48 protein-coding genes, 1 pseudogene and 2 riboswitches (2 of these 51 cut by a window edge) are annotated in these 57,671 nt (G+C 37.3%); of the genes and pseudogenes, 11 read left to right on the plus strand and 38 right to left on the minus strand.

Annotated elements, in window-relative coordinates; genetic code table 11:
• From arfA to RBU59_RS04415, 10 genes are all read right to left on the minus strand, one after another.
• Positions 1-547, minus strand: the 5' portion of a protein-coding gene (gene arfA, locus RBU59_RS04370) for an arabinosylfuranosidase ArfA (protein ID WP_308146657.1). It extends 971 nt beyond the left edge of the window; only the first 547 of its 1,518 coding nucleotides appear in the window; it begins with the start codon at positions 545-547; its stop codon lies off the left edge, out of view.
• A 297-nt stretch (positions 548-844) separates the two neighbouring features.
• Positions 845-2,284 carry a dihydrolipoyl dehydrogenase gene (lpdA, locus tag RBU59_RS04375; protein WP_308146658.1) on the minus strand — a complete coding sequence of 480 codons (1,440 nt, stop codon included), beginning with the start codon at positions 2,282-2,284 and terminating at the stop codon, positions 845-847.
• A 130-nt stretch (positions 2,285-2,414) separates the two neighbouring features.
• Entirely contained in the window at positions 2,415-3,413 is a 999-nt protein-coding gene (locus RBU59_RS04380) for a lipoate--protein ligase (RefSeq protein ID WP_308146659.1), read from the minus strand.
• Between the two features lie 227 nt (positions 3,414-3,640).
• Positions 3,641-5,083, minus strand: a complete 1,443-nt coding sequence (gcvPB, locus tag RBU59_RS04385; protein ID WP_308146660.1) for an aminomethyl-transferring glycine dehydrogenase subunit GcvPB — start codon at positions 5,081-5,083, stop codon at positions 3,641-3,643.
• Positions 5,083-6,411: an aminomethyl-transferring glycine dehydrogenase subunit GcvPA gene (gene gcvPA / locus RBU59_RS04390; protein WP_308146661.1), complete on the minus strand. Its 1,329-nt coding sequence runs from the start codon at positions 6,409-6,411 to the stop codon at positions 5,083-5,085. Before gcvPA ends, gcvPB begins: the two co-directional genes overlap by 1 nt.
• Before the next feature lies 1 nt (position 6,412).
• On the minus strand, positions 6,413-6,790 hold the full coding sequence (gene gcvH / locus RBU59_RS04395; protein ID WP_308146662.1) for a glycine cleavage system protein GcvH: 378 nt from the start codon (positions 6,788-6,790) through the stop codon (positions 6,413-6,415).
• Positions 6,791-6,905: 115 nt separating this feature from the next.
• Positions 6,906-7,988: a glycine cleavage system aminomethyltransferase GcvT gene (gene gcvT / locus RBU59_RS04400; RefSeq protein ID WP_308146663.1), complete on the minus strand. Its 1,083-nt coding sequence runs from the start codon at positions 7,986-7,988 to the stop codon at positions 6,906-6,908.
• Between the two features lie 207 nt (positions 7,989-8,195).
• Positions 8,196-8,272: riboswitch (glycine riboswitch) on the minus strand.
• Between the two features lie 3 nt (positions 8,273-8,275).
• A riboswitch (glycine riboswitch) is annotated at positions 8,276-8,371 on the minus strand.
• A 70-nt stretch (positions 8,372-8,441) separates the two neighbouring features.
• Positions 8,442-10,109 carry a S8 family peptidase gene (locus RBU59_RS04405; RefSeq protein ID WP_308146664.1) on the minus strand — a complete coding sequence of 556 codons (1,668 nt, stop codon included), beginning with the start codon at positions 10,107-10,109 and terminating at the stop codon, positions 8,442-8,444.
• A gap of 437 nt (positions 10,110-10,546) precedes the next feature.
• The gene (locus RBU59_RS04410) at positions 10,547-12,616 is read right to left on the minus strand and encodes a HelD family protein (RefSeq protein ID WP_308146665.1); all 2,070 of its coding nucleotides are present in this window, start codon (positions 12,614-12,616) and stop codon (positions 10,547-10,549) included.
• 515 nt (positions 12,617-13,131) lie between these two features.
• Positions 13,132-14,940, minus strand: coding sequence for an oleate hydratase (locus RBU59_RS04415; RefSeq protein WP_308146666.1), 1,809 nt, complete (start codon positions 14,938-14,940; stop codon positions 13,132-13,134).
• Positions 14,941-15,169: 229 nt separating this feature from the next.
• Here RBU59_RS04415 and RBU59_RS04420 point away from each other — a divergent pair, with 229 nt between their 5' ends.
• From RBU59_RS04420 to ilvN, 3 genes are all read left to right on the plus strand, one after another.
• Positions 15,170-15,727 carry a TetR/AcrR family transcriptional regulator gene (locus RBU59_RS04420; protein ID WP_308146667.1) on the plus strand — a complete coding sequence of 186 codons (558 nt, stop codon included), beginning with the start codon at positions 15,170-15,172 and terminating at the stop codon, positions 15,725-15,727.
• Positions 15,728-16,315: 588 nt separating this feature from the next.
• Positions 16,316-18,076, plus strand: coding sequence for a biosynthetic-type acetolactate synthase large subunit (ilvB, locus tag RBU59_RS04425; RefSeq protein WP_308146668.1), 1,761 nt, complete (start codon positions 16,316-16,318; stop codon positions 18,074-18,076).
• A gap of 52 nt (positions 18,077-18,128) precedes the next feature.
• Positions 18,129-18,626, plus strand: a complete 498-nt coding sequence (gene ilvN / locus RBU59_RS04430; protein ID WP_308146669.1) for an acetolactate synthase small subunit — start codon at positions 18,129-18,131, stop codon at positions 18,624-18,626.
• A 221-nt stretch (positions 18,627-18,847) separates the two neighbouring features.
• Here ilvN and RBU59_RS04435 read toward each other — a convergent pair whose 3' ends face one another.
• From RBU59_RS04435 to RBU59_RS04465, 7 genes and pseudogenes are all read right to left on the minus strand, one after another.
• Positions 18,848-19,570, minus strand: a complete 723-nt coding sequence (locus tag RBU59_RS04435; RefSeq protein ID WP_308146670.1) for an N-acetylmuramoyl-L-alanine amidase — start codon at positions 19,568-19,570, stop codon at positions 18,848-18,850.
• Between the two features lie 172 nt (positions 19,571-19,742).
• Positions 19,743-20,606: a GNAT family N-acetyltransferase gene (locus tag RBU59_RS04440; RefSeq protein WP_308146671.1), complete on the minus strand. Its 864-nt coding sequence runs from the start codon at positions 20,604-20,606 to the stop codon at positions 19,743-19,745.
• Positions 20,607-20,619: 13 nt separating this feature from the next.
• Positions 20,620-22,038: pseudogene (gene pyk / locus RBU59_RS04445) on the minus strand (pyruvate kinase); the annotation flags it as partial.
• 652 nt (positions 22,039-22,690) lie between these two features.
• A complete protein-coding gene (locus tag RBU59_RS04450) occupies positions 22,691-23,371 on the minus strand; it encodes an HDIG domain-containing metalloprotein (protein ID WP_308146673.1) in 681 nt (226 codons plus the stop codon).
• Positions 23,372-23,628: 257 nt separating this feature from the next.
• Positions 23,629-26,103 (minus strand): CoA-disulfide reductase, encoded by a 2,475-nt coding sequence (locus tag RBU59_RS04455; protein WP_308146674.1) that lies wholly within the window; start codon positions 26,101-26,103, stop codon positions 23,629-23,631.
• 299 nt (positions 26,104-26,402) lie between these two features.
• Positions 26,403-26,990 carry a TetR/AcrR family transcriptional regulator gene (locus RBU59_RS04460; RefSeq protein ID WP_308146675.1) on the minus strand — a complete coding sequence of 196 codons (588 nt, stop codon included), beginning with the start codon at positions 26,988-26,990 and terminating at the stop codon, positions 26,403-26,405.
• Positions 26,991-27,074: 84 nt separating this feature from the next.
• A complete protein-coding gene (locus RBU59_RS04465; protein WP_308146676.1) occupies positions 27,075-28,316 on the minus strand; it encodes a [Fe-Fe] hydrogenase large subunit C-terminal domain-containing protein in 1,242 nt (413 codons plus the stop codon).
• A 280-nt stretch (positions 28,317-28,596) separates the two neighbouring features.
• On the opposite strand from RBU59_RS04465, the gene RBU59_RS04470 reads away from it, so the two are divergent.
• A complete protein-coding gene (locus RBU59_RS04470) occupies positions 28,597-28,788 on the plus strand; it encodes a ferredoxin (protein ID WP_308146677.1) in 192 nt (63 codons plus the stop codon).
• 247 nt (positions 28,789-29,035) lie between these two features.
• On the opposite strand, the gene sufU is transcribed toward RBU59_RS04470, so the two are convergent.
• Genes sufU through sufC form a run of 5 tightly spaced genes read right to left on the minus strand, consistent with a single transcriptional unit; the run spans position 29,036 to position 34,014 of the window.
• Positions 29,036-29,464 (minus strand): Fe-S cluster assembly sulfur transfer protein SufU, encoded by a 429-nt coding sequence (sufU, locus tag RBU59_RS04475; protein WP_308146678.1) that lies wholly within the window; start codon positions 29,462-29,464, stop codon positions 29,036-29,038.
• Complete coding sequence (locus tag RBU59_RS04480) at positions 29,454-30,683, minus strand: cysteine desulfurase (protein WP_308146679.1); 1,230 nt, start codon at positions 30,681-30,683, stop codon at positions 29,454-29,456. Before RBU59_RS04480 ends, sufU begins: the two co-directional genes overlap by 11 nt.
• Positions 30,676-31,770 (minus strand): SufD family Fe-S cluster assembly protein, encoded by a 1,095-nt coding sequence (locus RBU59_RS04485; RefSeq protein ID WP_308146680.1) that lies wholly within the window; start codon positions 31,768-31,770, stop codon positions 30,676-30,678. Before RBU59_RS04485 ends, RBU59_RS04480 begins: the two co-directional genes overlap by 8 nt.
• Positions 31,771-31,797: 27 nt before the next feature.
• Positions 31,798-33,210, minus strand: coding sequence for a Fe-S cluster assembly protein SufB (gene sufB, locus RBU59_RS04490; protein WP_308146681.1), 1,413 nt, complete (start codon positions 33,208-33,210; stop codon positions 31,798-31,800).
• A gap of 57 nt (positions 33,211-33,267) precedes the next feature.
• Positions 33,268-34,014, minus strand: a complete 747-nt coding sequence (gene sufC, locus RBU59_RS04495; protein ID WP_308146682.1) for a Fe-S cluster assembly ATPase SufC — start codon at positions 34,012-34,014, stop codon at positions 33,268-33,270.
• A gap of 231 nt (positions 34,015-34,245) precedes the next feature.
• Between sufC and cooS the strand changes: the two genes are divergently transcribed.
• Entirely contained in the window at positions 34,246-36,387 is a 2,142-nt protein-coding gene (gene cooS / locus RBU59_RS04500; protein WP_308146683.1) for an anaerobic carbon-monoxide dehydrogenase catalytic subunit, read from the plus strand.
• Positions 36,388-36,585: 198 nt separating this feature from the next.
• On the opposite strand, the gene RBU59_RS04505 is transcribed toward cooS, so the two are convergent.
• From RBU59_RS04505 to RBU59_RS04525, 5 genes are all read right to left on the minus strand, one after another.
• Positions 36,586-36,972, minus strand: coding sequence for a hypothetical protein (locus RBU59_RS04505; protein ID WP_308146684.1), 387 nt, complete (start codon positions 36,970-36,972; stop codon positions 36,586-36,588).
• A gap of 298 nt (positions 36,973-37,270) precedes the next feature.
• Positions 37,271-37,441: a hypothetical protein gene (locus RBU59_RS04510; RefSeq protein ID WP_308146685.1), complete on the minus strand. Its 171-nt coding sequence runs from the start codon at positions 37,439-37,441 to the stop codon at positions 37,271-37,273.
• A 10-nt stretch (positions 37,442-37,451) separates the two neighbouring features.
• Entirely contained in the window at positions 37,452-37,586 is a 135-nt protein-coding gene (locus tag RBU59_RS04515; RefSeq protein ID WP_281352829.1) for a hypothetical protein, read from the minus strand.
• Positions 37,587-37,718: 132 nt separating this feature from the next.
• A complete protein-coding gene (locus RBU59_RS04520) occupies positions 37,719-39,596 on the minus strand; it encodes a DUF4914 family protein (RefSeq protein WP_308148543.1) in 1,878 nt (625 codons plus the stop codon).
• Between the two features lie 141 nt (positions 39,597-39,737).
• Positions 39,738-40,097: a DUF2294 domain-containing protein gene (locus RBU59_RS04525; protein WP_308146686.1), complete on the minus strand. Its 360-nt coding sequence runs from the start codon at positions 40,095-40,097 to the stop codon at positions 39,738-39,740.
• A gap of 513 nt (positions 40,098-40,610) precedes the next feature.
• Here RBU59_RS04525 and gpmA point away from each other — a divergent pair.
• From gpmA to RBU59_RS04540, 3 genes are all read left to right on the plus strand, one after another.
• Positions 40,611-41,354: a 2,3-diphosphoglycerate-dependent phosphoglycerate mutase gene (gpmA, locus tag RBU59_RS04530; protein WP_308146687.1), complete on the plus strand. Its 744-nt coding sequence runs from the start codon at positions 40,611-40,613 to the stop codon at positions 41,352-41,354.
• Positions 41,355-41,460: 106 nt separating this feature from the next.
• Positions 41,461-42,045: an acetylglutamate kinase gene (locus tag RBU59_RS04535; protein ID WP_308146688.1), complete on the plus strand. Its 585-nt coding sequence runs from the start codon at positions 41,461-41,463 to the stop codon at positions 42,043-42,045.
• A gap of 363 nt (positions 42,046-42,408) precedes the next feature.
• Positions 42,409-43,734: a hemolysin family protein gene (locus RBU59_RS04540; protein WP_308146689.1), complete on the plus strand. Its 1,326-nt coding sequence runs from the start codon at positions 42,409-42,411 to the stop codon at positions 43,732-43,734.
• A 95-nt stretch (positions 43,735-43,829) separates the two neighbouring features.
• On the opposite strand, the gene RBU59_RS04545 is transcribed toward RBU59_RS04540, so the two are convergent.
• The gene (locus RBU59_RS04545) at positions 43,830-44,681 is read right to left on the minus strand and encodes a MurR/RpiR family transcriptional regulator (protein WP_308146690.1); all 852 of its coding nucleotides are present in this window, start codon (positions 44,679-44,681) and stop codon (positions 43,830-43,832) included.
• Between the two features lie 12 nt (positions 44,682-44,693).
• The gene (locus RBU59_RS04550; RefSeq protein WP_308146691.1) at positions 44,694-45,389 is read right to left on the minus strand and encodes an N-acetylmannosamine-6-phosphate 2-epimerase; all 696 of its coding nucleotides are present in this window, start codon (positions 45,387-45,389) and stop codon (positions 44,694-44,696) included.
• 406 nt (positions 45,390-45,795) lie between these two features.
• Between RBU59_RS04550 and nagB the strand changes: the two genes are divergently transcribed.
• Entirely contained in the window at positions 45,796-46,506 is a 711-nt protein-coding gene (gene nagB / locus RBU59_RS04555) for a glucosamine-6-phosphate deaminase (RefSeq protein WP_308146692.1), read from the plus strand.
• 9 nt (positions 46,507-46,515) lie between these two features.
• A complete protein-coding gene (gene nagA / locus RBU59_RS04560; RefSeq protein WP_308146693.1) occupies positions 46,516-47,640 on the plus strand; it encodes an N-acetylglucosamine-6-phosphate deacetylase in 1,125 nt (374 codons plus the stop codon).
• A 237-nt stretch (positions 47,641-47,877) separates the two neighbouring features.
• Here the strand turns inward: nagA and RBU59_RS04565 are convergent, their stop codons facing one another.
• From RBU59_RS04565 to RBU59_RS04580, 4 genes are all read right to left on the minus strand, one after another.
• Positions 47,878-49,251 carry a GntP family permease gene (locus tag RBU59_RS04565; RefSeq protein WP_308146694.1) on the minus strand — a complete coding sequence of 458 codons (1,374 nt, stop codon included), beginning with the start codon at positions 49,249-49,251 and terminating at the stop codon, positions 47,878-47,880.
• A gap of 37 nt (positions 49,252-49,288) precedes the next feature.
• Positions 49,289-50,287: a 4-hydroxythreonine-4-phosphate dehydrogenase PdxA gene (gene pdxA / locus RBU59_RS04570; protein ID WP_308146695.1), complete on the minus strand. Its 999-nt coding sequence runs from the start codon at positions 50,285-50,287 to the stop codon at positions 49,289-49,291.
• A 94-nt stretch (positions 50,288-50,381) separates the two neighbouring features.
• Entirely contained in the window at positions 50,382-51,686 is a 1,305-nt protein-coding gene (locus tag RBU59_RS04575) for a four-carbon acid sugar kinase family protein (protein WP_308146696.1), read from the minus strand.
• An 11-nt stretch (positions 51,687-51,697) separates the two neighbouring features.
• A complete protein-coding gene (locus tag RBU59_RS04580) occupies positions 51,698-52,444 on the minus strand; it encodes a DeoR/GlpR family DNA-binding transcription regulator (RefSeq protein ID WP_308146697.1) in 747 nt (248 codons plus the stop codon).
• Between the two features lie 382 nt (positions 52,445-52,826).
• Here RBU59_RS04580 and RBU59_RS04585 point away from each other — a divergent pair, with 382 nt between their 5' ends.
• Entirely contained in the window at positions 52,827-52,997 is a 171-nt protein-coding gene (locus RBU59_RS04585) for a DUF1540 domain-containing protein (protein WP_308146698.1), read from the plus strand.
• A gap of 114 nt (positions 52,998-53,111) precedes the next feature.
• Here the strand turns inward: RBU59_RS04585 and RBU59_RS04590 are convergent, their stop codons facing one another.
• The 5 genes in view from RBU59_RS04590 to RBU59_RS04610 are tightly spaced (at most 18 nt apart) and all read right to left on the minus strand, a layout consistent with a single transcriptional unit that may run on beyond the window.
• Positions 53,112-53,777, minus strand: a complete 666-nt coding sequence (locus RBU59_RS04590) for a V-type ATP synthase subunit D (protein WP_308146699.1) — start codon at positions 53,775-53,777, stop codon at positions 53,112-53,114.
• An 18-nt stretch (positions 53,778-53,795) separates the two neighbouring features.
• Positions 53,796-55,166 carry a V-type ATP synthase subunit B gene (locus RBU59_RS04595; RefSeq protein ID WP_308146700.1) on the minus strand — a complete coding sequence of 457 codons (1,371 nt, stop codon included), beginning with the start codon at positions 55,164-55,166 and terminating at the stop codon, positions 53,796-53,798.
• Positions 55,166-56,935, minus strand: a complete 1,770-nt coding sequence (locus RBU59_RS04600; protein WP_308146701.1) for a V-type ATP synthase subunit A — start codon at positions 56,933-56,935, stop codon at positions 55,166-55,168. The genes RBU59_RS04595 and RBU59_RS04600 overlap by 1 nt, the downstream gene beginning before the upstream one ends.
• Positions 56,936-56,947: 12 nt before the next feature.
• Complete coding sequence (locus RBU59_RS04605; protein WP_308146702.1) at positions 56,948-57,268, minus strand: V-type ATP synthase subunit F; 321 nt, start codon at positions 57,266-57,268, stop codon at positions 56,948-56,950.
• On the minus strand, positions 57,261-57,671 hold the end of the coding sequence (locus RBU59_RS04610) for a V-type ATPase subunit (RefSeq protein WP_308146703.1). The gene runs 558 nt beyond the window's last position; 411 of the gene's 969 nt are visible here — the last part of the coding sequence; its start codon lies off the right edge, out of view; the stop codon is at positions 57,261-57,263. The genes RBU59_RS04605 and RBU59_RS04610 overlap by 8 nt, the downstream gene beginning before the upstream one ends.

Raw genomic sequence — 57,671 nt, forward strand, 5'->3', positions numbered from 1 at the left:
CCAGCTGCCAGGGTCCGTCCATTTCGTTTCCGAGACACCAGGTTTTTATATTATGAGGTTCTTGATAACCGTGTCTGATACGAAGATCGCTGTATTTTGTTCCAGCTTTGTGATTACAGTATTCTAACAGGTTGCAGGCATCACTGACCCCTCTGGTGCCGAGGTTTACAGCCATCATCATATCACTGCCGACAAGCTTGCTCCATTTTGCAAATTCGTTTAATCCAACCTCATTGGTCTCTAAGCTTCTCCAGGCAAGTTCCAGTCTCTTCGGCCTCTCTTCTGCTGGACCTACTCCATCTTCCCAATAATAATTGGATACAAAATTACCGCCGGGATAACGGATAATCGGTACATTCAATTCCTTAACCAGCTCCATAACATCTTTTCTGAAACCGTCCTTATCTGCACTTTTATGCCCCGGCTGGTAAATCCCTTCATAAACGGCCCTGCCCAGATGTTCTATAAAGGACCCGAACATTCTTTTATCAATCTCTGCAATCCTAAAATCTTTGTCAACTACCATTTTTGCATACTTTTTTGTCATTATGTAATCCTCCTGCCTTCTATCAATTCGCTTCTGAATTGATTATAGTATGTAAATTACTGTAACTATTCTAAGTTAAGTCACATTTAATTTATAGAAACCTCATGGTTCCTATTATACTATTTTCAGTTAATTACATCAATATATATTTTACTTTTTTATAAATTATTATATGTTTTTATCTTTTCATACTTGATCTCATGTCATTTTTTCCTTTAATTTACACTTCTTTCCTCTCTGTACAATATTTTTTAACAAATACTAAACTAATATATTTAGTATGCCTGTAAATATTTATTATCTCTTTCTGCCTGGCATAAGGTGAATTGCCATACCCTCTATATCTTCCATAACTTCTGTAATTGCTTCGTTATAAGTGGGATGAGGTCTGATAACGGAGGCCATTTCTTTCACAGTCAAACCATTTGCAATAGCAGCAGCTAATTCTCCTATCATATCCGTAGCTCTGGCACAGACAAGTTCTGCACCAAGAATTCTATCCGATTTCGAATCACTGATTACCTTAATATAACTTCGTTCATCCATTGATAATAGAGTTTTTGCATTTCCTGCCATTGGATATTTTCCTGTCTTAACCGTATATCCGTTTGCTTTCGCCGCTTCTTCATTAAGTCCTGCTACTGCTACCTCAGGTGACGTATAGATACAGGATGGAATCACATTAAGATTAATCGTCGGTGTAAGGTTACACATAATTTCAACAGCAGTAATACCCTGGGCAGCTGCAGCATGTGCTAACTGGGTCCCCCCCGTTACATCACCAATGGCATAGATGCCTTTAACGCTTGTTTCAAAATTCGCATCGACTTTAATTTTATCTCCATTCATTTCAAGACGAAATCCCGAATCAAACAAATTCTCGGTATTCGCTTTACGCCCAGCAGAAACCAGAATAACATCTGCTTTTACTGTATAAGTTTTACCGTTTTCTTCATATTCGCAGTTTAATCCCTCTTCCTTTGTTATTCGGATCACTTTAGATTTCGTATGAATTTTAATTCCTCTTTTTTTCATATTCATTGCAACACTTTGTGAAACCTCTTTATCCATGTTGTATAATATCCGGTCCATTACCTCAATAATCTCTACTTCACAACCTAATTCCTGATAAATCGTTGCAAATTCGATACCAATTACACCTCCGCCGACTATTAGCAATTTCTCAAACCTTTGACCTCTTTTCGCTAAAAGTTCATCACTGGTGATTACATTAAGATTATGAATTCCCTCTATTTCAGGAATAAATGGTTTTGAACCGGTGGCAATCAGTATTTTTTCCGCTTGTATTTCCCATACATCTGCATTTTCTGCTGTCTGGTGAGTATTCTCCGTTATCCGTATGGTATTTTGCTTCAGAATCGTTGCAGTTCCATTTATTACGGTAACTTTGTTTCCTTTCAGTAAAGCACCGATTCCATCCCGGATTTTATCTACTACTTCTTCTTTCCTGTCCTGCATCTTATCTATATCGTAATTTAACCCGGTCACATTGATTCCAAGTTTTTCATAACTCAAAGCTTCATAATACAGGTGGGAGGTATGCATCAGTGTTTTAGTAGGAATACAACCTCGGTTTAAACAGGTTCCCCCAACCTCCCTGTTCTCAATAACAACCGTTTTAAGTCCTGATTTGGCAGCTTTGATAGCAGCAGTATACCCGCCGGGACCGGCCCCGATTACTGCAAGATCATATTTTTCATTCATATTAATAACCAAACCTTTCTCTTAACCTGCAGACTTTAAGCCGCAGGTACCAATTTTACATCTGCAGAGGTCATTGTCTTTCACGAGACTATTTACCCTGCCATAATCAGAAGAACTATGTTAGTATAGTCTCCCTCTGACATTAAATTTGCTCTTCTTTTAATACACCGATTATATCCTCACGTATGATATCCGCGTTACTGTCAACTATCCGGATTTCTCTTAAACGTCTGATTAATGCTTCACCGGTAAATAAACAACTTTTGAATGCATCCGGTATCAGATTAATAAAATCGGTATCCATAGAATCGGAATAAGCCATACATTCTTTGATAATACCTGCTTCCACACGAAACTCGATTTCTATATTTCCCCATTCCAGTCTTCTTTCAATTAAATAATTAAATGGAATTTTCTTACCAAAACTCCAGTCCCAGGAGGAATACTTTTTACTTAACTCACCTATTTCCTTTTCATTAATCCGCTCTGCAGTCAAAGGTATCGGATGGCCTTCATATACCTCACCGATCGCCCGTATCAGTTCATTTTTCATCGTGTCTATAGTTAGTCCTTCTTTGTATTCAGACAGATTAATTACTCTGGAGCGGACTGATTCCACTCCTTTTGATACTAATTTGTCCCGTGATACATTAAGGTATTTAGATAAGTTATCCATATTTACATTAATTAGAATAGTACCATGATGATAGGAGTGGTTCCCAGCCGAATAAAAGGCATTGCCGGAAAATTTTCTTCCCTCTACCGTAATATCATTCCTTCCTGTTTTCTTAGCAGGTATGGCTAGATAATTTACAGCTTTTAAAATAACCTCTAACTGTTTATCCAGATTATAATTTTCTTTATGAACCAAAAAAGTAAAATTTAAATTACCTAAATCGTGAAATACCGCACCTCCCCCTGATAATCTTCGGACCAACTTACCGTCGTTTTCTTCCAGTTCTTTTAGCCGGCATTCTTTCCAGGGGTTTTGATTCTTACCGATGACTACCGTTTTCTCGTTTTGCCATAGGTAGAGAATACATTCATCCTGTTTAACATGATTCAATAAATATTCTTCCAGTGCCAGGTTATGGTATGGATTATATTCTTCATTAATGAAATAGCTTATATATTTAATCAAATGAAACCTCTTTCTTAAGATAAAACTCTAAAATCAGTGAAATAACTTTTATTTAACGGTAATTTTTATCCTATGTATGCTTAAGCGGGTAATAATTTACCTCATTACTATTCGCCGGTGGTAACATACATAGGATAAAATTTTAATAGAGTGCTGTTTTATTATTGCTGTTTTATTCTGCTATATATCATATAACATAAATCTTCTTGAAATATCTTCTGTCTTGCTTAAAATAGATATCTTAATACCGGATTTCTCGCAGCAGTGACTTCATCCGGCCTGCCTATGGGTGTTTTCTTTGGTGAATCCGTTAAAGATTCCGGTTTCATAAGAGCATCTTCGCGTACTTTTTTGAATACGGCAATTACCTGATCCAGAGTTTCTTTTGATTCAGTCTCTGTTGGCTCTAACATCAGGGCTTCATGGACAATAAGCGGAAAATACATCGTCGGTGGATGAATTCCGTAATCCAATAAGGTTTTAGCAACATCCAAAGCTGACACCTTCGTTTCTTTCTTCAGTTCCTCCAGACTCATGACAAATTCATGCATACACGGACCTGCAAAAGGCATATGAAACGTATCTTTTAACTGATTCATCATATAATTTGCATTTAATACTGCATTTTCTGAAGCCTCTTTTAATCCACCTCGACCTAAAGTCAGAATGTAGGTCAGCGCTTTTACAACTACCAAAAAGTTGCCATAAAATTCTTTCACTCTTCCAATGGATAAATCTCCGGCCGTTACCAGTTCATATTTATCACAACTTTCCTCACTCTCTCTGACACGGGGTGTCGGCAGGTATTTCTCTAAAATAGACTTACATCCTACGGGGCCGCCACCGGGACCTCCGCCTCCATGCGGGGTAGAGAAAGTTTTATGAAGATTTAGATGCACCACATCAAAGCCCATATCCCCGGGCCTTGCAATTCCCATAATCGGATTTAAATTAGCCCCGTCATAATAGCATAATCCGCCTGCATCGTGGATAATCTGTGTGATTTCTAGTATATTTTTATCAAACATTCCAACCGTATTGGGATTTGTCAGCATAAACCCGGCTGTGTGTTCACCTGCTGCTTTCTTAAGTTCCTCTAAATCTACATACCCATCCTTAGTAGAAGATATATTAATCACCGAAAATCCTGCCATAGCCGCACTGGCAGGATTTGTACCATGTGCTGAGTCGGGCACTATTATCTCGGTTCGACTATTATCTTTTCTGTTCTCATGATAAGCACGAATTAACTTAAGCCCTGTAAACTCACCATGGGCGCCTGCCGCAGGTTGAAAAGTCATATAATCCATACCGGTAATTTCGCAAAGATAGTTTTCCGTTAACTTCATTACTTTAAGGCACCCCTGAATCGTATTCTCCGGTTGAAGCGGATGTACATTAGAGAAACCCGGAAGTTTTGCAATCTCTTCATTGATTTTTGGATTATATTTCATCGTGCAGGAACCTAAAGGATAAAAACCGTTATTGATTCCATAGGTTCTTTTGGCAAGCTCCGTATAATGTCTGCTAATATCGGTTTCCGACATTTCCGGTAAATGAAGTTCCCTTCGCCGCAAATATCTGCTGTCAGTTTTTACGACAGGTACATCCGAGGGCGGCAGAATATCACATCCTCTATTGTCCACACTTTTTTCAAAGATCAATTCCATTATCTCTCCACCTCCTTTATAATTTGAATCATTTCATCCATCTCTGCTTTCGTGTTCATCTCGGTCGCGCACCAGAGTATATTCCCGACATTATTACCTTTTAGCGGATAACCGCCAAGAATACCATGTTGCTCAAGTCTGCTCATTAAATAGTTGGGATCTCCTTTGCAGGTTGTAACAAATTCGTTAAAATAATCTGCCTTGTAGACCAGGTTAAATCCCTCCACTTCGCATATCCGTTCAGCCAGATAATGAGCTTTGGACATACTAAGGACTGCTGCCTGTTCTAACCCTCTGCGTCCCATAGTGCTTAGATAGACTGATGCAGTCAGAGCGCATAACGCCTGGTTGGAACAGATATTGCTGGAGGCCTTTTCACGCCTGATATGCTGCTCCCTTGCCTGAAGCGTCAATACAAATGCTCTTCTGCCCTTAGCATCTTTCGTTTCACCGACTATCCTTCCCGGAAGTTTACGTTTCATATTCTCCGTAGCTGCCATAAAACCCAGATAAGGACCTCCGAAAGATAACGGCATACCAAGTGGCTGGCCCTCTCCCACTGCTATATCCGCACCATATTCTCCCGGAGTTTTTAGTATTCCCAGAGAGATTGGATTACAGCTCATAATAAATTTAGCGCCGCTTTTGTCTGCAATTTTCTTTACGGAATCAAGATCCTCCAGCTGCCCGTAATAATTCGGCTGCTGCATAAGAATACAGGCAGTATCTTCCCCTGCAGTCTTCTCTAATGCAATAATATCCGTATGCCCATCCAACTCCGGTGCCACAATAACTTCCATACCGGTGCCATGTAAATAGGTTTTTACTGTTTCCAAAATCTCCTTATTAACCGCAGCTGAAATAACAGCTTTATTTCTTTTCTTTTCCCTGCACATAATAGCAGCTTCCGCTGCAGCTGTCGCACCGTCATAAACCGAAGCATTGGAAGCATCCAATCCGGTAAGTTCACATATCATAGTTTGAAACTCAAATATAGCCTGCAGGGTTCCCTGACTGATTTCTGCCTGATAAGGAGTATAAGCTGTTACAAACTCTTCTTTAGAGGTTATTTGTTTAACAAGAGATGGAATATAATGGTTATAAGCTCCACAACCTCTGAAAATACTTCTGAATACCTTATTTTTTTCAGCTAATTCGGTCAATTCATTTCTTACTTCCAACTCGGATAAACCATCCGGAATATCTAAAGGTCTTTTCATTCTCACTTCTTCCGGTATGACGGAAAAGAGGTCTTCCACCTTTAAATATCCCATGGAAGCCAGCATTTCCTGCTGCTCTTTTATGGTATTTGGCACATAGGTCCCCATTTTATTCCTCCTCTTTGATGAAATTCTCATATTCATCTTCGGATAATAGTTCTACCTGTTCACTTACATTCTCAATCTCAATAAACCATGTCTCGTATGGTTCTGAATTAATTAATTCCGGCTGATCCAACAGTTCTTCATTCACAGCCTTTACCGTACCGGTAACCGGACTATATACATTAGAAACCGCTTTTACAGATTCCACATCGGCAAAACCCTCCTCTGCCGTTACCTCATCTCCTACTTCCGGCAGGTTTACAAAAACCAGGTCTCCTAATTCTTTCTGTGCATAATCGGTAAGCCCCACTCTTACAGTAGATTCTTCTAAAAATTGTACCCATTCATGAGTTTTGGTAAATAATAATGATTTCATAGTCATATCCTCCATAATTTATCAATTATATGTAATTTTAATTTTCAAAATTTACTTTGTATCTCAAATACTTATATATAATTTAATCTGATGTTAATAACGTGTTGAGAATAGATTCGTTTTACTTTTTATAAAAAGGCAGTTCCACAACTTCAGCCGTTATCCTTTTACCTCTTACTAAAACCTCCAATTGTGTTCCTAATGCAGTATAATTAAGATCTATTAAAGCCATTGCCACCGGACTTTTTAGGTATGGACTGTGTGTTCCTGAGGTCGTTATGCCAACTGCATTATCTTTAAAATATACCGGACATTTTTCTCTGGCTATACCTCTTCCGGTAATGGAGAGGCCTACGCGTTTACGTTTTATCTGACCTCTGCTCTCTAACCCGCTTTTACCTATAAAATCTTCTTTTTCCATCTTAACAGCAAATCCCAACCCTGTTTCAAGAGGTGAAATCGTATCATCCATTTCATGACCGTATAAAGGCATTGCAGCTTCCAGCCGTAAAGTATCTCTGGCCCCCAGACCACAAGGTATCAACCCCTCCTCTTTTCCAGCATGAAGCAACGCATTCCATAGATTTACGGCATCCTCCGGTTTACAATATAATTCGTAACCATCTTCTCCGGTATAGCCCGTTTTCGATAGAAGACAAGGTATGCCGGCTACGAGACCTTTTTCCACAAAACTGTAGTATTTCACAGGAATATCGTTACTACCTGCTAATTTTTGAAGTATCTCTTTTGACTTTGGCCCCTGCAAAGCAAGCTGAGCTACTTCATCGGATATATCATTAAATTCCACACTACCGGATAAATGTTCTTTAATCCATTCCACATCCTTAAAACGGTTTGAGGCATTAATGACCAGTAAATACTTTTCACTGTTTATTTTATAAACCAACAAATCATCTACGACTCCACCGGATTCATTACACATGGGACTGTATTTTACCTGCCCGTCATACATCTTGCTGCAGTCATTCGTCACCAGTCTCTGCACATTCCATAATGCTTCCTTTCCTGTCAATATTACTTCACCCATATGGGAAACATCAAATAAGCCTGCCTTATTCCTTACTGCCATATGCTCAGCGATAACTCCGGTTTCATATTGAACCGGTAACAGGTAACCAGCAAAGGGTACTACTTTTCCTTTCCATTGTAGGTGACAATCGTAAAGCGGTGTCTTTAATTCCATAACGTCCTCCTTCTTTTTTCTTCACGGAATCATCGTGAATAAATAAAAACAGCAATTATTCAGACGTCTTTTATGTAACGCAAGCCTAATAATGCACCGGGTTTTAAATGTTGCCCAACGCCCTTGTATGCAGGACTTTTATTACATAGGGAAGTTCGGAGAACTTTCCAATGTAATAAAAAAAGACGTACTGAATAATCAATACGCCTCTGTTGATTTACCTGAAAGATTCCCCCATATTGTTACATGAAGTTGCTTCGTCGGTGCTATATCGCTTTCCAGAGTATCGTCCAGAGTTGGTCCTTTTGCCTGAGAGTTATTGCGAATCACCTTCGGCGCTGTAAAATATTTCATATACTTACAGTCTCTCCCAACTCTTTCAACCGATTTTTATATAATTTTAATATTTTCTACATTTAAAGTCAATATTTTTTAGTAAAAATCATTATTAAATTATTCTATAGCGCCATAACCCCAATCAGGATTAGGATATAACACTCCACTATCTCTGGCTGCAGTGCTTGTAATAATGTAACGCACTATAGCACTGTCCATATTCGGAAAATATCCGCCTACTATCCCCCATTCCAATAATCCGGCAGCTATCCCTGCTGCATGAGCGGAAGCTATACTGGTACCTGAAAAAGGAAGAAAAGTTCCCATAACAGTAGGCGCCAAAACATTAACTCCTGGAGCTGCTATATCCGGTTTCGGTATATTTAATGAGTTAAAACCTTTACTGGCATATGGAGCCAAGGTTCTGTCGATTGGATTGTAGGCCGTGGTGGTTATGGTATTATAACCATTACCCGGCTGACAAATTGTAGTATACGGGTTTGAATTATAGAAATAAGTTTCATTGGAAATAAAATTACGAATGGGAAGCCAGATATGGAACCGGTTAATTAAATCTTTCATTCCGTTTATCTGAAACTTCCATGTTCCCTCCATAGCATTTTTAAAACGGAATAAAATTAATTGTTCTTCAGAGTATGCCTCACTGATAACGTTATCAACATAAATCGTAGTTGTGCCAAATGTTATGGTAAAATTGCTTTGTCCAATAAAAGTATCAGTAATATTATAAACAAAGTCACCGGTTGGTGCATATATTTCCATGGTAATGATATTGGGTTGATAACCCCATATTTCCATAGAAAAATTTTTATCCGATACGCCAACATTTAATTCGACCACATCATAATATTCGGGCGGTGATATTTCACCATAATAATGATGCTGTTGATTGCCCTCATTCCCTGCGGCAATAATAATTGCAATGCCGGGAAGATTACCAATCTCTGCAAGATAATTACTCATAATATCTTCCCCTTTATGGGACCCTTGAGAGGAACCAACTCCTAAACAGATGGCAATAGGCCTCTGTAACCTGTTTGCCATCGTCAGTAAATAACTGATTCCCATCATGACATCATTTTCCTGATAACAAATAGCATCTTCCGGGATACCAAAGTACTCTTTTAAAATAGCTTTGGCGGGTTTCAGCTTCACAATAATTAATTCAGCATTTATTGCCACCCCTGAAAAATTACTCTCTTCATTATAAAACCCGGCTGCTATACCCGCCATAGCAGTTCCCTCGCCGATTGTATCAGTGCTGGGTACTATTTCCAAAGGATTTTCTGAATTTAAAGCTTCATTAATTTGTTCTTTTGTATATTCCGTTCCATAAAAATAGTCATTTGGATACTTGTCGTCACTGTCTATAGACTGATCCCAAATGGACAATATTTTTGTAGTATTATCCGGGTACCGGAATATCGGATTTGTATAAACAATTCCTGTATCTACAAATCCGATCAATACTCCTTTCCCTGAGATATTTTCCTCCGGTAACCTGTGGACTGTATATCCGCTTTGCGACTCATACGGAAAAAAAGTCATTAATCCATAACATTTTGGAATAGCAACATAACCAAACCGATTCATACTTTTTTCTGTCAGTTCACTGACAGGAATATGCAGTACGGCATATTTATCATTAACTAGATTATAAGATATGTCAGGAATATTTTCTAAATAATCCATACTTCTTTTATATTCAACTAATAAATCCGCATAGTCATTACTAAAGATTTTAAACTTTTCATTGACGTTCATGATTTACCAATATGATTTATTTCTTATTGTAATTTATGTATATATTAAGCAAATGTTACCTGTATCATAAGGTGAACTGATATTTTTATTACATTTATTAATTGGTATTGTTTCGTATTATTTAATTATTCATTTTCAGCTACTATTAATAAAGTCCTTAATTTTCATGCGGAAAAAAGTGTCAGTGTGCTGACACTTTTGCACCCGAGCCAACCCTGTAGCAATATCTTTCCTTGTAAATAAGCATAGAGTCATTGTTACTGTTTACTCCCAATGTTATTCTCAGCTTTAATATAATATTATCATGACTCTTTCTATTTAATATATTAAGATTCGAGTGTCAAAAGGTCAATTTTGCTTTTTGAATGAATACCAGCATATATATATTCATAAAATACAGGTTGAGAGAACTTTTAACACCCTAATCCTATAAATGTTTATAATAATTTAGATACATCCCCAACGTAAAGAATACTTAGTTCGTGTAATGCACGAGTTGCTGCAACATACAAAAGCTTCGCGTGGCCATCATCTTCCGGATAGTTGTTACTGGTTGGATTATAAATAAGAACCGTATCAAACTCCAGCCCTTTTGTATACTCTACCGGAAGCACCATAATTCCTTTTTTAAATTCTGCTTTTTCCAGGTCACTCTCCAGGGTGGCAATGCGTTTTCCAAGATCTTTAGCTACAAGCTCTGCTTCCATAGTATTTCTGCATACTACCGCAATGGTATCATATCCCTCCTGCTGCCACTTTTCAATAATCCGTACAGACTGGTCCAGCATATCTTTCTCATCATGGCACTCAGTTACAGATACTTCATTTCCATGCCGTATAATGGGTTCAATCGGATAACTGGAAAATGAGCCCTTTTGTAAAATTTTTTGCGCAAAATTAGATATCTCTACCGTATTTCTATAACTCTTAGATAATATTCCGAAGTTATCTAAGCGGTCTGTTAAAATTAAGTTCTTTAATTCTTCCCAGTCATGGAGTCCATATCCAAAGTGAATATTCTGGGATACATCACCCATAATGGTGAAAGAACAACCCGGAATACAATAATGCAAAACCGAATATGCCATCATACCAAAATCCTGTGCTTCATCCACTACGATATGATGTGCTTCACGAATGGGATCTGTTTCTTTCACACGTTTATACAAATATGCCAGAGCCGCTAAATCATATACATCAAATTCTTTCGTGGAAACATTAATTTCCTGTATTGCTTTATCTTTTTGCCATATTTCTTTTTGTTTTATCAGAAAGTCACTATATATATCATATATGGAAACTTTCCACTTCTTTTCTCCAAACCGTTTCGTATACTCTTTCACTAACTGTTTTTTCATCTCCGGAGTATAACTAATCTCTCTGCCTGTAATCTCATTCTTTAGTTTGTTTAAAACGCGTTGATTTAAGCCGTCTATTTTTGTTTGTATCGATAACCTGGTACCTTCCCCAATGTAACTTTTTATTTGTTCCGAAGAATATAGGAGCTTATCCTCTAAATAAATATCCTCCTGTGGTATCACATCCGCTTCTAACTTACAACAAAATTCTTCTAATGTTTGAAACCAATCATAACTTCCTTTGCGATAGCTCCTTTTATCGCAAGGGATCACTTTGTATTTTTTTTCATTCCAATCTTCATAAAGCAAACGGATAAAGAGCTGCTCCATAGTCATTTGCTTCACACCATGTACATCCAAATCAGGTAACACACCGGTAATATAGTTCAATAAAATACGATTACTCCCAATGATATAAAAATCTTCCGGTTTAAAATCCTCCGCATAGTTATATAGGATATAGGAGATACGGTGCATTGCTACGGTGGTTTTCCCACTGCCTGCAACTCCCTGTACTATCATATTGCGATAAGGAGATTTTCGTATAATATCATTCTGTTCCTTTTGGATGGTTGCTATGATATCACCTAAAACCGCTTCTTTGTTCTTAGCTAAATATTTCGTCAAGAGATCATCATTGGTCACTACTTCGGAATCGAAGTAATCAATCAGCTTTTCTCCATCAATTTCAAAGGTCCGCTTCTTTTTCAAATCAATGGTAATTTTTATTTTATCCGGAGCTATATAAGAGCATTCACCAAGTCCATTTTCATAATAAACATTGGCTAAGGGAGCCCGCCAATCGACAACCATAATTGTGGTGGCATCTTTCATAACCCCTCCCTTTCCAATATAGAAAGTCTCTTCTTTCCGGTTTTGGTCTTTGATGTCAATCCGCCCAAAATACGGTTTCTTCAATGCTCGCTGATTTTTACGAAGAGCTGTTTTCATATTTTCATTCATGGTGATTGTGTTTGACAATTCTGTAAATATTTCCGGATCATCCTGCCGATATCGATCATACATATCTTTGATATCTGCACTCATAATTTCAATTTCTTTCATATAAGCATCAATATTTTTCTTAATAATTTTGATGCAATTGTTTAAATATTGCTCTTCCAAAAGACTCTCTGTCTGGTTTGTCATATTGGTAACCTCCTTTTTTTCGACACATTAACTTCGCTATCGTGCAAAATCTATCTTTGTTTTTGCATACAGCCGGTTTTAACTGCCGTTATCCACTGTTTATCAGTTGCAAAGTCTATTATATAGAATAAAAAAAATATTACTAGACTTTATTTTCACGATATGTTATTATTGATACTGAAGTATGGATAAATTTAAGAATTTACACATTATATATGCTATCTGCTTAAGGCAGGCAGCTTTTTTTATTTCATAGGAAAGCACTCCGAACTTCCCCGTGAAATAAAAAGCACTCCAGGCAGGATACACATGAAGCACTTAAGAAAGATAGTACAAAACAAACTAATATAGGTAAAGCTTGCGGTATACGAACGCTGGAACTACAGAGCTTGCCCATTCCTATATCCCATTATTATGTCCAAAAAGAAAGGACGTGCTGCATCCTGACTGAAAAATGTCAGTTTAGCAACACGCCCTTGTTATACCATAATGGTACCTTTATATAATATAAAATTTTATTTACTAAGTGGTGCCTCAGGATGGAGCACTGACACTTTTAACGGAACCGTTTTGTCGCGTCCGAGATACATATGATAGTATGGAGGAAATGAATTTAACAGGTTAATCGCCATCTGTTTCATTTCCTTTATATCCTGAATATTATTAAGTGCCGGAATGTCGTCAATGGTCAGTTTTTCAACTGCCGTTTTTCCTGCAAATTTCTTCAGACGTTCAACAGTATAACGGATATCATATCGTGAGGGATAAACCTCCAATACCTCTTTCTCAAGTCCTGTAAGTTTATAAACAGCTTCCAATCCGGTACGTACTGACATTTCTACCGTAAAAACAACATCTTCCGGAATTTCTACATATTGTCCGAGGAAACCGATATTTTTACAGCCGCAAGGAACATTCTTTGGACGATCCGTTTCTTTTCTCGGCATAAATTGGCTGGTGATATAAGGCATCATACATGTTGAGATATAAGAATGAGAAAGCACCTCATCCTTAATGTCCAACATATTCAGGTGATATAAAAGCTCGGTCATTATCTCGTCGCCGGTGCATTCAAACATAGGTTTCTTAATGTAGTTGCCTTCCTTTTCACCATAACAGCCATATCCCCACATAACCTGCTCATCCTCTTTCTGGTCTAAAAAGAATGGATTATGGTGCAGTTCAAAGGAAATATCCCAGTTAGAATCTAAAATCGTAATTGCTCCACCGGTTCCGGCTTTACTTCCGGTCATTTTTTCAATTCTGTTTACAAGCTCTGTATATCCTTTTATGGTCGGCATAAAAGAAACCCATTTCGTCTTATCAATATGACCGATGAATTTCTCCGGATGCCCAAATTTTTCATGTTTTTTTGCAAGGTTCTGCCAGAGGGTAAAGGCACCGAGATCAGTTGTATCCCGATTTACCGGTGCGGCGGTTTTGTTATCACCAAAAGTACTGTTTGTGGTCATGGAACCATTTGTTACAAATACAAGGTCTTTATCATCCATTTTAATAATGGATTCCTCGCCATTTTGACGGAACAGAATAGCTTTTGCCGTATTGCAGTTATCATCCATTTCAAGATCATAAACAAAACATCCGTATGCAGTTTTAACACCTTTATTGCATAACCAGGTCATAAGAGGCCGGATCATGGAATCATACTCACAATATTTTGTATGAATAATTCCTTCCAGATATTCATGACGTACTTCCAGCGCAAAACGTTCAAAATATCGCTGACATTCTAATGCACTATGATATGTTTTAAATGCAAGACAACTATGAAAGTTTATCCAGCAGCTGCTTTTAAAGAATGATTCCTCGAAAAAATCTGAAATCTTCTTATCTTCCAGCTCCGATTCCGGTAAACTAAGGAAACGCTGCATATCAGCCATATCTTTTGGAGCAAAACGGTAATCATGAACCCTATTATATCTTTGGCCCTGGTTAACTAATACACGGCATTCCGAATGAATCGGCTCATCCCTGTTAAAGTCTACGATATCATCCAGCACTGTGCGGCCTGGATGATCCAGTGATGGAATCTTGCTGTACAGATACCAGAGGCATTCCATATATGGCTCCATTTCACGTTCACCACGGCACAGATATCCAAACTCACTGCGTATACCGTCCATACTTCCGCCTACATCATTGTGTTTTTCTAAAATAGTGATGTTTTCACCGGGTACACCTGCATCATCTACCAGAAAAGCTGCTGCGGCCAGACCTGCAAGACCACCCCCTACAATATATGCTTTTCTTCTTTTGATCCCATCAGGTTTTTTGGCATGGTACATTGTTGAATAAATGTTCATAATTAAACCCTCCTTATAATTAATTATAGGTATTTTAAGGAAACAGCTGCTGCTTCATTACAGATATACTATAATGCATTTCTTTTCGGATTTAAATTAACACTGATACCGAAATGTAAAGATTTTTTACAAATATCGGAGTTTGTAAAAATCCTGAATTTCCATGAATTGTAAAGAGTACAAAAAAGTGTTATGATATTTTATAATGATGATATATAAGGGAGATGATTTGTTGCTGAAAAGTGCAAAAGAAGTCTTGGCGGAATCACTTAAGAAAATGCTTGAAAAAAAGACTCTAAAATCAATAACTGTAAAAGATTTAGTAAAAGACTGCGGTATATCCCGTCAGGCGTTTTATTATCATTTTAATGATATCTACGAGCTTGTGGAATGGATTTTTGTAGAAGAAGCATCCAAAGCGTTAGCTGATAACCGGCATATTGATACCTGGCAGCAAGGTTATTATCATGTGCTTAAAAATATGCGGGATAATAAGCTTCTTGTTGCTAACGTTTACCGTTCCATCAGCCGTGAATACCTGGAAACTTTTATGTATAATGTTTTACACGATGTCATTTATCCGGTTGTTGAAGAACAATCCGCAGGAATGAATGTCGATAATAAACATAAAGAATTTATAGCACATTTCTACAGCCTTGCGGTTGTTGCCATGGGACTGGACTGGGTCCGAAGCGGTATGAAAGAAGAACCGGAAGAAATAGCAGAACAAGTTGCTATTCTGGTCAAAGGTGATTTTAAAAAGTCATTAAAGAAATATGCCCAATAATAGTATGATAATTTTTACAATTCAGCCCCAGGCAAAACTATATCAAACACAAATCAAACTATACATTATATAAAAAATGTTTGACACCTTACGCAGTTCTTGTTATAATTACAAAAAATATAAAAAATAAGAGCGTTGACAAGGAGTAGTACATACTCACCAAAAGCACAGAGAGAAGATGGTTGGTGCGAATCTTCCTGGAGGGGGTAAAGTATGTTTATAGCATACTTAAGCGTAAGCTTTGGAAGTAGCCTTTGAGCTGTGAACCGAACAAGGTAATCTTAAGTAGACTTCACCGGAGTTTCCGCCGTTAAAAGGAAAGCAGTATCAGATAATTACAAGTAATTCTTTGTAATATATCCCGTACTGACTGAGTGCAAGAAATTTTCCTCAGGAGTTTCCTTAGGATATAATCTTGAATCTAGGTGGTAACACGGACTATAATGTTCGCCCTAAGCTTTTTAATAAGCTTAGGGCGTTTTTTTATATTTTAGTTATAGTAAACAGGTGATTGCGAAACAACATAATTAAATGAACCGGATTGTTTTCCGAACCTTAGTTACAGCAGACATAGAAAGGAGCTTTTATATGAAAGTAACAGGAACAGAATTATTCGTAAAAGCATTAAAGGAAGAAGGGGTAACAACATTATTTGGATATCCCGGAGGATGTGTACTTGATATCTTTGATGAATTGTACAAACAAAATGATATTGATATAATTCTGCCAAGGCATGAACAGGCGCTGATTCATGCAGCAGACGGTTATGCCCGCTCCACCGGAAATGTGGGAGTGTGTCTGGTTACCAGCGGCCCAGGTGCCACAAATCTGGTAACCGGAATAGCAACTGCTAATTATGACAGTGTACCTTTAGTATGTTTTACCGGACAAGTACAAACTTATCTGATTGGAAATGATGCTTTTCAGGAAGTGGATATCATCGGTATTACCCGAAGTATCTGTAAATACGGCGTTACCGTACGAAGACGTGAGGATCTGGGCAGGATCATAAAAGAAGCTTTCTTTATTGCATCCACAGGGAAACCCGGACCTGTCGTTGTAGATCTTCCCAAGGACATTATGCTGGAATTAGGCAGTGACAGTTATCCGAAAGAAGCTAGTATTCGAAGTTACAAACCAAATCAAAATGTACACACCGGACAGATCAAAAAAGCTCTGGAAATGATAATAAATTCAGAAAAACCAGTATTTTTAGCAGGCGGAGGTGTAACCATATCACGTGCAAATAAAGAATTTACTAAATTGGCAGAAATAACTAAGGTTCCGGTAGTTACCACAATTATGGGTAAAGGAGCTATTGATACTTCTCACCCTCTCTATATCGGCAATATCGGTATGCATGGAAGTTATGCGGCGAACCAGGTTATCAACGAATGTGATCTGCTCTTCTCTATAGGTACCAGGTTTAATGACAGAGTTACAGGGATGCTGGAGAAATTTGCACCTAATGCAAAAATTGTTCATATTGATATTGACTCCGCTTCTATTTCTAAAAATGTAGTGGTTGATATCCCAATTGTAGCAGATGCAAAACAAGCCATTAAAAAAATGCTGGAAGAATTGTCCTTTTTAAAGGATAGCAGAGATTCAAAATTTTCTGCAGCAGGGAACAGAACTTCCTGGCTAAAGCAAATTAGTGAATGGAAACAGGACCATCCTCTTAGAATGGCAGATGACAAAGGACTGACCCCCCAAAAAATAATAAATAAAATAAATGAGTTATTTCGGACACCCATTATTGTAACTGATGTTGGACAGAATCAAATGTGGACGACACAGTTTTTAGAGATGAAAGAGGGAACCCAGTTACTTACTTCCGGAGGACTTGGCACTATGGGTTATGGATTTCCCGCTGCTATCGGTGCAAAGCTTGGTAATATGGATAAAACAGTTATATGTATCTCAGGTGACGGCGGCATACAGATGAATATACAGGAAATGGCAACTGCTGTCGCACAGGAGCTTCCCTTAATCCTTTGCATCTTTAATAACAGTTGTTTAGGAATGGTTCGTCAGAGTCAGAAGCTGTTTTACGGAAAACGTTACTCTTCTATCTGCTTACGTTCAACTAAGAACTGTAACAAAAACTGCGGTGGAGCTAACAAAAAATGTCCGGTTTATTCACCTGATTTTATTAAGCTTGCCAAAAGTTATGGTGCGTACGGAATAAGAGTAGAAAATGAAAAAGATATAGAACCCGCATTGCTACAAGCTGCAAAAAATACACTGGCACCTACGGTAATTGAATTTATTATCGACAGTGAAGAACTGGTGCTGCCTATGGTACAAGGCGGTAAGCCATTAAATTATATGATATTGGATTGTTAATTCAGTTAATGATAATCATTTATGAAATATATTAAGAAATGAGGTATTAGATATGAAAAAAAGATGGATATCCTTATTGGTAGAAAATGATATAGGTGTACTTGCTAAGATCTCCGGTTTATTTTCGGGAAAATCTTATAATCTGGAAAGTCTTACTGTTGGTACTACGGAGGACCCGACCATATCAAGAATGACTATAGGTTTAAACAGTGATGATATTACCTTTGAACAGATAAAAAAGCAGCTTAACCGTATGGTGGAAGTAATTAAAGTATTGGATTTTACAAATATGTCAACTCATATGAAAGAGATCCTTTTTATTAAAATAAAGAATTGCAGTAAGGAGGATAAAACTGAGATTTTTCAAATCGCAGAAGTTTTTAGAGTATCCGTTACAGATTATGGAATTGACAGCATATTATTGGAATGTGTCCAGACCGAGCCGAAAAATGATGCTTTAATCAGACTCCTTACCAGTCAGTTTAAACAAATCGAAGTGGTCCGGGGCGGAAGTGTTGCAATTGAATCCATTAGTATGACCGACAGGTAAAGGAAATAAAAAGTTATTAATAATTATTTGTGTTTGCCAGCCCTCGTCGTTTATTCTATCCCTGAAATACTTTATTTCAGATATTTACTGAATTCAATAAAATAATAGATACTGTTAAGGAAGTAATTTATCCTTATTGTATCTATTATTTTTAGTTCCTGATATAATCCAGGTATCATATTAATTATCAGTTACAATAAAAGTACTGTACCCTTGTTCTCTTAATTCCTGTTCCAGTTCTGCGCATCATCCATTGTCTGCAGTTCACCAACCTGAACAGCATAATAATCACCCTGAGATACTAATAATACATCATAACCTGCATCAATGAGATTATTCTGTAAATTCTGGGCATTGGATAAAATACGGAACAAACCGACCTGAACCCGGTAGAGCTGACCCTCTTCCGCTTCCTCGCCTAATCCCTCTAATATACCGGAGGCAATTGCATAAGCAATTTCATTAAATTGGTCATCAAACAATTCATTATCCGAGTCCGAATTAATAAATCCCACTTCAACCAGCAGAGCAGGCATCTTCGTTCTCCTAAGTACTGCCAGTTCGGTCCGGACATCAACCCCCAGATCAGTAAATCCGACTTCCTCCAGTTCCTGATTTATGGCTTTTGCAATATGCTGATTAAGTCCGTCCTCTTCATAAATTAATGTCTGAACTCCACTGTAAGTATTTAGTGTAGGACTGGAATTTCTATGAATGGAAACAAATAAATCAGCATTTTCCTCATTTGCCATATAAGCCCTTTCAAGGGGGGAGATATAACTGTCATCAATTCTGGTAAATATTACATCCATACCGCTGTAAGCTAATATTTCTCCGACCGCCAAAGCAAGGTTCAAATTATCATCTTTCTCCAGGCGTTCCCTGTACATAGCGCCATTATCATATCCACCATGTCCTGCATCTATTGCAATTCTATATGCCATGATATCCTCGATACATATTTAAACTTACAATATAATATGCATGTGCCATTGTAAGGTTACTAAACACAAGTAAGGAATAGTCAAAAATTCCTGCCATCACCTCTAAAAGATATTATGCAAACCAAAAAAGACCGAGTAAAACCTTAGTTTTACTTCGATCTTCTACTTCTGTTTATTCTATAAAATATTCATAATAATCATATTGTTTCAGAATTTGAAAACCAACGCTTTGGTATAATAAAAAAGCTCTCTTATTCTCACTTCCTACTTGTAATATAATCGATGACTTTTTGTATTTTTTAACAGTGACTAGAATAAAATTTAATAAAATCCTACCGTATCCTTTTCCCTGATCATCCGGTTTAATACCGAAACCAAAAATTGATGCACTATTTTCACCATAGTTTACATTGCAGATACCCAATAAACTATTTCCCGCATAAAATCCATAACAATGCATTGTTTCCACTGCCATGGCAGTATCAATAATATCAAAGGCCTCTTCCAGTTCAATGTCAAAGATTTCGTGACTTAAATTGACTGCATCCAATCGCTGATCTAAAGTTATTTCATTCAGATTAAAATCGACATGTGTTAACTCTTGACTAATATTATCAGTATCAAGCTTTAAAAGATATTCTGATTTATAATAATTTGTATCATAAGTTTTTAATGCCGCCATACCGCTTTTACTCTCCGGTTCAACCACAAATATAATTTTTTTCACTCCGAATTCACATAATTCAGCTTCTGCGTAGCTGAGTAAAATATCAAAATATCCCTTTTTTCTTTCGGTCGGCAGTGTATAAGCATTTATCTCTGCTTCCTCTTTAAGAGGCTGGAATACGGTAAGAACACTTACTAATTTCTGTTCGTTATACAATAGAAAAAAGCTGTCCATGTTAATATAATAATTAATATCAGATTCCATATATAAGGTTCTTTCCAGCTTTTCCTCTTTCAGACATTCCCTTACCAGGTTATCTATCTCATTTTTTTGCTTTTCATTCAAAACATGAAGTTTTAATACATTCATAACATTAATATTGATTTCCCGCAATATGAACTTTAATTAAATTCGTTGTTCCTGAAACTCTTAATGGTACACCTGCAGTTATAACTGTTAATTCACCTTTTTGCAGATATCCTTTTTCCTCCACTGCATCAATTGCATGTTCAAATAATTCGAAGGTATCTCTTTCTTCGGAAATCAGAATCGGTGTTACACCCCAGGATAAGCTCAGCTGTCTGCATACATGTTTCTCCGTGGTACAACCGATAATCATACAGGCCGGGCGGTAACGGCTAATCATTCTGGCTGTTTTACCCGATTTGGTAACGGTTATGATCATTTTAGCATTTAAATCATGAGCCGTAGTACAGGTTGCATGTGAGATTGCATCGGTAATATCCGGATTTTCCTTATGGTCTAACAAATGGAAACGTTTCTTATAGTCAATATCCTGTTCTGTACGTAAAGCAATACGAACCATGGTCTGAACTGCTTCTACCGGATACAGTCCCGCTGCGGTTTCTCCGGAAAGCATAATGGCGCTTGTTCCGTCATATATTGCATTTGCAACATCCGTTGTCTCTGCTCTGGTCGGCCTTGGATTTTTGATCATGGAATCTAACATCTGCGTCGCTGTAATAACCTGTTTGCCTGCATTGTATACTTTTTTAATAATCATCTTCTGAATTACCGGTACATCTTCACTTGGAATTTCAACTCCCATATCTCCGCGGGCAATCATAATACCATCGGATACAGCAATGATTTCATCTATATTTTCTACGCCTTCCAGGTTCTCAATCTTAGCAATAATATTGGTTGTGGTACAGTTATATTCATCCATAATTCTGCGTATTTCCATAATATCTTCCGCACATCTGGTAAAGGAGGCAGCAATAAAATCATAACCATGCTGAATTCCAAATATAATATCTTCCCGGTCTTTTTGACTGATAAATGGCATAGAAAGCTTAGTTCCAGGCACGTTAACACCCTTATTATCAGATATGGTCCCATCATTATTTACAGTACATATAATATCGGTATCCGTAACGCTGTTAACGTTTAATTCTATTAATCCGTCATCGATTAATACTACGGCACCCGGTTTAATATCATGTACTAAATGTTCATAATTTACATATACACAGGAGGGGGTGCCTTCGATTTGTTTCGTTGTCAGGGTAAAAGTTTGTCCTTTGGTTAATGTTATCTTACTGTCACGAAATTTACCGATTCTTATTTCCGGCCCTCTTGTATCTAATAATGCGGCTATAGGAAGGTCTAATTCTTCCCTTATTTCTATTAACTTATTTAAACGTTTTAAGTGCTCTGTGTGGTCTGAATGTGAGAAGTTAAATCTGGCTACATCCATACCTGATTTAGCTATTTCTCTTAAAACACCCTCGCGATCTGTTGATGGTCCTAATGTACAAATAATTTTCGTTTTTCTCATTTTGTCCTCCTATAATATTATTTGACCTTATGCAATAGTCAGGAACATAAGCAGCTCCATATCAGGAAATGTACTACAAAAGCACATTGATTCATTCTTTGTCGCATTCCGCCTGAAGCTACGGGATTAATAATACACTATTTCATAGAATAAATCCATCAAAAAAAATAATCTATATACTATTTTAACAAATTTATCTTCGAATAATCTTATATTTACAAAATAATTACTTTTACTACTATAGAATGCACAATAAAATTACCGGAATAGGCCCATTTATCACCTGATTTAGTGAAAATATGGAATTGAAAAAAAGAAATTTACAGGACTAAATATATATATTTATTTGATAGAAGTTAATAGAATTGCATATATTGACAAAGATGATAATATATACATAAAATTCATGTATGTTTAATCTTTAAAAATTCTTTGTTACACTACATATTTCAGTTATGTATTTGCTGATTGATAAGTGATTAACATATAGCTTAGCAATCAGCATAATAAATGCTTTAGTGTACTAAAAATTATTGATTTTTATCTTTATTTTCTGTCTTATTATCACTAACCGATGCAGTGGTTTTTAATTGATGATCTTTTTTGTTTATGTTATTTCTTCCTTTGTTATCTTTATTTTTTGCCATAAGTTTTACCTGTCCTTTCCACGTTTATTAACTTTAGAGAGAAATATGTCTATATTTTTTCCCTCTTCTTCCCTGTTGGGATTGAGCCTTCCCAGTCTGTCGCATAAACCTAATAATGCCAATTCATGCAGGTCAACTTTCTGTTTCATTAATTCTATATTACCAAACTGAAGATCTTTCAGTACATACAGAATATGCATATGATATCTGACCAAATTAATTACTTTCTCAACAAACTTTTCTTTGCATGAAAAATACAAAAGAAATTCCTTAGCCAGAGCTTCTCCGGCCGTATCATGGTCATAGGAAGTTATTCTTCCTTTTCGGTATCGAGTCGTATCAGGTTTGCCGATATCATGTAAAAGGGCCGCCCACATAAAAGCTTCAGGATCTTTACTATGATTTCTTCTTCCGGCTGCTTCATCCACTACCAGCATTGTATGATTAAAGGCGTTTCCCTCCGGATGATGAATCGGAGACTGCTCGGTTTCTTTCAGTCTGTTTAACATAGAAAAAGGAGCATCTTTAAATATTTTTTTATTAGATATTTCATTCAAGTAATTAGATGGGCTATCATCTTCTAATAGGTGATGATGAATGTCTATGAAAACGATTATTTTATCATATAAATCCTGCTCATCCACTGTCTGAATTTTATTCATAATACTTAAATAAGTTATCTCCATAAATATCTGCTCCTTTTTCTAGTAAATTATTATTTCCGAGTTTATAAGATATATGCATTCTAATAATTTAAATTTTAATTAATAAAGAGTCTGGTCCGTCATATACAAATTCGGGTATCCCAATCCATTTCTCTTATGCACATTACCGCTCCTACATTATCAGCAATGTAACCCATGGATCATGATACCCGAATTAAATTTATTATAAAATATTAAAAACTTTGATGATTATTGGCTTTAGGCCGGAATAAAATATATTATGAGATAAATAAGGACATATCGGATTCCTCTGCATTTGCAAGCATAGCAGCCGCACCGCCGGGTTTCACTCCAGAAATCAGCTCTTCCATTTTAATTCCCATAACATCCATACTCATAGTACAGGCTATTAGTTCAACTCCATTATCAATGGATGCCTGTATTAGGCTTTCCAGACTGTCTACATTTTTATTTTTCATTACAGTACGAATCATTTTAGCCCCCATACCACCCATATTCATTTTGGATAAGGATAATTTCTTACTTCCTCTGGGCATCATAAATCCAAACATTTTACTGATAATATCCTTTTTTACAGGTACTTTCTCCGGTTTTCTTAAAATATTTAATCCCCAGAAAGTGAAAAACATACTGACTTTCCGCCCCATTGCGGCAGATGCATTGGCAATTACAAAAGAAGCGATTGCTTTGTCCAGATCACCGGAAAATACAATTATATTCTTATTATTTCCTTCCGAGGGAATATCCCTGCAATCCTTATCCGCTTGCTTATTTATACAGCCTTTCTGAATGACTGCCTTAGCTATTCCTCTTTCTGAATTAATACCAATAAAAGTATTTCCCGTTCTTCTGCACCAAGCTTCTACATCTGCAGCAAAAGCTGTATCTGTTGTAGATATTTCAATAATATCCTCTTCTTCTGCCTCCTTGACAGCTTGGGCTAATTTCATAATAGGACCGGGACACTGTAATCCGCAGGCATTAAGTTCAATTACTTTTTTGTCCGGTTTCCGGCCGGTAATAGCTGCGGCTGATACTATTTCTTCCTCGGCGGCTCTTTCTTCATCCCGGGTAACCATAGTTATTTTATCAAAAATACTATGATATAAACGATAACCACCGGATAAATTATAACATTCATATCCATGCTGTTCCAGTATTCTGCATGCTATATACCCACGTAATCCGATTTGGCAGGTTACGTATACCGGTTTTGATTTATCCAGTTTCGTTAAATTATCGCGTAATTCATCCAGGGAAATATGCCTGAATCCGTCTATGGTTCCATTGTCGTATTCAAGTTCCGTACGAACATCCAATAAAGTGACACTGCCATCTCTGGGAAGTTTCTCTACATCATGCCAATGGAATAGTTTCACTTTATTTCTTAATATATTTTCTGCTGTAAATCCTGCCATATTTACCGGATCTTTCGCAGAAGAAAAAGGCGGAGCATAAGCTAATTCCAATTCAGTCAGATCGTATACGGTCATCCCTGCACGCATGGCAGTTGCAAGCACATCCATTCTTTTATCTGCACCATCATATCCCACGATCTGCGCACCGATTACTTTACCATCATCTTTTTGAAAAATCAGCTTTATAGACATACCAACAGCTCCGGGATAATACGATGCATGAGAATTGGAATAAGTAAATGATTTCTCATAATTAAGATTTAATTGTTTTGCTCTTGTTTCTGTAATCCCTGTTGTTGCTATCGTCAAGTCAAAACATTTTAAAATTCCTGTTCCCTGGGTTCCTTGATAAGAGCTGTTTATGCCGCAGATATGATCGGCCGCTATTCTTCCCTGTTTATTGGCAGGCCCTGCGAGAGGAATAAAGCCTGCTTCTCCCGTTACAAAGTCTCTGATTTCAATCGCATCTCCCACCGCATAAATATCCTTATCGGAAGTCTGCATATGCTCATTAACCAGGATAGCCCCCCTGTTATTTACCGATAAACCGGCATCTACCGCAAGAGAACTTTCAGGTCTTACACCAACCGACATTATAACCATATCGGTAATGATTTCTTTTGTGCCAAGAAATACCTTTAGTTTATTTTCCTGATTTTGTATTTCCTTAACTCCGTCTTTCAGAATTAGATTTACCCCTTTGCTTCTGATATGGTTATGAACGTCTGCTGCCATATCAAAATCAAGGGGAGCAATAACATGATCCGCAAATTCCACAACAGTTACTTTAAGGCCTGCGTTATGAAGGTTTTCTGCCATCTCAATCCCGATATAACCGCCTCCGACTACAACCGCTGAACGTACATCTTCCTTATCAATATAATCCTTAATTTTGTAAGTGTCCGGAATATTGCGCAAGGTGAATACCTTTGGATTGTCGGCACCTGCTATAGCAGGTTTTGCCGGCTCGGCACCGGGGGATAATATTAATTTGTCATAACTTTCTTCATAGGTTTCATTGGTTTTCAAATTTTTTATTGTTACTATTTTGTTCCTTTTGTCAATATGAGTTACTTCCTGTAGAACTCTTACGTCGATTCGAAACCTGCTATGAAAACTCTCCGGTGTTTGTAAAGTAAGTGCATCTTTATCAGTAATATCCCCACCGATATAATAAGGCAGACCACAATTGGCAAATGAAATATATTCACCGCGTTCAAAGATAATTATCTGGGCATCTTCATTTAACCTTCTAAGACGCGCCGCAGCAGAAGCTCCCCCTGCCACTCCACCAACAACAATGATTTTATTCATATTTACCTCCATTAGTAAGTTGATTCCGTTTGTCATAAATCTGTGATAAGATCCTAACCTGTGGAATGCAACTTTTTGTAATTTATTTTATAGGGATATCTTATCATCTTAACATGGAGGAATCCGTGACTATGTCACCTATAGAGATTAGCATTGGCAAATAAGAAAGAGTCTGGCGCGTCATGCGCATCCTGCCGGTCGGGCTTTTTATTGCATAGGGAAGTTCGGAGAACTTTCTATGCAATAAAAAAGCTGCCAAAGACATGATATCCGGCAGCATTCAAATAATTAAATTCCTATTATTTTGAGAAAGCATCCAAAATCTGATTCAAGGTTGATAATGTTCTTTCCTTTAAAGAAAACCGGCGGCCATCCATTTTCCATTTCATACATATCATAATAATGGTCCCGAATATTTCATCCGGAATATAATCAAGCTCAACAGCAGGATTAATTTCTCCCACTTTCTTTGCTTCTTCAAATAATTCTTTTAAATATTCCGTACGGTTCTTAATAATGCAATTTACTTTATCCTCCAGTAACTGTTCATGTCTTAATTCATCGAAATTCAATAAAATTGAAGTAATCGCCGGATAGTTTTCATAATATTCGACATGTGAACGGATAAGGAAATTAATTGCTTCCCTGGGCGGAAGTTTCTTCAGTTTAACTGACTGAAAGATATCATGGTCAAATTCCGAAAAATTTTCTAAAACTGCAAGCAGCAATTCGTTTTTACTTTTAAAGTGCCTGAATATAGTAGCTTCTGAGACACCCTCCCTTTTGGCAATCTCTCTGGTTGATAATCTTTGTAAACCCAGTTCATCAATGATTTCAATCGTTGTAATAATAAGTCTTTCTTTTCTATGTAGTAAATTGTCCTGCATACTCATACCTCCCCTGTAAATCCATTTTATCTTTTGATTGCTTTTCTCGTCTTAATAGGGCTGTACAAACAGCCCATATCAGATTCAACTGAACTCTCTGGTGAAAATATCACTGTGTTCCAAAAGACTTTCTACCGTATCAAATCCCAGCCTGTGCAGTAATTCAATTACATATGGGTTGTCAATAGGGGTAGGAAAGTTAGCCAAATCGCCGTATTCATTGACATGTTTTTTCCCTTCCTGTTGATCAATCATAACTTTAGGTCCGCCAACGCAGCCACCGTTGCAGCCCATTCCCTCAAAGAAATTAGCATTCGTTTTTCCTTCTTTAAGTTGATTAATCATCTCACGGCATGCCGGTACTCCATCTGCCTGCTGGGTCCGTATATGAATTTTACGATTCGGATTTAGGCGTTCCACAGTTTTCTCAACTGCTTCACTGACACCTCCTGTTCTGGCATAAATCCTGCCTGCTCTTGAAGAATGGTCTTTTTCGCTCTCTTTCATTTTGGAGGGATCAATATGCGCAAATTCAAATATATCATGTACTTCCTGGAAAGTTAATACGTAATCCACCGCATCTGCAATATCTTTTTCCCTGGCTTCTGCTTTTTTAGCCAGACATGGTCCGATAAATATAGTAATTGCATCCGGGTGCAGTACTTTAATCGTTCTTCCGCTGGCTATCATAGGTGATACTGCTCCGGGTACATGAGGCATCAATTCATTATATACTTTTCTTATCATAGCAATCCACATAGGGCAGCAGCAGCTGGTCAGCTGATAATCCGATTCGGTAAGTATATTTTTATCAAATTCCAATGCTTCCTTTAATGTCAGTATATCTGCAAAAAGAGCAACTTCAATCATACCCGCGAAACCCAGCTTTTTAAATGCGGTACGCAGTTTACCCGGTGTAACATCCTTACTGAATTGTCCTAAAAATGCAGGAGCAATCAATGCATAAACCGGTCCTTTTGCTGAACGGATTGCTTCCAGCGCAGGTAATATATCCCTGCTTGCAGTCAATTTTTCGGATTTACAATTATCTATACATGCATAACATCCCACACATTGATCTTTATCAATCGTAATAACACCATCTTTGTCCTTTGTGATTGCATTAAATATACAGCTTTCCGAACATGCAGAGGGCTTATCCGGCGGGCAGTCGCAGTTGCCTATTTTAATGACCGGAGCATATTTATCAGGATTTAACAAACAGTCCAGATGATGGGGATCATAATCCTGCAAGTCTGGTTTTTTATCATTATTTATTAAAGATTCTTCAACTAATCTGCGGTATAACTCTTCAAATGTTGTCATACATATTCCTCCTTAAATTACACTGGAATTATTATATCACATATAAAGGAATATCATTTATTAATTAAGTATAAATATTTTATTTTTACGTTAATCTATCAAAATTTACAAATTTTATCAGATTTAACAAATTCTATTTATTGTCAATAAATATGGATTCTGATAAAATTATTTTGTAAATGTACTTATTTTAGCTATTTTTTTCTTATACTATGCCATTTGGAATGAGGGGTATCGCCATGACTTATGGCAAATAAATAATAAAATGGAGGACCAAGTTATGAGAGCGGTAATTGCCAAAAAAGGATGTATTGGATGTGGCTTATGTACAGACATCTGTCCCACAGTATTTAAAATGTCAAAAGAAGCATATGCTGAAGTTTATGCAGAAGAAGTGTCGCAGGAAAATAGAAACGAAGCAATAGAAGCCAAAGAAAATTGTCCGGTTTCTGTAATTAAATTAGAAGATTAAGCAACTGATTCGTTAATTCGAATACATAATATTTTTCTTAAAAAAATATACCTGATTTAAAAATAACATAAAATTCATAATAAGTTACAATTATACTTAAATATTTATATTTAGTATAACTTTAAATCAGTACATAAACTTATTTCCATGATAATTTATATCATAAAATTAGAGCCTGTTTTCATCAGGGTATTTATTGGATAATTAATTCTTTGTACCCTCAAGCAAAAAACAGGCTCTATAGCTATTAACTGGTTTCAATGCAATCTTTTAGGGTATGCCAGCCTAAAACAGCACATTTTACTCTTGCAGGCATATGTGAGATATCTTTTAGAACTACAGCATCTTCTAAAATCTCCAGTTTTTCTTCCTCCGTAATCTCCTGCTTAATCATAGCAAAGAAAGTATCGGCCAAACTTTTAGCTTCTTCTACCGGTTTTCCTTTAATCAAGTCTACCATGATAGAAGCCGATGCCTGGGATATGGCACAGCCGCTGCCAGTAAACCCGGCATCTTCTATTACACCGTTTTTTAAGCGGATTTCTAATTGTATTTCATCTCCGCAATTTGGATTCACTCCATTTCGTGTCATGGTCGGATTATCTATGTGGTGCTTATTCCGCTTGGAATTCATATGCTCGTGTAAAACCTCGGTATATATTTGTTCAATTCCCATAACCTAACCATCTCCTTACTTTTTTGAGACTTTGGATAAATAGATCAATTTCCTCTTTTGTATTGTAAAAATAAAAGCTGATTCTGCAGGTAGCCGGAACTTTCAAATATTTCATTAATGGCTGGGCACAGTGATGTCCTGCCCGAATGGCTATTCCATCACCATCCAGGATGGATGCAGTATCATGGGGATGTATTCCGTCTACGTTAAAGGAAATAACGCCGCTTCTTTTGCCATTATTGGCTTTATCGCCGTAAATAGTTATATCCCAAAGTTTATTCAGTTCCTCTAAAGCATAACCGGTTAGTTCCTCCTCCGTCTTTTGTATGGTTTCATAACCGATTTGATTAATATATTCCATAGCGGCAGCTAATCCCACAGCACCGCCTACATTGGGAGTTCCTGCTTCAAATTTATGAGGAAGCGGTGCAAAGGTTGCAACCTGTTCGGACACATATTCTATCATTTCACCTCCGGTTAAAAAGGGAGGCATGGCATTTAATAATTTCTCTTTTCCGTATAATACCCCGATTCCCATGGGTGCCAGCATCTTATGTCCGGAAAAAACAAGAAAATCTACATCCAGCTGCTTTACATCCACCGGATAATGGGGAATTCCCTGGGCTGTATCCAAAACAACTACTGCACCAACACTATGGGCTTTTTGTATTATTTTTTCAATAGGATGTATTGTACCCAGAACGTTGGATACATGAGCAACCGAAACAATCTTAGTGTTTTCAGTTATTTTCTTCTCCAAATCCTCCTCTAAGATATGACCCTCTTCATTCAGATAAAGATAAGTTAAAACTGCACCTTTTTCTTTAGCTGCCTGCTGCCACGGAATAATATTACTGTGATGTTCCGATATGGATAAAACTATTTCATCTCCGCTATTTAAAACTGATCTACCGTAGCTATAGGCAATCAAATTCAACGCCTCCGTGGTGTTCTTTGTAAAGATAACTTCGCTTGGGTTATCTGCATGAATAAATTCAGCTGCCACTTTCCTGGCCCTTTCATAAGCATCCGTAGCCTCCACACTTAGTTCATACAATCCCCGGTATGGATTGGCATTATGTTTTTGGTAATATTCCCCTTCTGCTTTTAATACAGAATTTGGTTTTTGACTGGTAGCCGCATTGTCCAGATAAATAAGTGGTTTTCCATGAAATGTACTATTAAGTATGGGAAAATCTTTTCTAAACTGATTATACATGACTTAACCTCCTTTTCACATATTCAGTAATATCCGACCTCAGAAAGGAGAAAGGAATTTCACTGATAACCGGGTCAAACCAGGCCTCTATCATGAGTTTTTTTGCAGATATTTCATCGAGTCCTCTGGACATCATATAAAACAACTTATTTTCATCTATCTTTCCGCTGTTAGCAGCATGTTTCCCTTCAACATTCTCTTCTGCGCATAAAATTAATGGTGCTGATATGTTCCTGATCTTCGGGCTGAATAACAGGGTATTTTCCCTTTCCTGCCCTATGGAACCGGAAGCTCCTTTTTTAAAATCCAGCGTGCCCTTGAATACTTTACTGCTATGGTCAAGTAAAGCACCGTTCATTGTTATCTTGCTTTGTGTCATTTTGCCAATGTGATTTACTACATAGTTAAAGTCCAGTGACCGGTTAAAATCACCAAAAAATATGGTACTAATATCCATATTGCTGTTATCTCCTGATAAATCAGCATATACACTGCTTATGGACTTAAAACTTCCTAATTCACTCTGGTTATAATGAATTGTGCCGCCGTCCAGCTTAGCACATACGTTATTTAAATGATTTGCCTTATCTCCGAGCAATTGTACCTGGATTAAGTTTATAACTGCGTTTTTGCCTGCATAAAGATAAGTTACTCCGCTATGAAACATTGTTTCATCTTCTTCGGAACGGTAAGAAAGAACAACCGTAATTTCACTGTTCTCTTCTGCTATAATATGATTCAAATCTACAACAGTAGAATTATCTTTCTCCAACCGGTAATCTAAATAGATTGGTTCTTTTACCTTAGTACCTTCCGGTATACGAAGCGATATACCACTGTTTTTATATTCTTTCACAAATTTGATTGCGTCCTCTCCCATTCCGGTATTTATGGATGCTATCAAAGTTTCGGAATTAAGATTATCGGTCAGTATTAAACTGTCCGGCAGTGTTTTACCGGATTTGAATGGTTCTTTATTATATGCCGTAATCTCCGGTATGTTTTCCTTTAAGGATACCTCATTGATACCCAGCCAGCTCCATGTTCTGACGGGAAGTTTATTCATATTATTTAATTGTAAATTCATAGGTTTTCCTCCTTGTTATCAGAACCTTTAACCGATACTGCCTTCCATCTCCAGTTGTATTAAGTGATTCATCTCTACAGCATATTCCAAAGGCAGCTCTTTCGCAATTGGCTCCGCAAATCCATTTACAATCATAGCTCTGGCTTCTGTTTCACTTAACCCTCTGCTCATGAGATAAAAAACGGTATCATCACTGATTCTTCCTATCTTAGCCTCATGGCCGATATCAACTTCATCATTTCTGATATCCATGACCGGTATGGTATCCGACCTGGAATTACCGTCCAACATAAGGGATTCACAGGATACGGAAGATTTACCATGTGAAGCAGCATCCTCGATGATTACAGCACTCCGGAACGTACTCCATCCTCCATCTTTGGAAATAGATTTGGCATTCATATGGGATGAGGTATTAGGTGCCTTATGCACTACCGATACCCCGGTATCCAGGTTCTGTCCTTTACCTGCAAAAGTAATACCGGTATATTCCATTTTTGAATTTTCGCCGTTTAATATGCTGGTAGGGTAAAGGTATGAAACATGGGAGCCAAAAGAACCGGATACCCATTCCATGGTTCCTCCTTTATCCACTATCGCCCTTTTCGTATTTAAATTGTACATATTCTTAGACCAGTTTTCTATGGTGGAATATCGCAATCTGGCATTTTCCCCAACATATAATTCAACACAGCCGGCATGCAGATTGGCTACATTATATTTTGGTGCGGAACATCCCTCTATAAAATGCAGGCTGGCTCCCTTATCAACTATTATTAAGGTATGCTCAAACTGTCCGGCTCCCGGTGCGTTTAATCTGAAATACGACTGCAGCGGGATTTCTACGGATACCCCGGGTGGTACATATACAAAAGAGCCCCCTGACCAAACCGCGCCGTGTAAGGCTGCGAATTTATGGGTATCCGGTGTAACTAACTTCATAAAATGTTTTCTGACCATATCTTCGTACTCACGTAAAGCACTCTCCATATCCGTATAAATGACACCTAAACTTTTTACTTCCTCTCTTACATTATGATAAACTACTTCGGAATCATATTGGGCACCTACTCCGGCCAGAGAAGTCCTTTCCGCCTGGGGTATTCCAAGGCGTTCAAACGTATTTTTAATATCCTCCGGTACCTCTTCCCAACTTACCTGCATCTTTGTATCAGGCCGTATATAAGTAACAATATCCTCCATATTTAAATCCGAAAGACTTGGTCCCCATCCCGGAAGTTCCAGCCGCTGATATACTTTTAAGGATTCCTGGCGGAAATCCCTCATCCATTTTGGATCGTTTTTTTCTAATGATATGGTATTCACAATACCAAATGTAAGTCCCCTTTTCGAAGTAAAAGAAGCTTTGACCTGATCTTTGATATCATAAATACTCCGGTCTATATCTTCAATATAGGTTTTATTCTTTTCTAAATCCATAACGAATTCCCCTTTCTGATTTGATCCGATATAAGTAATTGTAAAGTTTGCAGTTACCTATATCGCAGGTGTAAATTCCCGGAATCCGTATCTATTTACCCGCTCAATCAGGGAGACATCTCCAGACTTTATTATAGTTCCGTTTTGCAGGATATGTACCCTGTCCACCGGCAGATATTCCAGTATTTTTGTATTATGGGTTATTACAACAATAGAATTTTTATTATTTTTGAAGGTTTCTACACCCTTGGAAACTATTTTGACAGCATCCACATCCAGTCCGGAGTCTGTTTCGTCCAATATGGCAAGCTTCGGATTCAATAAAAGCATTTGCAGGATTTCTGATTTTTTCTTTTCTCCGCCTGAAAAACCCACGTTCAGATATCTGGTGGCATAATCTTTATCCATATTTAGGTTTTCCATCGTTTTACCTAGTTCTTTTTTAAAAGCCATTATACGAATGGATTTACCGGTAACCGCTGATTGGGTGGTCCTTAAAAAATTCTCCAAAGTGATACCGGATAATTCCTCCGGATTCTGAAAAGAAAGGAATATTCCCTTTTTAGCCCGGACATCAGCTTTTTCCTCTGTAATATTCTCTCCCTCAAAATAGATGTTTCCCTGGTTTACTTTAAACCCTGGATGTCCCATAACGGCATAACCTAAGGTTGATTTACCGGCGCCGTTTGGACCCATTATTACATGAACTTCTCCCTGATTCACCGTAAGATTTAAGTTATTTAATATAATTTTACCTTCTGCACTTACCTGCAGATTATTTATTTCCAATAGTTTATTTGGCATTGCTTCCACCTGTTTTCCTTTCCTTAAAACTTTGGACGAATTAATTGTCATGATTTTAATTCCCACTATTTTAATTCCTACTATTTTAATCCCTATTATAATACTCGGATATAATAAATGCAATAGTTTCCTGAAATTTTCTTTTGATCTTTATTTTAATCAAGATCAAAAGTATAAAATCAATTTGATTGACAAAACCTAATGACAAATAATCCCTTAGGAGGAATCATTATGTCTGATAAAAATATAATGGAATCATTTGAAAACAGCGCAAAAACCATGCGCGGAGATAATACGACCTTTGGCGGTAAACTTACCAATGAAGCATCCAATGATCCCAATACTCACACGGATATCCATAACCGTATTCAAGTGGATTACGATATTATTGAGGGATCGCCGTCCATGAAAGAAGTCCATAAATGGCAAAGGGAACATATAAAAAAAGACGATCAGTCAAAAGAGGGTTACCCGTTAAATGTTATTATCGATCCGGCAATGCGTGAAATGTATAAAGTAGTTCATGATGCCGGAATGACCAATGTATTTGATCGTTTCAGTCAGCAGCAGCCAATACAGTGTAAGTTTTGTATTGAGGGCCTGTCCTGTCAGTTATGTGCTAACGGTCCCTGTCGAATTAACGATAAAGTCCCCAGGGGTACCTGCGGTGTAGATGCCCATACCATGGTTGCCAGAAATTTTGTATACCGCCATGTTACCATTGGTACTTCCGCAAATATTTTCCACTGCGAACAGGCTGCCAGAACCCTAAAAGCTGCCGGTGAACATCCAGGCAGCGGATTAAAGATAAGAGATTCTGAAAAATTAAAAAAATATGCAAATATGGCTGGTCTGGATACCAGTGAATCCATTCAGAAACTGGCCGTTCATTTTGCCCAATGGGTAATGGATGATATTCATCTGCCTTATTATGAACCGTCAAAAACCGTGGAAGCATTTGCTCCGACTAAAAGAAAAGAACTCTGGAAAGAACTGGAGCTTTTTCCTGGTGGCGGATATAGTGAAATTGCTTACGCCCAGACCAGGTGTATGACAAACTTTAACTCAGATCCGGTTGAATTCCTGTTAAACAGTGTACGACTTGGTGTTGCAAATGAATATCAAGGTCTGTTCCTTCTTGATATTATTCAGGAAATCCTTATGGGAACTCAGGAAATAACAGAAAAGCATCAGAATATGGGCTTGTTAAAAGAAAATATGGTTAATATTGTAACTAACGGCCATATGCCTTTATTAGCTCATGTTGCCATTGATATGGCTTCCACGAAAGAATGGCAGGCTAAGGCAAAAGAAGCCGGTGCAGATGGAATCCAGATATTGGGCCATGTCTGCGAGGGACAGCAGTTAATGAACTATGAAGGAACCCATAATCAAAGCGGATACGGCGGGCAGGAAGGAGAATGGCTGTCCCAGGAATACCTGCTTGCAACCGGGGTCGTTGATATGTTTATGTTTGATTACAACTGTACGGTACCTACCATGCCGTTATTTGCAAAACGTTTTGGTACTAAACTTCTAAGCACTCATCCTGTAATAAAACTACAGGGTACCGAAACCTTGGACTTTATTCCTGAAAAAATGGAGGAGCAGGCAGCAAAGGCACTGGATATGGCAATTGAAACCTTTAAAAAACGTAAATCAGAAAAACGTAAAACCTATATTCCTCCCTACAAATCAAACTGTACTGTCGGTTTTAGTACCGAATCGGTGCGTAATGCTTTAGGCGGAAGTTTTGATCCTTTAATCGAGCAGATAACAAACGGTAATATTCGTGGCATTGCAACCATTGTCGGCTGTACTACCGCACGTTTCGGACAAGGCGGCAGTAATATTTTTAAAATCACAAAAGGTTTAATTAAAAATAATATACTTGTTTTATCAGGCGGATGTACTTCCTCTGTTATGGAATACACCGGATTAACAGATCCTAAAGCTGCAGAGGAATGCGGAGATGGCCTGAAAGCAGTGTGTAAAAAATTAGGCATCCCCCCAGTTTTATCTTATGGTGCCTGTGTTGATATCGGTAAAATGACACATACCGCTAAAGAACTGGCTGATGCCCTAAACATTGATACCAATAAACTACCATTAGTAATCGGTGCTCCGGAATATCTGGAACAAAAAGCCGTGGCCGATGCCTGCACTGCAGTTGCTCTTGGCTGGCTCGTTCATGTAGCTCCCGTTCCATCCATTACAGGCAGCGATGTTGTCGTAAAAACTTTAACAGAAACAACGGAAACCCTTGGTCTTGGTAAAGTTGTGGTTGAACTGGATGCTGAAAAAACCATTCAAATTTATGTAGATCACATTGAAAAAAAACGGAAAGAACTGGGACTTAGCAGTTTTGCATAGAATCGGTTTCTTTTAGGTGGGCTTAGCTTAACGTCAGTTTTGTTAATACAAAGGGCTGTTGTATAATCTACCAGGCAGTATACTTGTAGTTGTAATAAGCGGGATATGTTTTTATGTTTTCCCACATAGTCTGTCTTACTATTGTACTGAATGAATTATACAAAAGCCCTTAGCTCATAAAAATTCTATCTATACTTTTTATTTTTGTCTTATCTTTTTATAAAGATATAAAACGAATTGGATCATTAAACCGGATAGGAAACCTATAATTAACCAGGCAAGATAAGACATAAATCCAGTCAGATCCCCCCATCCGTTGGTGTCTTTAATAAACATGGCAAATAAATTAATAAATCCAATTATAATCCCCGAAAAATAAATAATAACAGCAAGCTTTAAACGAAAATAAATCAATACAGCGGTGATTCCTCCTAATATCAAGGAGAGAATGCTATAAGCAATGACATTCTGCAATATCACAGCATGTATAAGCACAAATCTCACTCCTATTAGAAGCAATAGAAAATTAATCAATGCAATAAAAAATCCAATTATCAAACTATATTTAGTATTTTTTTCTTTCATCCGGGCTCCTGTTCATTTAGAGCATTAATCTCCATTTAAATGATTTAATTTTTATTATCCTTTATACAGGTAAATTAATTTCTACATTTTATCAAATGATTCACTATACGTACAATATGATTATACAATATTTTAACGAATAACAAAATATAAACTGCTTTTTCCATTAAGATACAATAAGAGATTTCCGTTACTGTTCATGGAATTGCTGCTTTTTGCAGGGGAGTGTACAATAACAGATTTCCAACAAAAGAGAGCTGCTATAAATTACATATTAACAGCTCCCTTTGTTTAACAATTACCATTTACCATCAATTTTAATCGGATTCGCTTTCTCATGTCCAGCCTTAGCTTTGCCCTGAATCTCCGGAACAGGTTTCACATCATTTTTTTGCATGTGTGTACCAGGTCCGCCTTCTGTTCCATGGGGTTCACTTGGATCCGGACGTCTCATACCTGCTTTAGCCATATTTTACCCCCTAAACATCATTATTTTTGATTGATTGTCTTTTTGCATTTTTATTGTGATTTTGATTTTCACGGGTTATGGGAGTCTGACCATTTGCTTTTTCCATTCTTGCTTTTTTATTATCCGGCTGACTATCTTTTGGCATATCAATCTCCTTACTAATTTGTTGTTTCGGTAATTAGGATAGTTTTCTATCTATACCACAAAACTTAACCTAGATTAGTTTTTACTACACCATAAGTATGTTCCAGAATCGAAAACCATATTCACTAATACATTAGTACCTCATTGGAATTATTTGATTTAACTCTTCTAAAGTACCGTCTCTTAAAAAACATGAAATAATTGCTTTTCCTAAGGGATCAAGATTTTCATTGTCAAATTTAGTCATTTCTCTTTTAAAGAAATCAACCAAAATCTGTGCACCTTTATCATATCCTTCCGTTCCTACCTCAGCCTGCACCTCCGGCTGTAAAAAGGCTTTTCTGATATAATGTCCATCTATTTTTAACGAATCATGACAATAACCTAACAGTTTACATCTGGCTTCCACAAGATGTTCGGGTTTGAATTTTGCCCCGCCTCTTCTGGCTATATATTCCCTAGCGATCCACTGAGGCATAAATCCTACCTCATAAGCTCCAATGTGCTGGTTTGGTATTAATACATATCTTGTATGAGAAGAATTTTTAATCTGCTCTAAGAGTAAGTTGGCCTGGGTTACCATTTTACCCGTAGCAAACGGCCAGTAAGAACCTACCCCTTCACTGGTCATGATATTAGAAGAAGTAATACTTGGATTATTATAACCTCTAGGTGCTACAAGCCTCCATATCCAAGCAAGAGCCGGAGGTAATATATGAAATAATCCAAGGATACCATAACTAGGATTCTCTTTTGTACAAGGTGGAGTTCTTACACCGAAACTTCTTACATCGACCTCAACCGGTTCATTTACAATATTAGGTACCAAATGCCTAGGTAAAATTACTCTGGGATTCGGACAAGGTTTACCATCCGAGTCTAATGTATGTTCCCATACCAGGCAGGTGGCTTTCGGCACACCCTGTACATTTAGAAATACCAATGGTTCTGAGGGTTGTGTAAAAATGCTTTCAAACTGAGGAGAAGTTCCGTATTTTTTAATATGATCCAGACGTAAAAACCATCCAGCTTCCGCATCTTTTACTACCAGCTTTTTACTATCATTTTGCATTGCAGGATGACAGATGGCCATATCATCGGTAACCGGTCTAAGTTCGCAGGTATCAATGAGTTCGATATAATTTTTCTCTTTGGTTACAGTATTACTGCCCAAGATAACCCTTCCATCCAATTCCCTGTGAATATTTTCCACCATTTCACTTTTACCGCCACCGGAAGCTCCCTCATGCATAATTACAATTTCATTATCATATGGGGTTATAACTTTTACCGTAGAAGCATGAACCGTAGTCCATCCCTCTTTCTCTCCAATGTTAAGGAGAACACCATAGATGCCTTTTTTAGCACTGGGCCCTGGATATAAGTTATATGAAAAAACTTCGTGTAAATCAGTTAATCGGTTGTGAATAACTATCTGTTTGCCGTTAAAATGAGTATGCCTAAAAGGTGGTGCCAAATATACAACAGCTTTTGGTTTAAATTCTTTCTCTATCTTATCTAAATTAATAAATCCCTGTAAATCAGCCAATGCCGCACCAAAAAATGCTGCATTCAACGGAGCCACTAATAAAGCTTCATAACCGTATTCCATACCTCCGGCCATAAAAGGTATTACCATTATTTCCTGTTCTTTTAGCCATGTTAAGGTAGCTTCACGCAGAGGAGCAAAATCATCTTTATATACATCATCGTACGTTGGTTTATCTGTCCCCAATTCATCGGCTACCAATAGACAATCCGGATCGCGTCTTCTCATATAATCATCCGGATAGTTGATGACAGCCCCATTTTTGCAGCGGGTAACCGTGGCCTCACTAACGGAGCCTTTACCATCTACTTCATATTTTACCTCAAATGTGTCATTTGCATTATTACCAAAGGTTAATACCAATAATTCTTCCCTTGTTTTTGGTGCAATGACGTTTTTACAATTGTTTAAGATGTTTTGTACATCTTCCGATAAGATTAATTTTTGAAACAATTCTATCACCATTGTCCTTTCTAAATAATTACTCTTGGAAAACAATTAACTACCATAAAGAAAAAAAAACCGATACCCATGGTTATCACATGGATATCGGTTTACTAACAACTTAGCCCGGCTACTTTGTATCGTCTTCCGAAATTATTTTTACAGTATTAAGTCCTCTAAGTTTTTATCAACAGTTATAATGATTACTTTTTCTCCGGTTTTCGTGCTAACGTCACTATGAGTGCTAACAATGGCTACATCTACGATTTCACGGATTAATGTTTCCAAGTATGCTCTCCCGCTTTCAAAGAGTGAAGTACGTACTTTTTTAAACAACTCAACACCTTGAGGGTTCTCTGTAAGTTTTTGCTCCGATGGACTTAAAAATCCCAGAAGTCTTACAATAATCATGTCACCAATAATATAAGATTTTATTACCTTTGGACCTCGTCCCATATATTCTATCTCATATTTACTGATTGCTTCACTTAACCTAGCTTCTAATTGACCCTTTGTCATTGAAAATACCTACTTTCCTATTGAGTATATCTTATTTTACTAAATGTGTCAATATGACTTTTTATACCATAATTCTTCTTATTTTGATAATTCGTTACTGTCCACTCCCCTGTAAAAAGCAGCAGTTCCGTGAACAATAACAGACTTCGCGTTACACACAAAACGAGGAGGCAGCGTTTTGACTCTCAATTCTCCGGTTTTCTGTGACAATACACTCACAAAAACCACGTCGAGTTGTTGCCTGTTGAACAGTAGCGATAATTCAACTATAATTATGTTTACATCTAAATTGATACTATACATACTAATTTTTTTTGCAGTATTAATTTATCCGAAAATCCGTGCAATATTCGACGTAATACTTTTTTAGCAGCTATCCTTGTAAATGGGAAATAAAAGCAGTACAATATAAACAAATATGAACATATAAATATATCTGGATAATTGCAGAATGAGTGTTTTAGACTTTTGCTGCCAAACTCCTTATAAAGAAATAGAAAGAGAGGTTATATTATGAAACTGGTAATAATCAGACATGGTGAAAGTGAGTGGAATAAATTAAATCTCTTCACGGGTTGGACCGACGTGGACTTGTCTCCAAAAGGCATAGAAGAAGCCAAAGCTGCAGGCAGGTTGTTAAAAGCAAATGGATTTGATTTTGATATTTGTTATACATCCTATTTGAAAAGAGCAATTCATACCCTGAATTATGTATTGGATGAAATGGACCGGACCTGGCTTCCGGTTGTAAAAACCTGGAACTTAAATGAACGACATTACGGAGCTCTTCAAGGTCTTAACAAATCAGAAACTGCAGAAAAATATGGTGAGGATCAAGTTAAGATTTGGCGGCGTTCCTTTGATATCCGTCCTCCGAAACTATCTGCTGATGACGAACAAAATCCAAGGAATCAGATGCAATACAGGAATATAGACAAAGAAAAGCTTCCTTTTTGCGAAAGTCTTAAGGATACCATAGATCGTGTCATTCCCTACTATAATGAAGCGATTATGAAAGATATTCTTGCCGGTAAAAGAGTACTTATCGCAGCTCATGGGAATTCCATTCGCTCTTTGGTAAAATATCTTGAGAATCTATCAGAAGCAGAAATAATCGATGTAAATATCCCTACAGGTATCCCCTTGGTTTACGAGTTTAATTCAGATCTTAAGGTAATCAATAAATATTATCTGGGTGATCCAGACGCTGTAAAAGCACAGATGGAACAGGTCGCAAATCAAGGAAAGACAAAATAGCGTGAAAATGAATCCATAAGGATTACTCAGCAGTATTTGATTAATTATTGTATCATAACTAAATTGCTCTCATATAATAACAAAAAAGAATAAAGAGAGAAATTGTATGTTATTTAACAACAACAATTTATCCAACTGTAAAAATCAAATCAATGTATTTAACGCTTTCCGTAAATTATGGGAACAACATGTTTTTTGGACCAGAACATTTATCATAAGTACTGCCTCTAATACAGAAGATCTGGAACTTGTTACGGAAAGATTGCTGCGTAATCCTACTGATTTTGCTGTAGTACTAAGGAATTTTTATTCTGCTGATAAAGCTGTAACTTTCGAGGGCTTATTAAAGGATCATCTTTTAATCGCCGCCAGACTAATTAATAATACAAAAAATGGTAATATGGAAGCGGTTTACGAAGACAGAAAAAAATGGCATAAAAATGCAGATGAAATCTCTTTATTTCTTGGCGAAATCAATCCACACTGGTCTCCCAGACAATTTCGGGCATTATTCTATGAACATCTTAAAATGACAGAAGATCAAGCTGTATACCGGCTGAATGGAAAATACGCTTCCGATATAGCCTTATTTGATATCCTTGAAGCTCAGGCATTACAGATGGCGGACTTAATGGCTTTTGGGATTTTGAATCAGTTTTTCTTAAATCCCACGAATAATTCCAGACAATAACATAATTATTAGTATTTTACCTGCCAGCTTTCTGGCCAAACGCGGTTTTTTAGACTGTACAGCAGGTGGCAGGATTAACATTCTTTCCAATATCATAGAACATTTCTTGTACTTACTTATAAGTTGTATTTTTCAGCATTTGTCTTATAATAAAATTAAGTTTTACATCGACAGGTCTAACATACTGAAAAATACAACTTAAATATCCCTAATGTAGGATCGTTCCTTTATGAACAAATTCTATCTGTTCAAAATCAAACCAGTGGAATTATTATATAGAATACTTATTGGTTCTCATAAACTTGCATAATAAAAAAAATTATGCTATTATACTAATATTAAAATTTTAGGAGGAAAGTTACAATGGATTCAGACCCTGACGGGGATAGTATTATATTTCAGATAATAATACTAATTATTTTAACATTTATTAATGCATTTTTTTCCTGTGCCGAAATGGCCACCGTTTCTGTTAACAAAAATAAAATTAAAAGATTGGCAGAGTCGGGTAATAAAAAAGCAAATCTAGTTCAAAACTTAATTGACGAACCAACTAAATTCTTCTCAACAATTCAAGTAGCTATTACATTAGCCGGATTCTTTTCCAGTGCTTCTGCTGCCACCGGACTTTCAGGACCTTTAGGACAATGGTTGGAAGCAATGCATATACCGTATGGTAAACAAATGTCCTTAATCCTGATCACTATATTATTATCCTATTTCACCTTGGTATTCGGTGAACTGGTACCTAAGAGGATTGCAATACAAAACACGGAATCAATTAGTATGTTTGCTGTTAAACCGATTATATTGATATCCAAGGTCGCCTCTCCATTTATTCGATTACTAACTGCTTCCACCAATTTAGTAATGAAATTATTCGGTGCAAAAAATGATATGGTAGAAGATATTTTATCAAGAGAAGAAATAAAGTCCCTTGTTGAAGAAGGACAAGTTCATGGTGTTCTCAACGAAAATGAAAAAGAAATGATTAATTCCATCATTGAATTTGATGATAAACTTGCTAAGGAAATTATGACCCCTAAGATTAATATATATGCAATTAATATATTAGATCCTCTGGATGATTACATTAATAAATTATTAGAAACAAAATACTCCCGGATTCCGGTTTACGAAGATGATATTGATAATATCATCGGTATTCTTTATTCAAAAGATTTTATGAGAGAAGCAATTAAGGTTGGTTACCGTAATGTAGATATCCGTTCCATAATGACGAAACCCTACCTGGTTCCGGATAGTAAAAATATTTATGAATTGTTTAAAGAACTGCAGTTATCTAAAAATCATATAGCCGTATTAATCGATGAATATGGTGGTTTTTCCGGAATTGTTACTATGGAAGACCTGGTCGAAGAAGTTATGGGTGATATTGAGGATGAATATGACAATACATTACCTAAAATTAAGAAATTAGATAATAACACCTACCTTATTGACGGTTTATTAACAATTGATGAATTAAATGACAAGCTGGATTTAAATATATCTTCTGATAATTATGAAACGATTTCCGGTTTATTAATTGATACTATGGGTGAAATTCCCAATGATCATGATGACCGTACTATAGAAGTTGACAATCTGGTATTTAAAATTGAAAGCGTTACCAAAAAAAGAATTGATAAAATCAAATTATATATAGGCAGTGTAGAAAAAGCATAAAAATACAGGTACCCGTAACTTATGTAAAGTTTCGGGTACCTGTACTTTTGCTTATATGCCGGAATTTATATGTTTAACATATCCTATATAGGTTATTATAGCAGTTTTGAAGATATCGCTTCCGTGGTTCTTGCTTTATTATCTCTGGATTGATTATAGTGCTTAACAAAATATTCCATATATAAAACTTCCAATAAATAAAGCTGTACCATAGATGTGGAAGAAGCACCGCCATCAAGAGGACCCTCGTTTGAACCGCACAATAAAACAACATCGGCCTGATTGGTCAGGGCTGTTTTGGCAAACCTGGTAATACAAATGGACTTACAGGCATTTTGCTTCACAAGCTTATGCACTTCAATCATATCTTTTGTAGAACCGGAATAGGAAAATATAATAGCCAGATCCCTGCTGTCTAAAAGAGCTGCTGCCATGCACTGCATGTGACCATCCGCTATAAATTCAACATTAGGAAGTATTCTCATAAACTTCTGCTTTGCTTCCAGGGCTATAACCCCTGATGATCCAACTCCAAAAAAATGAATCCTTTTTGCTGCAGATATTAAATCAACTGCTTTCGTGACTGCATCAAAATCCAATAAATTAAATGTTTCATTTAATGCTGCTATATTCGTAGCGAAAGTTTTTTTACATACTGTTTTTACATCATCTTCTAATTCAATGGTTCCGGCTATTGCATTACTCATACCCTTTTTATTCGCAATATCCTGGGCTAAGAGCATTTTAAATTCCTGATAACCATTTAATTTCAAGGCTTTACAGAACCGGAATACCGTTGTATCACCTACTCCGCACATCTCAGCTAAATCCGTAATGGAGGTATATAATACTTTCTGCGGATTTTGGAATACAAAATCCGCAACCACTTTTTCCGATTTTGTAAATTTGCCGTAACTGTTTTCAATTTTGGAATATATTCCTTCCATATCCAAACTCCTTTATTCTACACAATTTATCATATCAACAAATCTCCTGGTAATATCCATGGGCCGTGTGATTGCCGTACCGACAACCGCCGCATATACTCCGCAGCTAAATGCCTCTTTTAACTGCTCCGGTGTCCATATACCGCCCTCTGCTATGACAGGAATACTTAAATTCACAGAAAGTTCTTTCATTAAATCAAAGTTTGGAAGCCTGCTACCTTTCGTTTCCTTTGTATAACCGCATAATGTCGTTCCGACCAGATCGAACCCCAGCAGCTTTGCATGCAGTGCATCTTCATAGGTAGAGCAGTCTCCCATAAATAACATATTGGGATATTTCTTTCTTAATTTAAGGAAAAAATCATCCAGGCTGATACCATATGGCCGCAAGCGATTGGTTGCATCCATTGCTATAATATCCGGCCGGCTTTCCATAAGGGCATCAACAGCATCTTCCGTAGGCGTTATATATACCTCACTATCCGGAAATATCTGCTTATATAATCCGATAACCGGCAGTTTTACTGACTTTTTGATCTCCACAATATCTTCCGGCGTATTTGCACGTATTCCGCTGGCCCCGCCAAGTTCAGCAGCATATGCCATTCTGGACATAATATAGGAACTGTATAAGGGTTCATTACTTAGTGCCTGACAGGAAACGATTAATCCGCCTTTTATCTTATTTAGAACTTCTGAATTTTTCATAGTCACCTCAATCTGCCGCTTTAGTGGCGTGCTTTTTGCCGGTTGAAAAGAGTTTTTCAATTCAACATTACTCCCCAATTTTACCCGATTTTTACAATTAACTATTTAATTTTATCCTTTTTTCCCTTTTATTACAACAAAAATCGTTTTATTATGGAATATTTATTTCGATAATTAAGAATTTTGATTCTATATTAATAAAAATATTTTTCTCAAATAAATAAAAATATTTTTCTTTTTTTAATATTATATTACATTTATTCCATTGTCAACTGTCCACTTCTTCATATTATCAAGTAATATTTACTATAAAAGAAAAATATTTTTATTTTCACTTGATTTTTAAAACAGATGGAATATACTAATACTGAAGCTATTGAAGAAGAATGAAAGGTACTGGTGAAAAATGAATTTAATAAAAGCAAATGATTATAATGATTTAAGCAGAAAGGCGGCTAATGTTATATCCGCACAGGTTATTTTAAAACCTGACTGTGTATTAGGCCTTGCAACCGGCTCTACACCCATCGGAACTTATAAGCAATTGGTGGAATGGTATAAAAAAGGCGATATCGATTTTTCCCAAGTGACAACAGTTAATTTAGATGAATATTGCGGACTGTCAACCGAGAACAATCAGAGTTACCGTTATTTTATGGACCATAACTTTTTTCTTCATATCAATATTGACAGAAAAAATACTAATGTTCCTAATGGTTTGGCTGTTAATTATGAGGATGAATGTGCCCGATATGATAAGCTGATTACTGAACTTGGCGGAATTGACTTACAGCTTCTTGGGATTGGCCGCAACGGACATATCGGTTTTAATGAACCTGATATATCCTTTGAGAAAACTACCCATATTGTAGAGCTGGATGAATCCACCATAGAAGCCAATGCCAGATTTTTTGACACAGTTGATGAAGTCCCCAGAAAAGCAATTACCATGGGAATTAAATCTATTATGCAGGCAAAAAAAGTATTATTAATTGCCAACGGACCGGATAAAAAGGATATTATTGAGAAAGCGCTGCACGGACCGGTAACACCGGATGTACCTGCATCCATTCTGCAGTTTCACCCGGATTTAACTGTAGTTTATTGTTTTGAATAGGAGGCAGTTATGTTATATAAAAATGCGGAAGTATTTATAGATGGCAGGTTTCAAAAAACCGATATTGAAGTCACCGGCGGACGTTTTCAGGCAATTTGTCCCGCATTGACTTGTGATAACCAGGAGAATTCTGTAGATTGTAACGGCAAATTTATCATACCAGGATTTATAGAATTACATTCCCATGGCTGCATCGGTTATGATTTTACTACCGCCGATACAACGGATATAGAAAAAATGTGTGAATTCTATGGTAAAAACGGAGTAACTTCCATATTAGCAACTACCATGACAATCGATTATGAAATATATAAAAAAGCCATGATTCATATTAAAGAAGTAATGAACACCCAAAAAACAGGCAGCCGTATTATCGGTATAAATATGGAGGGACCTTTTCTAGGCGCAGATAAAAAAGGTGCTCATGATGAGAGATATCTCATGCCTATTGATGAAGAGAAGTATTCTGAATTAAATGAATTGTCCGGAGACAATGTCAGAATTATCGATTTAGATCCTAAACTATCCGGTTCCATGGAATTTATTAAAGAACACAGTAAATCAAAAGTAATATCTTTAGCACACACCAGTTGTGATTATGACCTGGCTGCAAAAGCGATTGAAGCCGGTGCAACTCATATTACGCATTTATTTAACGCAATGAATGGTTTGCACCACAGACAGCCCGGATTAGTAGGTGCTGTATCCGATTTTGATGTCCATGCCGAAATGATTTGTGATGGTATTCACATACATCCTGCCGTAATCCGTCTCATGTATAAAGCTTTTTCGGATAAACTAATCCTTATCTCAGATTCTATGAGTGCCGCAGGCCTCGCTGACGGTATCTATGAACTGGGCGGTCAAAAGGTTTATGTGGTAAACGGAAAAGCTACTTTAGAAGACGGAACCATTGCCGGATCTACTACTACGGTTTATAAAGCGTTTAAAAATGTTATACAGTTTGGAATTCCTGTTGAACAGGCAATTCTTAGTGCAACTTTAATTCCAGCAACAGCTATTCGTGCAGAAAAGGAAATTGGTTCTATTTCTACAGGTAAAAGAGCAGACTTTATTATAATGGATCATAATTATAACATAGAAAAAGTATTTAAAGAAGGTGTAGAATTGTAATTACGTTACTATTGTAATTTAATAACTCTCCTTATTTCAATAAATTAAAACAGGTACATATTCCACCGTAATATATATTGATTTTACATAAATTACAATATCATATTACTTTTCGGAGTATCTACCTGTTTTTAATTTCTCAATATAAAGATCAAAATAATAAACACAAAGTGACAGGAGAAACCTATTTATGACCTCTTTCCAGTTCACTTACTTGACTTAAAACATAATTCTATATTACATAAAAATATTTAATATTAATAATTCCACTAATCCAACTGCCCAGGCAATTGTTGTTGTTATTGACCAAACCTTGATCTGTTCTTTCGTTTCGGTGATACCGCTTAAACGGTTTACAACCCAATAAAAGCTGTCATTAAAATAAGAGAAAAATAATGCTCCTATACATGCTGCGAATGCTCCAAGCAGCATACTGCCACCGGCTGCTTCTACGATTGGTGCTGTTATACCCGCTGCAGTTATCATCGCTACCGTACCGGAACCTTGTACAAAACGGACCAAAGTAGCAATTATAAAAGGTAATAATATAACAGGTATTGAGGTTGCGGCAATTCCATTTGCAATATAATCACCAACCCCTGCTACTTTTAATACTTGTCCTAATGCACCGCCGCCGCCAGTTACAAAGATAATTACACCAGCTGATTTCATACTGTCTTCCAGTGCACTAATAACCACTTTACGTTCTACGGAAACTGTTAAAGTATAAATAGATATAATTAAACCTATCGCTACTGCGATTATCGGTTTTCCAAGGAAAATCAAAGCTGCATAAATTCCGGTCTTTAAGGATAAAGCACTCAGAACCGTATTTAACAATATTAATATAATCGGAAGAATTAAAGGTAAAAATGCCAAAAATGCGGATGGCAGTTTTTTATCCTTTTCATCTGATATAACATCATAAATTGGTTTTTGATAAGCCGGTCTCTCCCATCCATCCCCAGTTTCATTTGGTAACTGATATATCTTTTTACCAAGATATTTTCCATAAATCATTGTAGCCAAAGCCATAGGTATTGCAATCACGATACCTAATAGTATAAAATGTCCCACATCAACTCCAAATGTTCCTGCTACTCCAAGAGGACCCGGAGTGGGCGGAATTAAGGAATGAGTAATTACAAGTCCGCTTGCCAGTGCTACAGACAAACCTACTATAGATTTCTTAGTTTTACGTGATAACGCTTTTGCCAGAGGTGATAATATAACAAAACCTGAATCGCAGAAGATTGGTATGGAAACCAGGAAACCAGTCAGCGACAGCGCCATTTCTTCCCTGCCCTTGCCAAATATCTTTAAGAAAGTACGTGCCATCCTTTCCGCTGCACCGGACATTTCAAATATCTGACCCATCATAATACCAAACCCTATGATAATACCGATATTTCCTAAGGTTCCTCCAAATCCTGCTGTAATTGCATCAACCGTATCAGCAGGTGCTAATCCCCCAACCAGACCAACTATAACTGCTGCAATGATTAATGCAAGAAAGACATGAATCTTTGTTTTTAGAATTAAAAAAATTAAAACTATTAAACCAATACCTAACCCAATTAACATTTGAGCTCCTGAAACAGTAACCTCCATCTTAACCTTCTCCTTTCAAAATACCAAGCTACCCCCATTAATTCATAAAATTCTTAGAATACTTCGCCCCCAATAAAATTGCTTCTATCATACTTACTTCACTCGCAATTCCTTTTCCCGCAATATCAAGAGCCGTTCCATGGTCTACAGAGGTTCTTAGAATAGGCATTCCTCCTGTTATCGCGATGGTTCTTTCAAAATCTAATGTCTTCGTGGCTATATGACCCTGATCATGATACAAAGACAATACACTGTTATACCGGCCTTTTAAAGCTAAGTGAAATACGGAATCAGCTCCGATTGGACCAGCTACATCATAACCTTCCGCTTGCAGTTCCAAAACCGCAGGTGTTACATGTTGGGCTTCCTCATTGCCAAATAACCCATGCTCACCGCTGTGTGGGTTTAATCCGGCTATCGCCATGGTTCCCTCCGTGACTCCTAACTTCACTAATACCTCCTTGCATCTTTTTACATAATCCTTAATTCTATCTTTCGTAACCAAATCACAGGCTTTCCTTAAGGATACATGGCGTGTTAAGAAAAATACTCTCATCCCCCTTACTTCAAACATGGTAAGAGGATCTTTTGTACCGGTCAGTGCTCCGAAAATCTCCGTATGGCCGATGTAATTTACATTACCCGCCTTTAAAGATTCTTTATTAATTGGTGTAGTAGATACAGCTGCTACTTCTTTCTTGTTGGCAAGCTCAATGCTTTTCTTAATATATTCATATGCAGCCCGCCCGCACATTCCGCTGATTTCACCGATTTTAAAAGCTGTCATGTCCACATTATCAAGGTCAATCAAATTTAAAATGCCTTCTTCATACACTCCTTCCTGCGGATGATTTATAATGTTTACCTTTAATGGAATCCTTGTAAAACGGATTGCATCATTAACAATTTTTTTATCCCCGACAACAACGCAGCGAGCTATATCAAAAACCTGCTTATTGGCTATGGATTTTACTACTATTTCCGGGCCTATTCCTGCCGGATCTCCTAAAGGTATTGCTATATATGGTTTTTCCATGTGTTATATCTCCTTTTTCATTATTTTAGTTTTTCTGATTTAATGGTATTTTACCTTTATCCTCTATCCTTATCGCTTGTATTTCCACTTTTTATTAAATATAAAGTTTCTCTTTTAAGTAGCGAATACATAGATTCATTGCATTCTGATCCCCAGCCATGCCACCTTTGGTAACTATTTTTAATCCATCAAACTCACCGGAAATAAATTCACCGTATGCAGCTAAAGGTACGACTTCATCCAGTAACCGGATTCCTGCCGTTTTAAATTTTCTGCTTACCGCTACCGTTATATCACCGCCGCTGGTGTACAACCCTCTGAATTCCGGATTATTATTCAATAATAGATAAGTTATTTCCGCCAGGGAATCATTGATTAAATTACTTACCTCTTCAGGTAAACACTTTAATTTTTCAGCATATTCATTAAAATTCAAACGGTTCTCCGGTAATATTCCATTTCCGATTACCGCACATACATCATATTCCCCACAATTTTTCTGTATTTCCTCCACTACTCTGTTTATCTCTCGAACTCTTCTCTTTTCACCGAGTACCAACTCTTTCGTATCGATATAAACCGGCAATACTTTCTGTGCAAGAAGAAGTTCATTTAACTGATTCTTGGCTACGGCATTTACACTTCCTACTGTGGCAAGTATTTTGTATTTGTTTTTTTTCTCCCTCGGATCAATCAGTTTTCTTGTTATCGTAGCTGTAAAACTTCCCGGATCAACAGCAATAAATTTAACTCCGCTTTCAATTACACCATCTGCTATAATTTCAAGGTCTTCCTGTGATATACAGTCAAAAATAATAATTCTGTTTCCTTCCTCTTTCATTCTTTTAATCTCAGCAGCTAAATGCTTTTTCCCAAGCATAATGTCTTTAATATACAAAGAAGCAATTGGGTAAATTGACTGCTTGGCAAATATATCGCTTGCAAGGGATGTGTGAACCGGTGTTTTTGGATCCAGCGCTGCTTCTGTTTTATGCAGCGGAACCATATTTACAAGCATATAACCTCCTACAAGGATACGGTTCGCCTGTGGGAAACAAGGTACGACAATCGCTATGGCATCATTATTCAGGGCATCTAATAATGCATCTGTTTCATACCCTAAATTTCCTCTTAACGTACTGTCGATTCTTTTGGAATATATAAGAACATCCTCATTTTTTAATAAATTAGCTACATTATACACTCTATTATAAGCTATGGACGGTTCTACTGCTCTGCTGTCCGTGGGATATACGATACAATCACTTTCCGCGAGCTTACTTAATTCAAGTCTCTCTGTATTCATAACCGTATACGTATTATAACTAATTTTTTTAAGTAAAACACCGGTAGCATTAGCTCCGGTTAAATCATCCGCTATAATTACACATTGGGGCATCTGTCCACCTCCTAAACCAGTATCATATTAATTTTCATTTGTTTCATTTTTGCTTCTTCCTCAGCATTTAATGATTTATTGGTAACAACACCTGCATAGTCGGATAAATGATTGATTCTCATTAAAGCCTGTTTCCCAAATTTTGTTTCATCAGCTGCCAGATAAGGACGCCTGGAATTTTTACAAATAGTTCGTTTTAAAACTGCTTTATTTAGGGTTGGAGTCAGAACATTAAATTGATCATCTATAGACATGGCTCCTAAGAATGCAATCTCAGTCCTTATATCTTCCATCATCTGATTTGCAAAAGGTCCGAGCATGCTTCCCGTAGACTTTTGCACCATACCTCCGCATAACATAAGACGCACATCCGATTCCAGCAATAATCTGGCAATTTCTAAGTCATTCGTAATAACCGTAATACCGGGGATATTCTGAATTCGCTTTGCTATTTCATACGTAGTTGTTCCGGCATCAAGAAAAGTCGCATCACCTTTTTTTACGAAACCAGCACATTTTTCAGCTATTTTTATTTTATCTTCAATCTGTTGTGTCCGTTTCTCCATATAGGAAACTTCTCTTTTAATAATTGCACCGCCATGACAGCGTTCTATGATTCCATCCTGATTTAACTTTTCCAAATCCCGCCTGATAGTCATTAAGCTAACATCTAAAACTTTTGCTAACTCTTCTACCTGAACGGCTCCTGTTTCACTAATCATCTGTATTATTTTTGAATGTCTTTCCGCAGCAAGCATTACAGCAATCACTCCTTAATGTTAGATATTGTTTGTAAATTGTCTATTTTGTTTGCTTCTGTTGCAATAGTATAATTATTTCAATACTTTGTCAATAAAACCACTGCAATTGTTCGTTTCAGGCAAACATAGTTTATTTATAATTCATTTTCAAACATTTTATTATATGTTTTTATATCATTTTATATAAATAAGACATTTCAATGATCGTGCATAAAATTTCTCTATTCGCACATGCTAAACTACGAAAAAGAAACTGTTTAGCAGTTTCTTTGGAGATAAAGCCAAGTTGCTTTACAATTTCACTGTTTTTTATGAGCTTATACAACGATAAGCTACAGTCATTTTGCAAATTGTGTTAAAATGAAAGGAGGAATTTAGAATGGATAAGAATCCAAGTATACAATGTATAGTTTCAGAGTGCAGGTATCATGCCGGAAATGCTGATTATTGCACTCTTGACCAAATTTCTGTAGGCAGAGTAGATTCTGTTTCAAACAAATCCGAAGATACTGACTGTGAATCCTTTATCGCCAAGGATAAAACTTTTTAATTTATTAAATAAAACGATTACGCCTTAATCAATAATCGGTATTTTAAAAATAAATAACCGGATTGTTCTATTTCACTCTTATGTGACAGAAGAACAATCCGGTTATTTTCCTAATTAAGAATCAACATGCTCACTATAGTGATGTGCCTGCTCTAACATCATATCTTTTACTTTCATAAGACGTATCTGAGTACTTCTCTCATTTTCATCCAGTTTCATCTTAATATATTTAATATTTTCCTGCATCTCAGGTATCATGACATGTTCAAGCGCATTTACACGGCGTCTTGTTTTCTCAATTTCTGAAGCCATTAGCTGGCACGCTTTTTCGCATTCTGCCAGCCGTAACATATCAGGAAAAACATTCTGCAGTGACTTGATGGCATCATCCAGATCACTAGAGGTAAATGCAAACCCATACGGATAAATATCATTTGCATCCGGTGTTTTCGTTTTATAATCAAATACCGGAATATCTACGCTCATAACATTACGGGCACCGGCTTCCAGATATACTTCCTGTCTTGGCGCCATTAATGCAACATTTACCACTTCATCCTCCATGCCTGCACGTGCTATAACAAAGTTTTTGTTTGCTGCAATGATTGCTTTTTCTACTCTTTCACGCAAGGCCTTGTTCTCACGCACCAGGTCAAGAAATTGACGCATCAGCTCATCCCGCTTATCTTTTAAGAGTTTATGACCACGTACTGCTGTTGTTAACTTCTTCTTAAGCCTGGTAAGTTCCATACGGGTCGGATTAATATGCGCCTTCGCCATAAATAGCACCTCCCTCCATTACTTACCGTAATACTGATCCAAAAACTCATCTTTAATTCTTTTTAATTCGGTTCTTGGAAGTATGGATAAGAGCTTCCAGCCTAAGTCCAGTGTTTCTTCAATATCCCGATTGGTATGATATCCCTGGGATACATATTCCTGTTCAAAAGCATCCGCGAACTTAGCATATAATTTATCAATATCCGTAAGGGCTGCTTCACCCAAAACTACCATTAATTCTTTAGCTTCTTTTCCCCTTGCATAAGCAGCAAAAAGCTGATTCATCGTATTAGCATGATCTGCACGGGTTTTACCGTCACCAATTCCCTTATCCTTAAGACGTGACAGAGAGGGAAGAACGTCAATAGGCGGTGCCACACTTTGCCGGTATAATTCACGGCTTAAAATAATCTGTCCTTCTGTGATGTAACCGGTTAAGTCAGGAATCGGATGAGTTTTGTCATCCTCCGGCATGGTCAGAATAGGTATCATGGTTATACTACCCATCTTGCCTTTCTGGCGTCCTGCACGTTCATAAAGGGATGCTAAATCGGTATACATATAACCGGGATATCCACGGCGGCCCGGAACTTCTTTACGTGCTGCCGAGATTTCACGTAAGGAATCAGCATAATTAGTGATATCTGTCAGTATTACAAGTACATGCATATCTTTCTCAAATGCCAGATATTCGGCTGCAGTTAACGCCATACGCGGTGTTGCAATACGTTCTACGGCAGGATCATTAGCCAGGTTTATAAACATAACCGTACGGTCAATCGCACCGGTTTCCTTGAAACTCTCTGTAAAGAAATTTGCTTCCTCAAAAGTTATACCCAGAGCTGCAAATACTACCGCAAATGATTCGTTTGTCCCGCGTACCTTAGCCTGTCGTGCTATCTGTGCGGCTAATTCTGCATGAGGAAGACCGCTGGCGGAAAAGATCGGAAGTTTCTGTCCGCGCACCAAAGTATTTAAACCATCGATTGCAGACACACCTGTCTGGATAAATTCCTGAGGATAATTTCTGGCAGCCGGATTCATTGGCAGACCATTTATATCCAACCGCTTCTCAGGTAAAATCTCAGGTCCGTTATCGATTGGCCGTCCAAGTCCGTCAAATACACGACTTAACATGTCATCCGATACGCCAAGCTCCATACTTCTGCCTAAAAACCTTACTTTACTATTAGATAAATTAATACCGGCGGCATTTTCGAACAATTGAACCAAAGCATTGCCTTTATCAATTTCAAGCACCTTACAGCGGCGTTTTTCACCGCTTGCCAGCTCTATTTCAGCAAGTTCATTATATTTTACATCTTCCACACCATGAACAAGCATAAGAGGTCCTGCTACCTCTCTAATGGATCTATATTCTTTTGGCATTAGGATTCCTCCTTTTGTGTCAATTCATTGATTTCCCGATGTAATCTGTTTACGATATCTTCGTATTCTTTTTCAATCTTTTCATTTGTAATATATTTAAAACGGCCTATTCTTTCCCGAATCGGCAATTTAACCAGATCGTCTACCGACACACCTTTTTGCAAAGCAACTGATGCTATATCAAAATACCCCAATACCAGTTCCATCATTTTATATTGTTTCTCCAAAGAGGTGTACGTATCTACTTCATGGAAAGCGTCCTGATGCAAAAAGTCTTCGCGAATGGAACGGGCAGCTTCCAGTTTCAACCGGTCAGGTGCAGACAAAGCATCCATACCTACTAATTTAACGATTTCCTCCAGTTCAGATTCATCATGTAAGATTCGCATAATACGTGCCCGGTCCGGCATCCAGTTTTCATTTACTTTCGTATTAAACCATTTACCCATATTATCCACATATAAGGAATAACTGGTTAACCAGTTAATTGCAGGGAAATGACGTCTGTAGGCCAGGTTGGCATCCAATCCCCAGAATACTTTAACAATACGAAGAGTAGCCTGTGAAACCGGTTCAGATATATCCCCACCAGGAGGAGAAACCGCACCGATTACGGATAATGCCCCCTCTCTGCCTTCTTTTCCTAACGAAATTACACGTCCGGCGCGTTCATAAAACTGGGCAAGACGGCTTCCTAGATAAGCCGGATACCCTTCTTCACCCGGCATTTCCTCCAAACGTCCGGACATTTCACGAAGTGCTTCTGCCCATCTGGAAGTGGAATCTGCCATAAGTGCCACGGAAAATCCCATATCACGGAAATATTCCGCTATTGTAATACCTACATAAATAGAAGCTTCTCTGGCCGCAACCGGCATATCGGAGGTATTGGCAATTAATACGGTTCGCTCCATTAAAGAATGTCCTGTTTTGGGATCCTTTAATTCCGGGAATTCATTTAATACGTCCGTCATTTCATTACCGCGTTCTCCGCAGCCGATATAAACAACGATATCCGCTTCCGCCCACTTAGCTAACTGATGCTGAACTACGGTTTTACCGCTGCCAAAAGGTCCGGGAACTGATGCAACACCACCTTTTGCAATAGGAAATAACGTATCAATAACACGCTGTCCGGTTACTAAAGGCATGGCAGGCGGGAGTTTTTCTTTATATGGTCTTCCGACACGGACCGGCCATTTTTGCATCATGGAAATATTAATGATTTCACCATTTTCGTTTTGAACCAAAGCTATGGTATCTTCAATGGTAAATTCGCCCTCCTGAATGGATGTAATACTTCCTTTTACACCTTTGGGTATCATAATTTTATGGTGAACTATTTCTGTTTCGTTTACCGCACCGATAATATCTCCGGCTTCTACCGTATCTCCTATTTTAGCAGAAGGGATGAATTTCCACTTTCTGCTTCTTTCCAAAGACGGAATTTCAACACCCCGGGTTAAGTTATTGCCAGTAGCATTCATGATACTTACTAACGGCCGTTGTATTCCATCAAATATACTTCCGATAAGTCCCGGTCCCAGCTCTACGCTAAGAGGTGCCCCGGTGGATTCTACCGGTTCACCGGGCCCTAAACCTGAGGTCTCTTCATAAACCTGAATAGATGCCTGGTCACCGTGAATTTCAATGATTTCGCCGATTAATCTCTGTTCGCTTACACGAACTACGTCAAACATATTGGCATCACGCATACCCTCAGCTATTACTAACGGACCGGCAACTTTTTTAATCGTGCCTTTACTCATTTGCGACTCTCCTTAATTGTTATTAAAAATAATATCCGAACCAACTGCCTGTTCAACGGATTTTTTCACACTTTGCATTCCCTTACCGGTATTACCGGATACTCCGGGAATCGGTATAATCGCAGGCAGTCTTTCCGTACGGTAACGGTCTATTTCAGCTTCAAGTTTAGCCTGAAGTGCTTCTGTAATATAAATTACCGCATATTGTCCTTCTGCAAGACTTTTTAATCTTTTTGCAGCTTCCTCTTCGTTACGGACAGGATAAGTATCCAGCCCCAAGGCAGCAAATCCGTAAATACTGTCGCGATCACCTAAAACAGCTATTTTATACATACATTTCCCTCAATCTTTCCCGGATTGATTCTTCCGGCAGGTCATTTAACTTGCCGGATAACAGTATCCGAACTGATTTAATCTCATTTTCCCGGGCCAATATATATGCAGCAATGGGAGAAAGGGTAAATGAGTTATATTTCTGCGGTTTTATATGCTTTATTATCAGGTTGTCACACCACCGTTCAAACGAAGACAAAGATTCCTTAATTGCCTGCACGGCATCGGAATAAGCGGTATTTTCAAGATAGTTATAGATTTCTTCTTCTCCGCCAAGCGCTGCCTCTATTAATTTCTTACTATCAAGACTAACACAATCTGCAATAGATCTTTCCAAAAACTCCCGTTTTTTACCGGTTTTATAACTACGTATTGCAATATTAATATCTGAAGATGCAACTTT

This window comes from Anaerocolumna sp. MB42-C2, assembly GCF_030913705.1.
Lineage (GTDB): Bacteria > Bacillota > Clostridia > Lachnospirales > Lachnospiraceae > Anaerocolumna.

Bases quoted from the DNA above. Each gene is read 5' to 3' on its own strand.
- gpmA (WP_308146687.1), top strand. From the start codon at position 40,611: ATGAAACTGGTAATAATCAGACATGGTGAAAGTGAGTGGAATAAATTA.
- ilvN (WP_308146669.1), top strand. From the start codon at position 18,129: ATGAAAAAAAGATGGATATCCTTATTGGTAGAAAATGATATAGGTGTA.
- sufC (WP_308146682.1), bottom strand. From the start codon at position 34,014: ATGCCAAATAAACTATTGGAAATAAATAATCTGCAGGTAAGTGCAGAA.
- RBU59_RS04525 (WP_308146686.1), bottom strand. From the start codon at position 40,097: ATGACAAAGGGTCAATTAGAAGCTAGGTTAAGTGAAGCAATCAGTAAA.
- RBU59_RS04540 (WP_308146689.1), top strand. From the start codon at position 42,409: ATGGATTCAGACCCTGACGGGGATAGTATTATATTTCAGATAATAATA.
- RBU59_RS04545 (WP_308146690.1), bottom strand. From the start codon at position 44,681: ATGGAAGGAATATATTCCAAAATTGAAAACAGTTACGGCAAATTTACA.
- RBU59_RS04405 (WP_308146664.1), bottom strand. From the start codon at position 10,109: ATGAACGTCAATGAAAAGTTTAAAATCTTTAGTAATGACTATGCGGAT.
- RBU59_RS04590 (WP_308146699.1), bottom strand. From the start codon at position 53,777: ATGGCGAAGGCGCATATTAATCCGACCCGTATGGAACTTACCAGGCTT.
- RBU59_RS04585 (WP_308146698.1), top strand. From the start codon at position 52,827: ATGGATAAGAATCCAAGTATACAATGTATAGTTTCAGAGTGCAGGTAT.
- RBU59_RS04600 (WP_308146701.1), bottom strand. From the start codon at position 56,935: ATGAGTAAAGGCACGATTAAAAAAGTTGCCGGTCCGTTAGTAATAGCT.
- RBU59_RS04535 (WP_308146688.1), top strand. From the start codon at position 41,461: ATGTTATTTAACAACAACAATTTATCCAACTGTAAAAATCAAATCAAT.
- RBU59_RS04470 (WP_308146677.1), top strand. From the start codon at position 28,597: ATGAGAGCGGTAATTGCCAAAAAAGGATGTATTGGATGTGGCTTATGT.
- RBU59_RS04510 (WP_308146685.1), bottom strand. From the start codon at position 37,441: ATGGCTAAAGCAGGTATGAGACGTCCGGATCCAAGTGAACCCCATGGA.
- sufB (WP_308146681.1), bottom strand. From the start codon at position 33,210: ATGGATTTAGAAAAGAATAAAACCTATATTGAAGATATAGACCGGAGT.
- nagB (WP_308146692.1), top strand. From the start codon at position 45,796: ATGAATTTAATAAAAGCAAATGATTATAATGATTTAAGCAGAAAGGCG.
- RBU59_RS04565 (WP_308146694.1), bottom strand. From the start codon at position 49,251: ATGGAGGTTACTGTTTCAGGAGCTCAAATGTTAATTGGGTTAGGTATT.
- RBU59_RS04410 (WP_308146665.1), bottom strand. From the start codon at position 12,616: ATGACAAACCAGACAGAGAGTCTTTTGGAAGAGCAATATTTAAACAAT.
- sufU (WP_308146678.1), bottom strand. From the start codon at position 29,464: ATGGGAATTGAACAAATATATACCGAGGTTTTACACGAGCATATGAAT.
- gcvT (WP_308146663.1), bottom strand. From the start codon at position 7,988: ATGGAATTAAAGACACCGCTTTACGATTGTCACCTACAATGGAAAGGA.
- RBU59_RS04415 (WP_308146666.1), bottom strand. From the start codon at position 14,940: ATGAACATTTATTCAACAATGTACCATGCCAAAAAACCTGATGGGATC.
- cooS (WP_308146683.1), top strand. From the start codon at position 34,246: ATGTCTGATAAAAATATAATGGAATCATTTGAAAACAGCGCAAAAACC.
- RBU59_RS04595 (WP_308146700.1), bottom strand. From the start codon at position 55,166: ATGCCAAAAGAATATAGATCCATTAGAGAGGTAGCAGGACCTCTTATG.
- RBU59_RS04580 (WP_308146697.1), bottom strand. From the start codon at position 52,444: ATGCTTGCTGCGGAAAGACATTCAAAAATAATACAGATGATTAGTGAA.
- gcvH (WP_308146662.1), bottom strand. From the start codon at position 6,790: ATGACTATGAAATCATTATTATTTACCAAAACTCATGAATGGGTACAA.
- RBU59_RS04465 (WP_308146676.1), bottom strand. From the start codon at position 28,316: ATGACAACATTTGAAGAGTTATACCGCAGATTAGTTGAAGAATCTTTA.
- gcvPA (WP_308146661.1), bottom strand. From the start codon at position 6,411: ATGGGGACCTATGTGCCAAATACCATAAAAGAGCAGCAGGAAATGCTG.
- RBU59_RS04450 (WP_308146673.1), bottom strand. From the start codon at position 23,371: ATGGAGATAACTTATTTAAGTATTATGAATAAAATTCAGACAGTGGAT.
- RBU59_RS04460 (WP_308146675.1), bottom strand. From the start codon at position 26,990: ATGCAGGACAATTTACTACATAGAAAAGAAAGACTTATTATTACAACG.
- RBU59_RS04435 (WP_308146670.1), bottom strand. From the start codon at position 19,570: ATGGCATATAGAATTGCAATAGATGCAGGACATGGTGGATATGATAAT.
- RBU59_RS04455 (WP_308146674.1), bottom strand. From the start codon at position 26,103: ATGAATAAAATCATTGTTGTTGGTGGAGTGGCAGGGGGAGCTTCTGCT.
- nagA (WP_308146693.1), top strand. From the start codon at position 46,516: ATGTTATATAAAAATGCGGAAGTATTTATAGATGGCAGGTTTCAAAAA.
- RBU59_RS04480 (WP_308146679.1), bottom strand. From the start codon at position 30,683: ATGTATAATCAGTTTAGAAAAGATTTTCCCATACTTAATAGTACATTT.
- RBU59_RS04605 (WP_308146702.1), bottom strand. From the start codon at position 57,268: ATGTATAAAATAGCTGTTTTAGGTGATCGCGACAGTATTTACGGATTT.
- ilvB (WP_308146668.1), top strand. From the start codon at position 16,316: ATGAAAGTAACAGGAACAGAATTATTCGTAAAAGCATTAAAGGAAGAA.
- RBU59_RS04505 (WP_308146684.1), bottom strand. From the start codon at position 36,972: ATGAAAGAAAAAAATACTAAATATAGTTTGATAATTGGATTTTTTATT.
- RBU59_RS04485 (WP_308146680.1), bottom strand. From the start codon at position 31,770: ATGAATTTACAATTAAATAATATGAATAAACTTCCCGTCAGAACATGG.
- pdxA (WP_308146695.1), bottom strand. From the start codon at position 50,287: ATGGAAAAACCATATATAGCAATACCTTTAGGAGATCCGGCAGGAATA.
- RBU59_RS04550 (WP_308146691.1), bottom strand. From the start codon at position 45,389: ATGAAAAATTCAGAAGTTCTAAATAAGATAAAAGGCGGATTAATCGTT.
- RBU59_RS04440 (WP_308146671.1), bottom strand. From the start codon at position 20,606: ATGAATGTATTAAAACTTCATGTTTTGAATGAAAAGCAAAAAAATGAG.
- RBU59_RS04515 (WP_281352829.1), bottom strand. From the start codon at position 37,586: ATGCCAAAAGATAGTCAGCCGGATAATAAAAAAGCAAGAATGGAAAAA.
- RBU59_RS04575 (WP_308146696.1), bottom strand. From the start codon at position 51,686: ATGCCCCAATGTGTAATTATAGCGGATGATTTAACCGGAGCTAATGCT.
- gcvPB (WP_308146660.1), bottom strand. From the start codon at position 5,083: ATGGAATTGATCTTTGAAAAAAGTGTGGACAATAGAGGATGTGATATT.